This is a genomic window from Vineibacter terrae, assembly GCF_008039615.1.
In the GTDB taxonomy this organism is placed as follows: Bacteria; Pseudomonadota; Alphaproteobacteria; order Reyranellales; family Reyranellaceae; genus Vineibacter; species Vineibacter terrae.
In genome coordinates, this window is sequence record NZ_VDUZ01000058.1 from 1 (window position 1) to 53840 (window position 53840).

Annotated in this window: 51 protein-coding genes, 1 tRNA gene and 1 riboswitch; of the genes, 33 read left to right on the forward strand and 19 right to left on the reverse strand. The window is 68.7% G+C overall.

The window, feature by feature from the left end:
* Positions 1-124 precede the first annotated feature (124 nt).
* The 9 genes from FHP25_RS34245 to hyfB form a co-directional block, all read right to left on the reverse strand.
* Positions 125-322 carry a hypothetical protein gene (locus FHP25_RS34245; protein ID WP_147851494.1) on the reverse strand — a complete coding sequence of 66 codons (198 nt, stop codon included), beginning with the start codon at positions 320-322 and terminating at the stop codon, positions 125-127.
* 103 nt (positions 323-425) lie between these two features.
* Complete coding sequence (locus FHP25_RS34250) at positions 426-1832, reverse strand: sodium:proton antiporter (RefSeq protein WP_218578815.1); 1407 nt, start codon at positions 1830-1832, stop codon at positions 426-428.
* Between the two features lie 31 nt (positions 1833-1863).
* Positions 1864-2637: an SDR family oxidoreductase gene (locus FHP25_RS34255; RefSeq protein ID WP_147851496.1), complete on the reverse strand. Its 774-nt coding sequence runs from the start codon at positions 2635-2637 to the stop codon at positions 1864-1866.
* Positions 2638-2701: 64 nt separating this feature from the next.
* The gene (locus FHP25_RS34260) at positions 2702-3238 is read right to left on the reverse strand and encodes an NADH-quinone oxidoreductase subunit B family protein (protein WP_147851497.1); all 537 of its coding nucleotides are present in this window, start codon (positions 3236-3238) and stop codon (positions 2702-2704) included.
* A gap of 2 nt (positions 3239-3240) precedes the next feature.
* Positions 3241-4770, reverse strand: a complete 1530-nt coding sequence (locus FHP25_RS34265; RefSeq protein WP_147851498.1) for a hydrogenase large subunit — start codon at positions 4768-4770, stop codon at positions 3241-3243.
* Between the two features lie 4 nt (positions 4771-4774).
* A complete protein-coding gene (locus tag FHP25_RS34270; RefSeq protein WP_147851499.1) occupies positions 4775-6226 on the reverse strand; it encodes a hydrogenase 4 subunit F in 1452 nt (483 codons plus the stop codon).
* The gene (locus tag FHP25_RS34275) at positions 6223-6888 is read right to left on the reverse strand and encodes a hydrogenase-4 component E (RefSeq protein WP_147851500.1); all 666 of its coding nucleotides are present in this window, start codon (positions 6886-6888) and stop codon (positions 6223-6225) included. The genes FHP25_RS34270 and FHP25_RS34275 overlap by 4 nt, the downstream gene beginning before the upstream one ends.
* Positions 6885-7829 carry a respiratory chain complex I subunit 1 family protein gene (locus FHP25_RS34280; protein WP_147851501.1) on the reverse strand — a complete coding sequence of 315 codons (945 nt, stop codon included), beginning with the start codon at positions 7827-7829 and terminating at the stop codon, positions 6885-6887. Before FHP25_RS34280 ends, FHP25_RS34275 begins: the two co-directional genes overlap by 4 nt.
* Positions 7826-9877, reverse strand: coding sequence for a hydrogenase 4 subunit B (hyfB, locus tag FHP25_RS34285; RefSeq protein WP_178133996.1), 2052 nt, complete (start codon positions 9875-9877; stop codon positions 7826-7828). The genes FHP25_RS34280 and hyfB overlap by 4 nt, the downstream gene beginning before the upstream one ends.
* Positions 9878-10027: 150 nt before the next feature.
* Here hyfB and ugpQ point away from each other — a divergent pair, with 150 nt between their 5' ends.
* From ugpQ to FHP25_RS34310, 5 genes are all read left to right on the forward strand, one after another.
* A complete protein-coding gene (gene ugpQ, locus FHP25_RS34290) occupies positions 10028-10774 on the forward strand; it encodes a glycerophosphodiester phosphodiesterase (RefSeq protein WP_147851503.1) in 747 nt (248 codons plus the stop codon).
* Between the two features lie 203 nt (positions 10775-10977).
* On the forward strand, positions 10978-12297 hold the full coding sequence (gene ugpB, locus FHP25_RS34295; RefSeq protein WP_147851504.1) for a sn-glycerol-3-phosphate ABC transporter substrate-binding protein UgpB: 1320 nt from the start codon (positions 10978-10980) through the stop codon (positions 12295-12297).
* Positions 12298-12367: 70 nt separating this feature from the next.
* Positions 12368-13297: a sn-glycerol-3-phosphate ABC transporter permease UgpA gene (gene ugpA / locus FHP25_RS34300; RefSeq protein ID WP_147851505.1), complete on the forward strand. Its 930-nt coding sequence runs from the start codon at positions 12368-12370 to the stop codon at positions 13295-13297.
* A gap of 176 nt (positions 13298-13473) precedes the next feature.
* The gene (gene ugpE / locus FHP25_RS34305; protein WP_147851506.1) at positions 13474-14322 is read left to right on the forward strand and encodes a sn-glycerol-3-phosphate ABC transporter permease UgpE; all 849 of its coding nucleotides are present in this window, start codon (positions 13474-13476) and stop codon (positions 14320-14322) included.
* Between the two features lie 139 nt (positions 14323-14461).
* Positions 14462-15556 (forward strand): sn-glycerol-3-phosphate import ATP-binding protein UgpC, encoded by a 1095-nt coding sequence (locus FHP25_RS34310; RefSeq protein ID WP_147851507.1) that lies wholly within the window; start codon positions 14462-14464, stop codon positions 15554-15556.
* A 57-nt stretch (positions 15557-15613) separates the two neighbouring features.
* Here the strand turns inward: FHP25_RS34310 and FHP25_RS34315 are convergent, their stop codons facing one another.
* A complete protein-coding gene (locus tag FHP25_RS34315) occupies positions 15614-17167 on the reverse strand; it encodes a serine hydrolase domain-containing protein (RefSeq protein WP_178133997.1) in 1554 nt (517 codons plus the stop codon).
* Between the two features lie 304 nt (positions 17168-17471).
* Between FHP25_RS34315 and FHP25_RS34320 the strand changes: the two genes are divergently transcribed.
* The 4 genes from FHP25_RS34320 (at position 17472) to FHP25_RS34340 (ending at position 21397) form a co-directional block, all read left to right on the forward strand.
* Complete coding sequence (locus FHP25_RS34320; protein WP_147851509.1) at positions 17472-17708, forward strand: antitoxin; 237 nt, start codon at positions 17472-17474, stop codon at positions 17706-17708.
* 8 nt (positions 17709-17716) lie between these two features.
* The gene (locus FHP25_RS42505; protein ID WP_147851510.1) at positions 17717-17980 is read left to right on the forward strand and encodes a PIN domain-containing protein; all 264 of its coding nucleotides are present in this window, start codon (positions 17717-17719) and stop codon (positions 17978-17980) included.
* Positions 17981-18386: 406 nt separating this feature from the next.
* Positions 18387-20087, forward strand: coding sequence for a serine/threonine protein kinase (locus FHP25_RS34335; protein ID WP_147851512.1), 1701 nt, complete (start codon positions 18387-18389; stop codon positions 20085-20087).
* The gene (locus tag FHP25_RS34340) at positions 20084-21397 is read left to right on the forward strand and encodes a hypothetical protein (protein ID WP_147851513.1); all 1314 of its coding nucleotides are present in this window, start codon (positions 20084-20086) and stop codon (positions 21395-21397) included. Before FHP25_RS34335 ends, FHP25_RS34340 begins: the two co-directional genes overlap by 4 nt.
* Before the next feature lie 86 nt (positions 21398-21483).
* Here the strand turns inward: FHP25_RS34340 and FHP25_RS34345 are convergent, their stop codons facing one another.
* From FHP25_RS34345 to FHP25_RS34365, 4 genes are all read right to left on the reverse strand, one after another.
* On the reverse strand, positions 21484-21654 hold the full coding sequence (locus tag FHP25_RS34345) for a hypothetical protein (RefSeq protein WP_218578817.1): 171 nt from the start codon (positions 21652-21654) through the stop codon (positions 21484-21486).
* 310 nt (positions 21655-21964) lie between these two features.
* A complete protein-coding gene (locus FHP25_RS34355) occupies positions 21965-22843 on the reverse strand; it encodes a hypothetical protein (RefSeq protein ID WP_218578819.1) in 879 nt (292 codons plus the stop codon).
* Positions 22844-22885: 42 nt separating this feature from the next.
* Positions 22886-23311: a type II toxin-antitoxin system VapC family toxin gene (locus FHP25_RS34360; protein ID WP_147851515.1), complete on the reverse strand. Its 426-nt coding sequence runs from the start codon at positions 23309-23311 to the stop codon at positions 22886-22888.
* Positions 23311-23553 (reverse strand): type II toxin-antitoxin system Phd/YefM family antitoxin, encoded by a 243-nt coding sequence (locus FHP25_RS34365; protein WP_147851541.1) that lies wholly within the window; start codon positions 23551-23553, stop codon positions 23311-23313. Before FHP25_RS34365 ends, FHP25_RS34360 begins: the two co-directional genes overlap by 1 nt.
* A gap of 368 nt (positions 23554-23921) precedes the next feature.
* On the opposite strand from FHP25_RS34365, the gene FHP25_RS34370 reads away from it, so the two are divergent.
* The 9 genes from FHP25_RS34370 (at position 23922) to FHP25_RS34410 (ending at position 33254) form a co-directional block, all read left to right on the forward strand.
* Positions 23922-25556, forward strand: a complete 1635-nt coding sequence (locus FHP25_RS34370; protein ID WP_178133998.1) for a DUF3987 domain-containing protein — start codon at positions 23922-23924, stop codon at positions 25554-25556.
* Positions 25557-25696: 140 nt separating this feature from the next.
* A complete protein-coding gene (locus tag FHP25_RS34375) occupies positions 25697-26548 on the forward strand; it encodes an endonuclease/exonuclease/phosphatase family protein (protein WP_178133999.1) in 852 nt (283 codons plus the stop codon).
* 168 nt (positions 26549-26716) lie between these two features.
* Positions 26717-27328, forward strand: coding sequence for a LysE family translocator (locus tag FHP25_RS34380; protein WP_147851518.1), 612 nt, complete (start codon positions 26717-26719; stop codon positions 27326-27328).
* Positions 27329-27337: 9 nt separating this feature from the next.
* Entirely contained in the window at positions 27338-27745 is a 408-nt protein-coding gene (locus tag FHP25_RS34385; protein WP_147851519.1) for a GFA family protein, read from the forward strand.
* A gap of 82 nt (positions 27746-27827) precedes the next feature.
* Positions 27828-29342: a glycerol-3-phosphate dehydrogenase gene (gene glpD, locus FHP25_RS34390; RefSeq protein WP_331461718.1), complete on the forward strand. Its 1515-nt coding sequence runs from the start codon at positions 27828-27830 to the stop codon at positions 29340-29342.
* A 50-nt stretch (positions 29343-29392) separates the two neighbouring features.
* Entirely contained in the window at positions 29393-30880 is a 1488-nt protein-coding gene (glpK, locus tag FHP25_RS34395) for a glycerol kinase GlpK (RefSeq protein ID WP_147851521.1), read from the forward strand.
* Positions 30881-31073: 193 nt separating this feature from the next.
* Complete coding sequence (locus tag FHP25_RS34400) at positions 31074-31349, forward strand: DUF2442 domain-containing protein (RefSeq protein WP_147851522.1); 276 nt, start codon at positions 31074-31076, stop codon at positions 31347-31349.
* A 112-nt stretch (positions 31350-31461) separates the two neighbouring features.
* On the forward strand, positions 31462-32073 hold the full coding sequence (locus tag FHP25_RS34405; protein WP_147851523.1) for a hypothetical protein: 612 nt from the start codon (positions 31462-31464) through the stop codon (positions 32071-32073).
* 80 nt (positions 32074-32153) lie between these two features.
* A complete protein-coding gene (locus tag FHP25_RS34410) occupies positions 32154-33254 on the forward strand; it encodes a hypothetical protein (RefSeq protein WP_178134000.1) in 1101 nt (366 codons plus the stop codon).
* 15 nt (positions 33255-33269) lie between these two features.
* Here FHP25_RS34410 and FHP25_RS34415 read toward each other — a convergent pair whose 3' ends face one another.
* Both FHP25_RS34415 and FHP25_RS34420 read right to left on the reverse strand, forming a co-directional pair.
* On the reverse strand, positions 33270-34475 hold the full coding sequence (locus tag FHP25_RS34415; RefSeq protein ID WP_147851525.1) for a CobW family GTP-binding protein: 1206 nt from the start codon (positions 34473-34475) through the stop codon (positions 33270-33272).
* A gap of 2 nt (positions 34476-34477) precedes the next feature.
* Positions 34478-35500, reverse strand: coding sequence for a CHAD domain-containing protein (locus tag FHP25_RS34420; RefSeq protein ID WP_178134001.1), 1023 nt, complete (start codon positions 35498-35500; stop codon positions 34478-34480).
* 431 nt (positions 35501-35931) lie between these two features.
* Here FHP25_RS34420 and FHP25_RS34425 point away from each other — a divergent pair, with 431 nt between their 5' ends.
* The 9 genes from FHP25_RS34425 (at position 35932) to FHP25_RS34465 (ending at position 46950) form a co-directional block, all read left to right on the forward strand.
* Positions 35932-36405 (forward strand): flavin reductase family protein, encoded by a 474-nt coding sequence (locus tag FHP25_RS34425; protein WP_178134002.1) that lies wholly within the window; start codon positions 35932-35934, stop codon positions 36403-36405.
* A gap of 40 nt (positions 36406-36445) precedes the next feature.
* A riboswitch (cobalamin riboswitch) is annotated at positions 36446-36654 on the forward strand.
* A gap of 104 nt (positions 36655-36758) precedes the next feature.
* Positions 36759-37712, forward strand: a complete 954-nt coding sequence (locus FHP25_RS34430; protein ID WP_147851528.1) for an acyl-CoA desaturase — start codon at positions 36759-36761, stop codon at positions 37710-37712.
* A gap of 49 nt (positions 37713-37761) precedes the next feature.
* A tRNA-Gln gene (locus FHP25_RS34435) sits at positions 37762-37836 on the forward strand.
* 54 nt (positions 37837-37890) lie between these two features.
* Positions 37891-40590 (forward strand): DEAD/DEAH box helicase, encoded by a 2700-nt coding sequence (locus FHP25_RS34440; protein ID WP_147851529.1) that lies wholly within the window; start codon positions 37891-37893, stop codon positions 40588-40590.
* Between the two features lie 3 nt (positions 40591-40593).
* On the forward strand, positions 40594-41439 hold the full coding sequence (locus tag FHP25_RS34445; RefSeq protein WP_147851530.1) for an SWIM zinc finger family protein: 846 nt from the start codon (positions 40594-40596) through the stop codon (positions 41437-41439).
* Between the two features lie 187 nt (positions 41440-41626).
* Complete coding sequence (locus FHP25_RS34450; RefSeq protein WP_231712584.1) at positions 41627-43636, forward strand: molybdopterin-containing oxidoreductase family protein; 2010 nt, start codon at positions 41627-41629, stop codon at positions 43634-43636.
* Positions 43637-43791: 155 nt separating this feature from the next.
* On the forward strand, positions 43792-44781 hold the full coding sequence (locus tag FHP25_RS34455; RefSeq protein ID WP_147851532.1) for a tripartite tricarboxylate transporter substrate binding protein: 990 nt from the start codon (positions 43792-43794) through the stop codon (positions 44779-44781).
* Between the two features lie 177 nt (positions 44782-44958).
* The gene (locus tag FHP25_RS34460; RefSeq protein WP_147851542.1) at positions 44959-45456 is read left to right on the forward strand and encodes a tripartite tricarboxylate transporter TctB family protein; all 498 of its coding nucleotides are present in this window, start codon (positions 44959-44961) and stop codon (positions 45454-45456) included.
* Between the two features lie 3 nt (positions 45457-45459).
* A complete protein-coding gene (locus FHP25_RS34465) occupies positions 45460-46950 on the forward strand; it encodes a tripartite tricarboxylate transporter permease (protein WP_147851533.1) in 1491 nt (496 codons plus the stop codon).
* A 3-nt stretch (positions 46951-46953) separates the two neighbouring features.
* Here FHP25_RS34465 and FHP25_RS41125 read toward each other — a convergent pair whose 3' ends face one another.
* The gene (locus tag FHP25_RS41125) at positions 46954-47100 is read right to left on the reverse strand and encodes a hypothetical protein (protein ID WP_178134004.1); all 147 of its coding nucleotides are present in this window, start codon (positions 47098-47100) and stop codon (positions 46954-46956) included.
* A 258-nt stretch (positions 47101-47358) separates the two neighbouring features.
* Here FHP25_RS41125 and FHP25_RS34470 point away from each other — a divergent pair, with 258 nt between their 5' ends.
* Positions 47359-48855 (forward strand): amidohydrolase family protein, encoded by a 1497-nt coding sequence (locus tag FHP25_RS34470; RefSeq protein ID WP_147851534.1) that lies wholly within the window; start codon positions 47359-47361, stop codon positions 48853-48855.
* A 186-nt stretch (positions 48856-49041) separates the two neighbouring features.
* On the opposite strand, the gene FHP25_RS34475 is transcribed toward FHP25_RS34470, so the two are convergent.
* Positions 49042-49686, reverse strand: a complete 645-nt coding sequence (locus FHP25_RS34475; protein WP_147851535.1) for a DUF488 domain-containing protein — start codon at positions 49684-49686, stop codon at positions 49042-49044.
* Between the two features lie 62 nt (positions 49687-49748).
* Between FHP25_RS34475 and FHP25_RS34480 the strand changes: the two genes are divergently transcribed.
* The 3 genes from FHP25_RS34480 to FHP25_RS34490 all read left to right on the forward strand — a co-directional run bounded on the left by FHP25_RS34480 (position 49749) and on the right by FHP25_RS34490 (position 51353).
* Positions 49749-50231: a PaaI family thioesterase gene (locus FHP25_RS34480; protein ID WP_178134005.1), complete on the forward strand. Its 483-nt coding sequence runs from the start codon at positions 49749-49751 to the stop codon at positions 50229-50231.
* A 3-nt stretch (positions 50232-50234) separates the two neighbouring features.
* The gene (locus tag FHP25_RS34485) at positions 50235-50756 is read left to right on the forward strand and encodes a PaaI family thioesterase (RefSeq protein WP_147851537.1); all 522 of its coding nucleotides are present in this window, start codon (positions 50235-50237) and stop codon (positions 50754-50756) included.
* Between the two features lie 213 nt (positions 50757-50969).
* On the forward strand, positions 50970-51353 hold the full coding sequence (locus tag FHP25_RS34490) for a RidA family protein (protein ID WP_147851538.1): 384 nt from the start codon (positions 50970-50972) through the stop codon (positions 51351-51353).
* A gap of 43 nt (positions 51354-51396) precedes the next feature.
* Here FHP25_RS34490 and FHP25_RS34495 read toward each other — a convergent pair whose 3' ends face one another.
* Entirely contained in the window at positions 51397-52143 is a 747-nt protein-coding gene (locus tag FHP25_RS34495; RefSeq protein ID WP_147851539.1) for an ArsR/SmtB family transcription factor, read from the reverse strand.
* A gap of 178 nt (positions 52144-52321) precedes the next feature.
* On the opposite strand from FHP25_RS34495, the gene FHP25_RS34500 reads away from it, so the two are divergent.
* Complete coding sequence (locus FHP25_RS34500) at positions 52322-53377, forward strand: MerR family transcriptional regulator (RefSeq protein ID WP_147851540.1); 1056 nt, start codon at positions 52322-52324, stop codon at positions 53375-53377.
* A gap of 99 nt (positions 53378-53476) precedes the next feature.
* Positions 53477-53840: hypothetical protein (locus tag FHP25_RS41605; protein ID WP_218578821.1), on the forward strand; the 364-nt coding region annotated here is incomplete at its 3' end.

A 53840-nucleotide genomic window follows, 5' to 3' on the forward strand; every position in this document is an offset into this window, starting at 1 on the left:
TCACCGACCATTGCTCATCACTCAGCGGCCGCCTGTTCATTGCTGCAACTCACGCAAAGAACAGCTTTGAATCAAATTTCATTCCGAGTGACAAGTAAGATGTGACTCGGTTTGAAAACAGGCCCTAGTTCGTCGAGCCGGTGGCCGGCGGCGCGGGCGTCGACGTCGAGGGCGCGCTCGGCGCGTTGGTTTGTGGCTGCTCGGCTGTCGCCGGCGTCTCGGGGGTGCCGCTCGTGAACAGCAGGATGGCGGCGACGACCACGACGGCAACGATGGCAGCGACAGCGATGTACTTGCGATGCGTCGGCGTGACTTGGGCCATGGCGTTTCCCTCCGCGACGTTGTGGATACATGCGGACGGTCTGTCAGGAGCTTGTCAGCAATGTGGCGCGAATGCGGCGCCATCACGGCGCCGCTGCGACAGGTCAGCGGAAGAAGATCAGCGTCAGCACGATGAAGAGCGGCACCAGGATGGCGCACGACCAGGCCATGTAGCCGAAGAAGCTGGGCATGCGGATGCCGGCGGCCTCGACCACGGCCTTGACCATGAAGTTGGGTGCGTTGCCGATATACGTGTTGGCGCCCATGAAGACGGCGCCGCAGGAGATCGCGGCCAGCGTGGCTGCCATCGGGCCCATCAGCGTCGCGGCATCGCCGCCGGCGAGGTTGAAGAACACGAGGTAGGTCGGTGCGTTGTCGAGGAAGCTCGACAACCCGCCCGACAGCCAGAAATACCAGGCGTCGATCGGCGTGCCGTCGGCGCGGTTCACGAGGCCCACCAGCGGCGCCATCGCGCCGTCCTTGCCCGCCTTGAGGATGGCGATGGCGGGCACGATGGTGAGGAAGATCCCGGCAAACAGCTTGGCCACCTCGGCGATCGGTGCCCAGGTGAAGCCGTTGCCGTCGCGGATCGCCCGCGGCGTGAGCCGCATCGACAGCAGCGTGGCCGCCAGCAGCACGACGTCGCGCACGACGTTCTGGACCTCGAGCTCGACGTGGTTGACGGACCAGGTGAGGCCGGGCTTCCAGGCGCCGCTCAGCAGCACCGCGGCGATGACCACCGCCAGCAGCGCGAGGTTGATGCCGCCCTGCAGGCCGATCGGGCTGTCGGGCGTCGGATCGCGCGGCAGATGGCCCTCCCTGGCGTACCAATAGCGGTCGATGACGTAGAAGACCGCCAGCAGCACCACGGCGCAGACCAGCATCTCGGTGAAGAGATGCGTGGTCGGCCAGAAGAAGGCGACACCCTTGAGGAACCCGAGGAACAGCGGCGGGTCGCCCAGCGGCGTGAGCGCGCCGCCGATATTCGCCACCAGGAAGATGAAGAAGACGAAGACGTGGACCTTGTGCTTGCGGTCGTCGTTGGCGCGGATCAGCGGCCGGATCAGCAGCATCGCGGCGCCGGTCGTGCCCATCCAGCCGGCCAGCACCGTGCCGATCGCGAGCAGGGCGGTGTTCACCGCCGGCGAGCCGCGCAGGTTGCCGGTCACGCGGATGCCGCCGGTCACGGTGAACAGTGCCAGCAGCAGGATGATGAACGGTACGTATTCGAGGAGCAGCGTGTGCATGACCTCGTAGACCGCCGTCGGCAGGCCGAACAGGGCCGCGAACGGCGCCACGAAGGCCAGCGCCCAGGCCGCCGACACCTTGCCGAAATGGTGGTGCCAGAATGTCGGCGCCGCCAGCGGCATGACCGCGATCGACAGCAGGATGCCGGCGAACGGCAGCATCCAGACAAGCCCGAGGCGGGCGCCGTCGATATGTGGCGCCTCGCCTGCGGCCAGCGCCACGCCGCCGCTGGCCAGCCATGCCAGCACGGCCAGCGCCGCCATCCTTGATCCTGCCATCGTGCGCGGCCCCTGCTCAGAGCGTGATGAAGGTGGCCGACACGCCGCCGTCGACGACCAGCGTGTGGCCGTTGACGTAGGAGGCCGCGTCCGAGGCGAGGAAGAGGGCGGCGCCCGCGATCTCGCGCGGCTCGGCGAAGCGGCGCATGGGCACGCGCTCGCGCCAGCGCTCGCCGGCGGGCGAGTTGAACATCCGCTCGTTGGTCTCGGTCATGAAGAAGCCGGGTGCGATGGCGTTGCAGGTGACGCCGCGGGCGCCCGTCTCGGCCGCGATCGCGCGCACCAGCGCCGCCAGCCCGCCTTTGGCCGCCACATAGGAGGCCGAGCGCGGCGCTGCCAGGTCGGCGGCGATCGACGTCACCATGATGATGCGGCCGGACCGGCGCGCGAGCATGTCCGGCAGCACCATCTTGGCCAGCGCGAAGGCGGCGTTGAGGTCGACATCGATCAGCCGCTCGAAATCGGCGGGCGTCAGGGCGTCGAGCGAGCGCCGGTCGCGCTCGCCGACATTGTTGATCAGCACGTCAATGCGGCCGGCAGCCAGAGCATCCTGCACGGCCTGCTGCATGGCGGCGCGGTCGGCCATGTCGAACGGCGCCATCGCCGCCGACAGCCCTGATGCGCACAGCTGCTCGACGCGCGGCTGCACGCGCTCCGGCGTGCGGCCGTTGAGCAGCACATGGGCGCCGGCCTCGGCCAGCGCCTGCGCCATCTCCCAGCCCAGGCCGCGTGCCGCGCCGGTGATCAGCGCGACCCGGCCATCGAGCCGGAATGAATTGAGAATCGACATCGTCACCCGAACTCTGCAACGGTTTGATGTTGCATACCCTGCGTCGGGCGGTTTGGACAACCTGCTACGGCCGTGCCGGCATCTTGCCGGCGGACGCGGCCAGCAGCGCCAGCAGGCCTTCCAGCAGCTGCAGCGGCGTGGGCGGGCAGCCCGCGATGCGCAGATCGACCGGCACGATCGACTCGAGCGCGCCGGCGCAGGCATAGGAGCCGGCGAACAGCCCGCCGGTGCAGGCGCAGTCGCCCGCCGCCACCACAAAGCGCGGCGCCGGGGTGGCGGCGATGGTGCGCAGCAGCGCTTCCTGCATGTTGAGGCTCACCGGGCCGGTGACCAGCAGCACGTCGGCGTGGCGCGGCGAGGCGACGAAGCGGATGCCGAAGCGCTCCAGGTCGTAGATCGGATTGTTGAGCGCATGGATCTCCAGCTCGCAGCCGTTGCACGAGCCGGCGTCGATTGCGCGGATCGCCAGGCTGCGGCCCAGCCGCTTCTGCGCCAGCGCGTCGACCTTGCCGGCCAGCTCCTTCAGCGCGGCGTCGCCGGCGGCCGGGCCATCGATGGTCACCGGTCGCGACAGCAGGGCACGAGTGATCTGCTTCAGCATGGCTAAAGGTCGTGCCCCGAATAGGAGCAGTTGAACGATTTATTGCATAGCGGGAAATCGGCGACGATGTTGTCGTACACCGCCGTTTCCAGCAGCGGCCATTGCAGCCACGAGGCGTCGCGCGCGTGGTAGCGCGCCACGGTGCCGTCGGGCGCCAGGCGCGCCCAGCCCAGGATCTCGCCGCGGAACGCCTCGACCAGCGCCAGGCCCTCGCCCGCCACGGGTGGCACCTCGGCGCGCGTCGGCCCGTCGGGCATCGCCACCAGCATGCGCTGGATCAGGCGCACGCTGTGACGCACCTCCTCCATGCGCAGGCGCACGCGGGCATCGACATCGCCTGCGGTCAGGCGCGGCGCGGCGAAATTCAGCTCGTCATAGGGTGGATAGCCGGGCGCCAGCCGCGCATCGCGGCCGGCGCCGGCGGCGCGGCCGATCGGGCCCGGTGGCCAGAAGCGCTCGATCTCGGCCCGCGGGGTGATGCCGGTCGCGACCGTGCGGTCGAGCAGGGAGCCTTTGGTCTCATAAACACGGCACAGCGCCTCGAACGGCGGCAGCAGGTCGGCGGCGAGCCCGGCGAAGGCGGCAGCCTGCTCGGGCGCGAGGTCGACGGCGACGCCGCCCGGCACCACGGCATCCATCATCAGCCGATGCCCGAAGGCCTTGGCGCAGGCCTGCAGCACCTTCTCGCGCAGCACCGTGCATTGCGCCTGGAGATAGGGGAACGCCGCGTCGTTGCAGATGCCGCCGATGTCGCCGAGATGGTTCGCGATCCGCTCCCATTCGGCCATGGTCGCGCGCACCCAGTGCGCGCGCGCCGGCGCCTCGATGCCGGCCGCCGCCTCGACGGCGCGGCTGAAGGCCAGCGCGTGCGCCACGGTTGAGTCGCCCGAGATGCGGCCGGCCAGGCGCACGGCTTCGGCGGGGGGCTTGCCGCGCATCAGGGCCTCGGTGCCCTTGTGCGTGTAGCCCAGGCGCGCTTCCAGCCGCACGATCGTCTCGCCGTTGGCGTGGAAGCGGAAATGCCCGGGCTCGATGATGCCGGCATGCACCGGGCCGACCGGAACCTGGTGCAGGCCTTCGCCCTCGACCGGCAGGAACCGGTAGTCGGTGGCGGGACGCGGCGTGGCGGGACGGGCGTCGGCGGCCAGCGGCGCGGCGAGGCGCCACTGGCCATGGTCGAGCCAGGGGCGGTCGTCGGGCGTGCCGACGGCGTTCAGGCCGGCGAGGTCGCGCACCGCGCGTTCCAGCCGCAGCGCCGCCGGCCGCGCGGCGGCGAGGGACGGATAGGTGCCGTCCTCGGTGTCCAGCGACGCGACGGCGAACGCAGCCGCCGAGTGGTCCTCCAGCGCCGCGTGCACCGTGCTGCCATCGGCCCACAGGCCCAGCAGCGGCCAGCGCCGATGCCCCAGCGCGTCGATCAGCTGGCGCCAGCTGGCGCGGTCCAGCACATGGCGCGGCCAGGGAAGGTGCGAGGGGACCGCCTGGCCGAGCCCGGCCAGCACGGCATGCAGGGTGGCGCGGGAGTCGCTCATGATGTCACCCCAGCAGGCGCGCGACCGACTGGAACCACGCCACCAGCGGCGCCGGCAGGTAGATGCCGGCGACCAGCGCCAGGGCGAGGTGCAGCCAGATGGGCAGCAGCGACAGCGTCGGCACGGTCCGGCCGCCGACGCGGGCGTTGGGGCTCGGCGGCCCGAAGGCGAGCTGGTGCAGCCGCAGCAGCAGGGCGCCGAAGCCGACCAGCAGCCCGACCGCGACCGGCAGCGCCAGCAGCGGCTGGCGCGCGAACGTCGATGACACCACCAGGAACTCGCTGGTGAAGACGCCGAAGGGCGGCAGGCCGGCGATGGCGACGACGCCGGCGACCAGCGACCAGCCCAGCGCCGGATGGCTGGTCGTCAGTCCCGATATGTCGGCGATGCGCTGCGTGCCCTTGACCTGCGAGACATGGCCGACGGTGAAGAAGATTGCCGCCTTCACCAGGCTGTGCATGGTCATGTGCAGCAGGCCGGCGAAGTTGGCCAGCGGCCCGCCCATGCCGAAGGCGAAGGCGGCGATGCCCATGTGCTCGATCGACGAGTAGGCGAACAGCCGCTTGATGTCGCGCCGGCGGTAGAGCATCAGCGCCGCCAGCGACAGCGACAGCAGCCCCATGCCGATCATCAGCGGCCCCGGCGCCAGCGCCTGCGGATTGGCCGCCAGCAGCATCTTGAAGCGCAGCACGGCGTAGAGCGCCACGTTCAGCAGCAGGCCCGACAGCACGGCCGAGATCGGCGTCGGGCCTTCGGCATGCGCGTCCGGCAGCCAGGCATGGAACGGCGCCAGGCCGACCTTGGTGCCGTAGCCGACCAGCAGGAACACGAAGGCGACGTTGAGCAGCGCCGGATCGAAGTCGGCGGCATGCGCCATCAGGGTCGACCAGGTGACGGCGGCCATGCCTTCGCCCAGCGCCGGTTGCGCCGCGAGGTACATCAGCATGGTGCCGAACAGCGCCAGCGCGATGCCGACGCCGCACAGGATGAAGTATTTCCACGCCGCCTCGATCGCGGCCGGGGTGCGGTAGAGGCTCACCATGAGCGCCGTCGACAGCGTCGCGCCTTCGACCGCCACCCACATCAGGCCGAGATTGTCGGCCGACAGCGCCATCAGCATCGACCCGATGAAGGCCTGGTACATGGCGTGGTAGAAGCGCAGCAGCCGCGGCGTGAGCCGCCGCCGCCGGACCTCGTGCGCGATGTAGCTGGCGCTGAAGACGGCGGTGGTCAGCGCCACGAACGCCGTCAGCGCGATCAGGTAGATGTTGAAGTCGTCGACCAGCAGCAGGTGGCCCGGCTCCGGCCGCTCGGCCACGAACAGCGTTGCCGCCGCCGCGAAGGTGGCGGCGCTGGCGGCGACGTTGAGCCACGCCGCCAGCCGCCATTGGCTGATGAAGGCCAGCACGATGGCGGCGCCTGCCGGCACGCCCAGCACCACCAGGAGCGGGGTCATCCGTGGCGCTCCCCCTGCATCTCCTCCAGCCGCGACACGTCCAGCGAATCGAAGCGCTCGCGGATGTGGAAGAAGAAGACGCCGAAGATGAAGGTGGCGATCATCACCGAGAAGGCGACGCTGGCCTCGACCACCAGCGGCATGCCCTTGACGCCCACGGCGGCCAGGATCAGGCCGTTCTCCATCGACATGAAGCCCACCACCTGGATCACGGCGTTGCGGCGCGCGATCATCAGCAAGGGGCCGATCAGCGTCACGGCCAGCGCGAATGCGAGGTCCTCGCGCAGCAGCAGGGTCTCGCCGGCGGTGATCGGCAGCACCAGCAGGATCGCCAGCCCCGTGATGCCGACGCCCAGCCCCATGGTCAGGGTGACGCCGAACACCGGCTCGACCGTGCCGCTGATGTTGAGCCGGCGGATCAGCCAGTGCAGCAGCAGCGGCACGGCGGCGGCCTTGAAGATCAGCGCGATGGCGGCGGTGGCGAACAGGTGCGGCGAATCGCGGGTCACGGCCTGCCAGGCCGCGGCCGCCGCCAGGGTGGCGGCCTGCATCGCCACGACGTTGATCGCGGTGGTCAGGCGGCGCTGGTAGAGCAGCGCGAAGCTCAGGGTCAGCACCAGGGCGCCGAGCAGATGGGCGACATCGAACGCCAGGTCGGTCATTTCAGGTGCTGCGAGATGTAGAGGAAGACGACGCCGAGGATGCCGAACAGCAGCGCCGCGCCCAGGAACTCGGGGTAGCGGAAGACGCGCATCTTGGCGATCGCGGTCTCGAATACCGCCAGCACGAAGCCGCCGGCGGCCAGCTTGGTGAGCCACAGGCCCAGCGCGGCGCCGAGGTCGCCGGCGCCGCCGCCGTGCGCCAGGCCCCAGGGCGCGAAGATGCTGGCGATCAGCGACAGGTAGAGCACGAGCTTCAGCATCGCGCCCAGCTCGATCATCGCCAGGTGCCGGCCGGAGTATTCCAGCACCATCGCCTCGTGCACCATGGTGAGCTCCAGGTGCGTGGCCGGGTTGTCGACCGGTATGCGCCCGGTCTCGGCGATGGCCACCATCACGATCGCGCCCAGCGCCAGCGCCAGCGACACGCGCAGGCCGACGCCCTCGCTCATGGCCCGGGACATGTCGGGCAGCGCCGTGGAGTTGGCGATGATCGCCAGCGCGATGATGGCGACGAACAGCGCCGGCTCGGCCAGGGCGCCGATCGTCATCTCGCGGCTGGCGCCGATGCCGCCGAAGCTGGTGCCGACATCCATGCCGGCGAGCGCGATCAGGATGCGCGCCAGCCCCAGCAGCCCGGCGATCGCGATCAGGTCCAGCCCGAGGCCCGGCGATGTCGTGGTGGCGACGGTGGGGATGGCCGTCATCGCCAGCCAGATCGCGGCGAAGGCGCCGTAGGGCGCGCCGCGGAACAGCCACGAGGCGTTGTCGGCCAGGATCGGCTCCTTGCGCAGCAGCCGCGCCAGGTCGCGGTAGGGCTGCAGCAGCGGCGGTCCGCGCCGGCCCAGCAGGCGCGCCTTGATCTTGCGCACGAAGCCGGTCAGCAGCGGCGCGGCGGCCACCGGCAGCAGCAGCTGGGCAACGAAGATCAGCAGCGTCGTCATCGCACGATGGCCACGATGGCCAGCAGCCCGATCAGCGCCGCGAACATCAGGCTGAGATAGACGCGGATGGCGAGGAACTGCAGGGCGTTGAGCCGGTCGGCGGCGCGCCCGACCAGGCCGGTCAGCGGGTCGAACACGTAGCGCCAGGCCGGATCGCGCAGCGTGCTGGTGAACGTCGCCGGCCGCGTATCGCCGGCCGCCGGCATGTCGACCCTATCGCGCGCCGCCAGCGCCACGCTGCCGAAGATGCGCCGCAGCGGCTGGGCCATGCTCGCGGCGGTGTACTGCGTCTGCGGGCGCGGATCGGGGAAGCCGCAATCCCAGGCCGGCCCGCGGCGCGGGCGGCTGCCCGAGGCCAGGCTGACGAGGCCGACGGTGAGCCCGGTCAGCGCCGCCAGCCCCAGCGCCGCGATCAGGCCGGCGTAGACGGCGGTCACATCGCCGTGCGGCGCCACCGCGAGCCACGCCGTGCGGCCCTCGCCCTGCCCGAGGAGCAGCCGGTCCATGGCGCCCGTGGCATCCACCATCGTCGCCGCCACCCGCATCAAGGGATCGAGCGGCACGCCGGGCAGGGCGCCGAAGGCGAGGCACAGCGTCGCCAGGCCGGCCATGGCGGCCAGCATCGAGGGCGCCACCTCGCTTGCGTCCGCGGCGGCTGCATCGCGCGGCCGGCCGAGGAAGGCGATGCCGAAGAAGCGCACGAAGCTGGCCGCGGCCAGCGCCGCCGCCAGCGCCAGCAGCGCGCCCACCACCGGCGTGGCGAACTTCATCTCCCAATGAGCCAGGCTGGTCGCGTCCAGCACCGACTGGAACACCAGCCATTCCGACGCGAAGCCGTTGAGCGGCGGCACCGCCGCGATGGCGAGGCAGCCGATCAGCACCAGCGGCGTGGTCCAGCGCAGGCGATGGATCAGCCCGCCCAGCCGGTCCAGCGCCCGCGTGCCGGTGCCGTGCAGCACGGCGCCGGCGCCGAGGAAGAGCAGCGGCTTGAAGAGGGCGTGGTTGAGCGCGTGGAACAGGGCGGCGGTCAGCGCCAGCCCGGCCTCCAGCCGCTGGCCCGAGGCCTTGAAGGCGATCGCCAGCCCCAGCGCCGCCGTGATCACGCCGATATTCTCGATGGTGGAGTAGGCGAGCAGCGTCTTGGTGTCGTTCTGCGTCAGCGATTGCAAGGCGCCCAGCGCCGCGGTGAGGCCGCCGATGACGGCCAGGATCCCGCCCCACCACCACTGCGGCGTGCCCGTCAGCTCCAGGAGCCCGCGCATCAGCGCGTAGAGCGCGACCTTGGTCATGGCGCCCGACATCAGCGCCGACACATGGCTGGGCGCCGCCGGATGGGCCAGCGGCAGCCACACATGCAGCGGCGCCAGGCCGGCCTTCGAGCCGGCGCCCAGCACCAGCGCCAGCGCCGCCAGCGCGGCGATCCTCGGCGACGGCGTCGCGGCACGCATGGCATCGAAGGTGTAGCTGCCGCTGGCGCCGGCCAGGGCGCCGAAGGCCATCAGCAGCGCCAGGGCGCCGAAGGCGGCCATCGAGAGATAGACGAGCCCGGCGCGGCGGTTGTCGGCGTGCTCGTGGTCGGCCAGCACCAGCAGCCACGATGCCAGCGACATCAGCTCCCAGCCGACCAGGAAGGTGAAGGCGTCGTCGGCCAGGGGCACGAGGTTCATGCCGGCCAGGAACAGCGGGAACGGTGCCAGCACGCGCGCCGGCTGCGCGGCATGGGCGTCGTAGCCGATGCCGAACACGCACGCGGCGACGCCGCCTGTATTGACGATCACCAGGAGCAGGGCGGAGAGCCCGTCCAGCCGCAGATGCGAGCGGATGTCGGGCAGTCCCACCGGCAGCACCAGCCGGCTGGCGGCATCGGGCGCGGCCGTCAGCAGCGCGCCCAGCGCCGCGATCAGCGTGATCAGGCACGCCAGCCCCGCCAGCGCGTAGAGCGGCACGATCAGCACGGGGCGGCGGTTCGTGAGGCAGCCGCCCACCGCGAGCGCCAACAGCGTGGTTTGCGCCACGCCGATCAGAGCCCACTGATCGACGCCAGACATGATCCTCCCCTTGTCCCCCGTGCGATGCGCTGATGGTTGTGCGGGCATTTAACGGCACGCGGACTCTGATTGCAAAGTGGATAAGCCGGCGGCGCGGGCCATGCGCCGCACGGCGTTGCCGGCGCTGATGTGGCGGCCTATCGTGCGGCGATGTCGTTGCCATCCTTGTCCTTGCCGCGGCTCATCGGCCATCGCGGCGCTGCCGCCTACGCACCGGAAAACACGCTGTCGTCGCTGCGCGAGGCCAGGCGCCGCGGCGCGCCCTGGGTCGAGTTCGACGTCAACCTGTCGGCCGACGACGTGCCGCTGCTGATGCACGATGCCCGGCTGACGCGCACGACGGGCCTGGACCAGCCGGTGGCGGCCACGTCGTGGGCCGATATCGAGCGGCTGGATGCCGGGGCCTGGATGGGCGCCGCCTTCGCCGGCGAGCGTGTGCCGTCGCTCGAGAAAGCGATCGCCGCGCTGGCGGCGCTCGGCCTGGGCGCCAATGTCGAGATCAAGCCGTCGCCCGGCCGCGAAGATGAGGTCGCGCGGGCGGTGGTGGCGATGCTGCGCCGCCTGTGGCCGGCGCATCTGCCCACGCCGCTGCTGTCGAGCTTCAAGGATGCGGCGCTGGCTGCCGCGCGCGACGCGGCGCCCGAGCTGCCGCGCGCCATCCTGATCGACGAGCTGCAGGACGATTGGCGGGATCGCGCCCAGGCAGTGGCGGCGGTCGGCGTCAACACCAACGGCGGCAAGCTCGCCGTGGCGCGGGCGGCCGCCGTCAAGGCCGCCGGCTACAAGCTCAGCGTCTACACGATCAACGACCCGGCCCTGGCCCGGGACCTGGTGGCCATGGGCGTCGACTGCGTCATCACCGATGTGCCGGACATCATCGCCGCCGCGATCGGATAGAAGGTGATCCCGCCACGGCATCACCTCTCATCCCGAACGCAGCGAACGCCGACGGCGGGACGTTGATCGCGTCGACATTTCCCCTCTTTCCGCATGCCCGCTCGTCGGGGTAACGTTGTTGTCACAAAGCCGCAATCAAGCGGTGACACGCCGGCCCTAATCGCGGGCGTCGGTTTCATTTGTCGAGAGGGGAGGTGCCGTCGATGCGCACCAGTCTGCTTGCTTCCGCGGCATTCGCCGCGCTGATCGCCGCGCTGCCGGCCCATGCTCAGAAGGAAATCCAGTTCTGGCATGCCATGGGCGGCAATCTGGGGGACACGGTCAATCAGCTGGCCGAGGAGTTCAACAAGTCGCAGAGCGACTACAAGATCGTGCCGGTCTACAAGGGCTCCTACACCGAGACCCTGACGGCCGCGATCGCCGCTTTCCGCGCCCGGCAGAACGCCCATCCGCACATCGTGCAGGTGTTCGAGGTCGGCACCGCGACCATGATGGCGGCCAAGGGCGCCATCTATCCCGTTTACCAGCTGATGGCCGACGCCAAGGAGCCGTTCGATCCCAAGGCCTATATCGGCCCGGTCTACGGCTACTACTCGACGACCGACGGCAAGCTGCTGTCGATGCCGTTCAACTCGTCCACGCCGGTGTTCTACTGGAACAAGGAGATGTTCGCGAAGGCCGGCCTCGATCCCGAGAAGCCGCCGACCACCTGGCCGGAGCTGGGGGAGATGGGCAAGAAGCTGGTCGCCTCGGGCGCCAAATGCGGTTTCACGCCGCAATGGCAGACCTGGACGATGATCGAGAACCTGGGCGCCTGGCACAACCAGCCGTTCGCCACGAAGCAGAACGGCTTCGGCGGTCTGGATATCGAGCTCAAGATCAATGATGCGCTGCGGGTGAAGCACATCCAGACCCTGGCCGACTGGGGCAAGGAGAAGGTGTTCGTCTACGGTGGGCGTGAGGGCAAGTCGACCCCGATGTTCAACGCCGGTGAGTGCGCCATGCACATCGCCTCGTCGGGCTCGGCGGCCGGCATCCAGAAGGCCTTGGGCGTCGAGAAGGTCGGCATCGGCATGATGCCGTACTGGCCCGAGTTCATCGCCAAGCCGCAGAACTCGATCATCGGCGGCGCCACGCTGTGGGTGCTGCAGGGCAAGCCCAAGGACGAGTATCCCGGCGTCGCCAAGTTCTTCACCTTCCTGTCCAAGGGCGAGGTGCAGGCCAAGTGGCATCAGGAGACGGGCTACGTGCCGATCACGCTCTCGGCCGTCGAGATCACCGAGAAGTCGGGCTTCTACAAGCAGTTCCCGGGCCGCGAGGTGGCGGTGAAGCAGCTCACGCTGAACCCGCCGACCGAGAACTCCAAGGGCCTGCGCATCGGCAACTTCGTCCAGATACGGGACGTGATGGACGAGGAGCTGGAGTCGGTGTGGTCGGGCAAGAAGAACGCCAAGCAGGCGCTTGACGACGCGGTGACCCGCGGCAACAAGCTGCTCAAGGACTTCGCGGCGGCCAACAACTGAAGCAATGGGCGCCGGCCGTGTCCGATGACGGGCACGGCCGGTGCCCGCAGACCCGCGTTCCCGAGCGCCCATGCACAAGCGCGTCACCTTCGACACCAAGCTGCTGCCCTACCTGCTGCTGGCGCCGCAGCTCTTCGTCACCATCGCCTTCTTCATCTGGCCATCGGCGCAGGCGGTCTGGCAGTCGTTCGTGCTGGAGGACGCCTTCGGCGGCAACACCCAGTTCCTGTGCAGCGGCCTGCTCGCCGACCCGCTGGGCGGCGAGGCCTGGCAGCGCTGCTTCCGGCACTTCGATCGCCTGCTGAGCGACCCGGGCTACTGGCATTCGGCGCGCCTCACCCTGGTGTTCAGCCTGCTGGTGGCCACCGTCGGCCTGGCGTTGGCGCTGCTGCTGGCGGTGATGGCCGACCGTACGCTGCGCGGCGCCACGCTCTACAAGACCTTCCTGATCTGGCCCTATGCGGTGGCGCCGGCGGTGGCCGGCGTGCTGTTCGGCTTCATGTTCAACCCGCGCGTCGGCGTGCTGGCCTACATGCTGTCGGGGCTCGGCATCGAGTGGAACCACCAGATCGACGGCACGCAGGCGCTGTGGCTGGTGATCCTGGCCGCCTGCTGGAACCAGATCAGCTACAACTTCATCTTCTTCCTCGCCGGCCTGCAGTCGATCCCCAAGTCGCTGATCGAGGCAGCGGCGATCGACGGCGCCGGGCCGGGGCGGCGCTTCTGGACCATCATCTTCCCGCTGCTGTCGCCGACCGGCTTCTTCCTGCTGGTGGTCAACATCATCTACGCTTTCTTCGGCACCTTCGGCATCGTCGACGCGCTGACCCAGGGCGGCCCGGGGCAGGCGACCGAGATCCTGGTGTACAAGGTCTACAAGGACGGCTTCCGCGGCCAGGATTTCAGCGGCTCGGCGGCGCAGTCGACCATCCTGATGATGATCGTGATCGCGCTCACCGTCGTGCAGTTCCGCTTCATCGAGCGGCGGGTCCACTACTGAGGTTGTCACAATGACGTCTATCAGCGACCGGCGCCCGGTAGCCTTCATGGTGAGCCTGTCGAACCATGATGGCCGCGCACGACCGTGGTGCGGCCACTTCATGGTCCGACTGGGTGAATGCGAAGCATTCACCCGTGCTCACCATGAAGTGGTTTCCGTCCGGTACTGAGGCGCCGATGGTCGAGAATCGTCCCTGGCTCACCGTGCTGGCCCATGCCGTGCTGATCGTCGGCCTGGTGGTGATCGCCTTCCCGGTCTGGATCACGTTCGTGGCCTCGACCCATGACTCGGCCACGATGCTGCGGCCGCCGGTGCCGCTGCTGCCGGGCGGGCACATGTTCGAGAACTACGCCAAGGTGCTGAGCGAGGGCTTCGCGCAGGCGTCGCGCACGCCGCTGTGGCGGGTGCTTGCCAACAGCCTGATCATGGCCCTGGGCGTATCGCTGGGCAAGATCGCGATCTCGCTGATCGCGGCCTACGCCATCGTCTATTTCCGCTTCCCGCTGCGCATGACGGCGTTCTGGATGATCTTCATCACCCTGATGCTGCCGATCGAGGTGCGCATCGTGCCGACCTACGACGTGGTCGCCAATTTCGGCATGCTCAACAGCTACAGCGGGCTGATCGTGCCGCTGATCGCCTCGGCCACCGCCACCTTCCTGTTCCGCCAGTTCTTCCTCAGCGTGCCCGACGAGCTCACCGAGGCGGCCCGTGTCGACGGCGCCGGCCCGACGCGGTTCTTCGTCGACATCCTGCTGCCGATGAGCCGCACCAGCATCGCCGCGCTGTTCGTGATCCAGTTCATCTACGGCTGGAACCAGTATCTGTGGCCGCTGCTGGTCACGACCGAGGAGAGCTTCTACACCGTGATCATGACGCTCACGCGCCAGGCCAACGTGGTCGACGGCGTGCCGCAGTGGAACCTGATCATGACCGTGGGCATGCTGGCGATGCTGCCGCCGGTGCTGGTGGTGGTGCTGATGCAGCGCCAGTTCGTGCGCGGCCTGGTGGAGACCGAGAAGTGACGGCGTGCGCGCATGACCTTTTGGAACCAGCCTTCATGGTGAGCTTGTCGAACCATGAAGGCATCGCACGGATGACGGTGCGAGACGCTTCATGGTTCGACGGGCTCACCATGAAGCTGCGCGGCGAGGGGAGCAAGACATGGCCGGCGTGAGCCTGCGCGGCGTCAAGAAGTCCTACGACGGCAAGGTCGACGTCATCCACGGCATCGACATGGAGATCGCCGACGGCGAGTTCATCGTCATCGTGGGCCCCTCGGGCTGCGGCAAGTCGACCCTGCTGCGCATGATCGCCGGGCTGGAGCGCATCACCGGCGGCGACGTGGCCATCGGCGAGCGTGTCGTCAACACGCTGGAGCCCAAGGATCGCGACATCGCGATGGTGTTCCAGAACTACGCGCTCTATCCGCACATGTCGGTCTACGACAACATGGCCTATGGGCTGCGCATCCGCGGCATGTCGAAGGCCGAGATCGAGCAGCGCGTGCAGAAGGCGGCCAGGATCCTCGAGCTGTCGGGGCTGCTGCAGCGCAAGCCGCGCCAGCTCTCGGGCGGCCAGCGCCAGCGCGTGGCCATGGGCCGCGCCATCGTGCGCGAGCCGGCGGTGTTCCTGTTCGACGAGCCGCTCAGCAACCTCGACGCCAAGCTGCGCGTGCAGATGCGGCTGGAGATCAAGCGCCTGCAGCGCGAGCTGGGCACCACCAGCGTCTACGTCACCCACGACCAGGTCGAGGCCATGACCCTGGCCGACCAGCTGATCGTCATGAATGCCGGCCGCGCCGAGCAGATCGGCACGCCGATGGACGTCTACGAGAAGCCGGCGTCGACCTTCGTCGCCGGCTTCATCGGCTCGCCGGCGATGAACTTCCTCTCCGGCCGGGTCGGCACCGACCGGCGCTCGGTGAGCCTGGCGACCGCCGACCAGCAGCACGTCACGCTGCGGCTCAGCGGCGCCATCGAGGGCGAGCCCGACCGTGCCGTGACGCTCGGCGTGCGGCCCGAGCACCTGCTGGCGGACGGCGGCGACGGCGCCATCGCGCTGCAGATCGAGATGGTCGAGCCGCTGGGCGCCGACACCCTGCTGCATGGCCATTTCGGCGAGTCCAGGGAGGGCGTGACCGTGCGCATGCCTGGGCACGTGCAGGTCAAGGGCGGCGAAAGCCGCCGCTTCAACGTCGACGCCGCCAACGTGCACCTGTTCGACGCCGACAGCGGCCGGCGGATAGCGCTCGTCTGACTGTTGCCGTGTTGCCAGCCGCTGGTGATGGCGGACTCCCTTGGCGGCGGAGCCGCGTCACTCCTCTGCTTCGCCACTGAGCTCCAGCTTGGGACCGCCCAGCGCGCCGATGCGCAGAGTGACAGTCTTGCCGTCGAACGTGGCGGCCGCGATGGCGGCGTCGTCGTTGCCCAGGGTCTGCGCCTCGAGCTGGAACGTCCGCTCGTCGAGCCACATGCCCTTCGCGGCACTCGACCCATAGGGTCGGCGTCCGCCAACCCGGTAAAGGCCATCCAGCCCGATGGGTCCGCCGAAGCGTTGGCCGTCGGCCGCGTAGTCGTAGGCAGCACCCTCGCCCTCGAACGTCAGCGAGAACGAGCTGACCCGCAGGTCATTGGGCTTCAGGCGATAGACCTTTCCCGAGATCGCCGAGGCCAGAGGCGATGAGCCGCTTTCCTGCGTCCGTGCTTCCAGCGCCACCCGCTCGACGGCGCCGGCCAAAGCGGCCGATGCCTCGGGGTCCTCGGGCAGGGCCGTGTCGGACTTGACTGCCGCCATGAGGGGGCCGAGCACGGCGTCGAAAGCATAGGCCGGCACGCTGGGAACGCCGAGCGCATTGCTGTAGCGCGATGCGCCGGTGAAGACGGCCACGAGGTCGAGCGCCGGCATCACCACGATGAGCTGACGATGATAGCCCACCGCCATGTAGACGCCCTTGGCGGACACGGACCAGAACAGGTTGGCATAGTGCAGGTCGGGGCCCAGCCCCATGCCGATCGTGGCATGCCTGGTCTTGTCGACCCATTGCGGCGGCAGCAGCTGTTGTCCGTCCCAGGCGCCGCCGCGCAGCCAGAGATAGCCGAGCCTGGCCATGTCGCGCGGCTGCAGGTAGAGCCCGGCGCCGCCAGTGGACACGCCCTGCGGGTCGTGGCGCCACGCGACGTCCTCGATGCCCAGCGGCTTGAAGAGCCTGTCCTTCGCATAGGCAAGCGCGCTGCGTCCCGTGACCTTCGAGAGGATTGCCGACAGGATATGCGGGTTGCCGCTGTTGTAGTCGAAGCGCTCACCGGGCCGGGCGGCCATGGGACGGTCGAGGATGAACCGCACCCAGTCGGGACTGCGCTGCATGTCGAGGAAGGACTGCGGCGGCGCGCCTTGCAGCGGCTCGCTCCAGTCCAGGCCGGACCTCATGTCGAGCAGGCTTTGCAGCGTCAGGGCCTTCTTGCGCTCATCGAGATGGGCGACATGGTGCTCGGGAAAGAAATCGAGCACCGGTTGATCGAGGCTCTTGAGCAGCCCGTCCTTGAGCGCCATGGCCACCAGGCTGCCGATGACCGACTTGGTGACCGAGTTGACGCGGTGCCTGACCCCCGAGGCGAAGGGCGCGTAGTAGGCCTCGGCCACGATCCGCCCATGGCGCGCCACGAGCAGGCTGTCCATGCCGTTGGAAATGCCGAAGACGACAAGGTTTACCAGTTCCTGCGAGCTCATGCCCTGTGCTTCGGGCGACGAGCGTTCCCAGCCCCTGGTCGGCCAGGCATCGACCTTGGCCTGGGCCACCGCGGCGATGGGCCAGGCGAGCGGCAGCAGGAGCGCCGTCGCCAAGGCGAGCGCAGCAATGCCTTTTCGCAAGCGCTTTCCGCGGCGGGGTGAGGCGGCAGCGCAGAGGAGCAGGTCGAAGCCCCGGTTGCCCGTGTGCGGGTTTGGCAGGCAGGCCGCGCTTGGCAAGGTATGCCTCCATGTCTGTAGTCCAGGGCTGCGGCGCAACGGAGATCGTGGACGAAGCGGGCGAACCTGCCAACCAGGCGAGCGGGATCCCTTGACAGCCGCGCGGGATCTTCGCTGAACCGTGCACGGTACGCGATCGAGCGCTTTCGGCGTCTTGCCGGTGAAGCCGGCATAGTGTTGCGGCCTATGCCATAGGCATGGAGCAGCCATGACCGAGCAGAGGCACGTCAAGCTGTTTCGCAACGGGCGCAATCAGGCAGTCCGCATACCGGTGGACTTTGAATTGCCCGGCAATGAAGCGATCATGCATCGTGACGGCGATCGTCTGGTGATCGAGCCTGTGCGAAAGCGTGGTCTCGTCGCCTTGCTGAAGGCGATGGAACCCGTGAATGAAGACTTCCCGGAAATCGATGATCCTGCACCGACACCGGAGAACGTGTTTTGATCCAGCATATGTTGGACACGAACATCGTCTCTGAGTTGATCAGGAGCCCGCAGGGCAAGGCAGCGGCGCGGATTGCCAAGGTGGGCGAAAAGAACGTCTGCACGAGCATTATCGTTGCTGCAGAGCTGCGCTACGGCTGTGTCCACAGTGTTCGTCCAGAGATGTTCGGCCTTGCTACGGCGCGACGCGTGTTGGCGTCGGCACCGTCGAAGTCGATCTACCAGGCGACACGCGATCAGGCCGCGGCCAATACGGCCCGCTTGACAGCCTGAGGCAAGGCAATCGGACGGAAGAGCGCCTTTGGGTAAAGGTAATCGTCTCCCGACTCGTCGATGATCCGCAGAAGGCCACGGTCCTCCGCAACTTGATCACGAAGCAGCACGTAGATCTTCCGCTTCTCGAGCGAAGCAGGGTAACCATCGTTGTTGATGCACACTACGAGCTGTTTCGACGCGGATTTCGGCATAGTTGGCCTTCACAGGAGGTGCTTTATCTTGAACTCTTTGCGTCCGATGCCGGCCGCTTCGTACCGGTGTACCTCAGCCTGATGGACGGAGCCATCAGCCACAAAGGGCGGGAGCATTGTAGCGTAGAATAGAGTGCACAAAGGCGGGTCACTGACTTGAAAATGCATCAGAATAGGTCGAGTTACTCACGTAGCTGAGGTAACGGTAGAGCATGACCGAGATCCAATCACCATGGGTCGATGACCAGACATGGAAGACGCGCTGGGAGAAGATCGAGGAGCTGGATGGCGGCGGCCAAGGCGAAGCGTATCGCGCGCGACGCCGGTCCGACGGGAAGATCGGATTCCTCAAGATCATCAAATCGAAGAATGTTGCTGAGCGCCGGGCTCGCTTCTTCCGCGAGGCGACCGCCTATGACAGCTTCGGCGTCGACGGCATTCCTAGGCTCATAGAGAGTAACGCGCATCGACACGCAGACGACAGTGTCGCTCCTTTCATCGTGACCGAGTTCATCGTGGGAACCACGCTGCGGTCGTGGCGCGAATCGCAAGCGTTGGTGTCGATCGAGACGGCAGTGACGATCACATCGCGCCTGCTCGATATCCTTCAGGCCTGCCATGCGCAGGGGTGCGTCCATCGCGACGTAAAGCCCGACAACATCATCCTCGAAGGTGGCGCCTCGGCGCGCGTCTGGTTGCTCGATTTCGGGATCAGCTATCACGATCTCGCCGACATCGACTTCCAGACCGAGCATTGGCAGGAGGTCGGCAACCGGTTCCTGCGGCTTCCCGAGTTGTCGGCCGGCAGCCTGTCGAAACAGGATCCGAGGTCGGACATCTGCTTTGCTGCGGGCGTCCTCTTCTATCTGCTGACCGGCGACCATCCCGATGTGCTTGAAGACAGCGAGGGCCGATTGCCGCACCAGCGAACGGCCGCGATGGCAAAGCTCCAGTACGCCGCATCGCCCCGGCTAGCGCGGCTCCTCGCTCTCTTCGATGAAGCTTTTGCCATCCGCGTGGTGAACCGCTTCGCCACCGTGCAAGCAATGCGCGAACGAATGGACAGGATGATGCGAGATCAACCACCCGGCTCATCGGCGGACGAGGACCTGGCCGCGCTCCGCGAAGTGCTCGACACCTCTGCCAACCGCCGCCTGACGGCAACGATCGCGAAGCTCTGCGACGCGCTGAGGAAGGTGCAGCAGGTCTTCAACCAGGTGCAGCAATCCATCGGCGGCAATTTGTCGATCAGTCAGACCGGCTGGGTCGTCACCGGCGAAAGCGGTCAAAACACGTTGTCCTGGTCGCGCCAGGGATCGACCGATCGCATCTTGTCAATCACCTATGAGTTCGTGCCCGCTGGCGAGGAGCTTCTCCTGCGCATGTCGGGCGAGACCGTGTATCGCACCGACCTTGCCGAGCCGGACTATGGTGGTGATTTTCAGAACGCGGTCCAGACTCGGCTGGCCGCCCGGCTCCGCGCCGTTCTCAACGACCCCAATGCTCTTCCACCCGAGGCGGACATCTTCCGCGAGATCAGGCCCTTCGGATCGCTCGAAGCGGCGGCGGTCGAAGCGGTCCGGCGCAGCCGCTCGATCCTGGCCTTCGTCTATGATCCGACGCAGCCGGAACGCGGCAAGCTGCGATGGGCGCTCGATTACTTCCTGCAGAACCGGCGCACGCGCGACATCATGAACGGGGCCTTCGTCACCGCGCTCGTGCCCCTCGCGGCCATCGCTGCCGTCTCCGAGATCCTGAAGCAGCAATCGATGGAGGAATCCCGCTGGGTCGTGCTGGACCAGCGGCTTCGCCCGCTGGAGCAGCAGGTCATCTACGCCAATCCGCAGATGGCGGAGCGGATCGTCGGCGAGCTGGCCGAGCGCTACGCGGCGGGCTCGGGACCGTCGGCATGATCTACCGGAGACGGGCCCTTCAGCGCCGCCTCGACGAGCTTCGCGACGTGCTGGACGGTGAGGCGGTCGACAAACTGGCGGAGCGTCTCAACCGGGCCGGCAAGGATCGGGTCGCGGCGATGTGGGAGTTGGTCGTGCTTCACGGCCTGTCGAAATGCGGCCTCCTCCAGCACGAGGTGGTTCTGGCGTCCCTACGGCGGCCTGACATCCTGCTCGAACAGGGCACGCTGCGGCTGACCGCCGATGTGACGGCGGTTTCGGACGAAGGCATCGACAAGGACAACCCCTATCACGAACTGAGTCAAATGATCGAAGCCGCCAAGAACAAGCTCAAGCTGCCCATCGGCGGTCTCGATCTGCGCGTCCGATCTAAGCACGAGAGCACGAAGCGCGGAACCCGCACGGTGCTGCTGGTGCCACCTCGGAGGAAATTGCAGGAGTTCGTCCGTCAGACGATCGTGCCGCAGCTGCGCGAGCAGATGACCGCCGGGAAGTTCCCGCTGCGCATCGCGATCGACGATGACGATGTCGGCCTCGACATCACCATCGATCCGACCAAGTCGCCCTACATCTCAGGCGGCTTTGCCGCCTATGATGTGCCCAAAATCAAGGACCGAAATCCGCTCTATAGCGCGCTCAAGGCCAAGGCCGAGCAGCTCCGTGGCGCGGACGGTATCACCGGAGTCATTGTCGGCGACGGTGATTGCGTCGCGCTCTCGGGTCGATCGGCGAACTGGGACGAAGTGTCGACCAGGCAGATCGTCGCCGAGTTCTTCCGGCAATTCTCATCCGTCGATTTCGCCCTGCTCCTGAGCGTCCGTGAAAGTCGGCATGGCTGGGCGCCTTACCCGAAGCCGGTGCGGCAGAACGACGCGAGCCTGTTTGTTCGCGAGGGGTGTAACGCCCGCTCCGAGTTGAACACTCTGTTCCAGGCGATGATCGAGCACTTCCCGAAGCCCGCGATGATGCCCGTCAACGGCGCGCTTCGGGCTCGCGAAGACGATTACGACGTCGGCCATCACGGAGGCTATTCTATGTCGGGATCAAGCGTGGTGCGCCTCGGCCTGCGCGAGTTTACGGAGATCTTCGCGGGTCTGCGGACACTTCAGGACAATGGCGCCAAATATGTCGAAGCGGCGCGGAAAATGCCCCGGGAACCGAACCACTTGCAGGCCGTCGTGTTGCGCAATCTGATGGCAGGCCGCCTGCCGGAGTCGATCGAGGTCATCAAGACCGACGAGGAGGATAACGACGACTGGGTCGAAATCCGCTTCGGCGGGATCGATCCCGCCATCGCCCCTCTTCGGTAACGCAGCTCGACTTGTCGGACGTGGAACTCAGCGGGCAACTGTGGTGTCGATCGTCGGCGAACCGGGGGCTTAAAGCCCTGGCCAGCCTATCCCGCCAGGACTTTTCCAAGCTGCCTCACCAATGCCTCGCGCTTCTGGGGATTCAACCCATTGAGATTCTGTCGCCGCCATCGGACAGCCGGCAGGTCGGCGGCGGCGAAGCTGCGCTCGAATTCAGCGGCGATGTCCTTGCGCCGAACCACCAGCACCTCGACCATGGGGCAGTCGTGGCTGATGAGATAGAAGAGGAAGGCCCGACGTAGCGCTTCGTCGATACCTTCGTTCTGCGTCGCGCCACGAACGGACCCTTCCGTGGCTCCAGGAACATGACCTTCCGCGCACGATGGTAGCGGAGGTAAACAACCGCAACGGACGTTGGCGCGGCTGGCGGATCTGGGCTCGAATTGCACTGTGGATGGCCCTCAGGAGCGGGTGGAGCCTTTCTTGCTAAGATGGACCCGAGCCGAAATAGGGTGCCGAAAACCGCTGTTGGCACGTGCATGGAATCAGAAGTGTCCGCGGACCATCTTAAAGGGTCGCCAGAACTTCGTGCGCGCCACCAGCCCAGGTGAGCTCAATGGAAAGCTCGAAGCCATCGCCACGGCGTTTGGATTGGACTGGCTCGAAGAGGCGGGCGAGAGCCCGATTCAGGTGTTCTGGAAGCGCAAAGACGCCCTGGCCACCAACGAATTCCTGAACTTCGGAGATGCGATCGAGCGCCTTCAAAGCCGAAAGTCCGCCGCAAGCGGAAAGACAAGCATCAGCCACTACAAGAAGTTCGCCTGATAGCTGGTCGCCATCAGCGACACATGCGCTTCCAGCGGCGGCCGCAGCTCGAACGCTCGCGGCTCCCGAGCGCGCGGCGAGGTCGGTTCGACCGGCAGCGAGCAGGTTGGCGCGCTCATGGGCGAGGACGCGCTCCTCGCCGGCGTGACCGAGCGCCCGATTGCGGGAGTCCCGCCCGGCGACATCGTATTTCCGGGCGATGGCGGTCATCTGCTCGAGTTCGTCGGGCGGAGGCGCATTGCTATGTGTGGGCGGCGTGCCAAACCACAGTATCGCTTCTTCTCGGAGAGAAGATGGCAATGGGCCCGCTCCCGTCCGCGCGGCTGGTGAGAGCCAATCGGGGTGGCGCTCGAGCCAGCGCACCACCGCGTCGACGAGCGAGGCCTGGAAATTGAAAGCCGGCTTGTAGCCGGCAATCCAATCCTCTCCGAGGCCCTTGAGCACTGCGCTGATGTTCTGGTGCTTGTATTCGATCGAACCGCGCGGACGGCCGATCACCGCCTGTAGGCGGCGGTTATGCTCTGCCTTGGTGTAGGGACGTTCGGCAATGTCGTCGGCGAGCATCGCGAAATAGTCGGCGACGATCTCGTCGTTCTGCGCGTCGGTCCAGTCACCGGCCATCGATGCTCCGGGTATGGTTGGCGGAGCAGGAGAGGGCCTCGATCATGCCAGCAACTGCGTCGGCACGCCGAGCAGCGGCCCTGCCTCGGCAAGCCGCTGGTCGAGCGTGTGCACCGTGGCGCCATGCTCCGACGCTGTCGCGAGATGCAGGGCATCACCGGCTCGAAGGCCGAATGTATGCTGATCGACGAACTTGGCCGCCGCCCGGAAATGCCCACCGGTCACCGAGAGCACCGTGAAGCTCTCCGCGACGAGCTTGTTGAACATGGCGAGCGCCGCCGCGCGCTGCTCCAGGCTGATCCGCCCGGTCCGCAGCTTGATCGCCATGGCGGAGGATACCTCGGTGATGGTCCAGTCGCTGATCAGAAGCTGTGCCGGATCCTGCTCGGCCAGCCAGCCCTGGACGCGCGGCGTCATCGCTTCATGGGAGAGCGCCGCGACGATGAGAGACGTATCGAGATAGAGCATCAGTAACGATCGCCATCCCGCATCGACCGCACCAGATCGGCGGCGCCTTCGGCCTGCAACGGCATGGTCGCCGTCAAAGACCTGAGCAAGGCCACGTCGATCCGCTTGCGCGGCTTGGCCACCGCGGTGAGCCGGGCGACCGGCCGGCCGCGCCGAGTGATATCGATCGAATCTCCGGCCTGGACCCGATCGATGAGCTCGCTCAGATGTGCCTTGGCATCCGCCAGGTTGATTGTGTCCATAGCATGCTCATGACCATGTAGATGGTCATATAGCATGTTGATCTTAACAATTCCAGAGCCCACGCAGGAGAACGGGCTTTGATCTGACAGTGCCGGGCAGGCGGTACATCAGCCTCCGCAGGCACCGGCTCGCAAGGGCCAGCAACCGGGCGAGTTCCTCAGGGTGCCGCCCGCCATCAGCGAGTCCGTATCAGACCTCGCCGGCGTGGTGGTAGATGTTTTGTTCTTGATTTGTTTCCAATAATATTGTATCTGATTCGAGAACGCAGATCCGACGCCACGACGAACGCTGAAGTCACCGTCTTTGCCTTGTTGTCACCAGGGGTGAAGTCATGAACGCGCACACCCTCCAGACTGCGGATTTGGCCGTGCCCGCTCCGGTCGAGGCGTGGCCCAGCCTGGACCTCGGCCTGCTTGACGAGCAGGCGGACGCACCGCCGCCTTTCCCGCTGGACGTGCTGCCACCCCTCTGGCGCGCGTGGACTGAGGCCGCGGCGGCAAGCACGGTCGCGCCGACCGACTATGTGGCCCTGTCGCTGCTGACCGCGGCGGGGAGCCTCGTCTCGGACCGCCGGGTCGCGCCGGCCCGGGGCTGGGTGGAACCGTGCATCTTGTGGACGATGCTGGTCGGGCCGCCCTCGTGCGGCAAGACGCCGGCCGTGGAGGCGGTATGCGGCCTGCTGCGGACCTTGGAGCATCAGCGCCGGTACGGGCCGCAGGCCTCGCAAGCACACACGACGTCCGCGCCGCTGTTCACCAACGGCACGACCATCGACGCCGTCCTCGGCGTGCTGCGCGAGATCGGGCCGCGGGGCGTGCTGCTGGTGCGCGACGAGCACGGCGGCTGGCCATCGCAAATGGCGCGCGGCACGCGCGACGGCAGCGCCCAGGCGTTCTGGCTCTCCACCTGGTGCCAGCGCGGCCTGGATCTGGGCTGGCGCGGCAAGACGATCGAGCTCGACGGCCCGTCGCTCTCGATCCTGGGCACGGCGCATCCCGACGCGCTGGCGCCGGCCTTGGCCCGCGACGACAGCGGCATGCTGGCGCGCTTCCTGTTCGTGCGTCCGGCGCCAGCGGCGTGCCCGCGGCCGCTGCCGCTGCCCGAAGACGAGGGCGCCGTGACGATCGAGGCGGTGTCCGCCTTGCGGCGGCTCTGCGAACGGCCGTGGTGCATGCGCGACCTGCCGCTGGCGGATGAAGCGCATGCCGCCTTCGAGGACTTCCGCCGGGCGCACCGTGTCCCGATGCGCGACCTTGCAGGCCGGGAGGCGGCGTGGTGGGGCAAGGGGCCCAGCCAGGTGCTGCGGCTGGCGGGCGTGCTGACATTCCTCGGCTGGGCGGCCAGCCCGCAAGGCGCGGCCGAGCCGGCGCATGTGCCCGCATGGGCCATCGCGGCGGCGGCGCGGATGTGGCGCGACTACCTGTGGCCGCACGCGCAGGCGACGTTCCGCATCGCCGGTTCCGGCGGTGAGGGCGAGAGCCGCCAGCGCCAGGTGCTGCGCTGGCTGGCGGCGCGGCGCCTGCCCGAGGTGTCGCGCGAGAATATCCGCCGCGAGGCGCTGTCGCAGGCGCTGGATGCCGCCGGCACCCAGCGGCTGATCGAGGATCTCGTCGAGGGCGGCTGGCTGCAGCCGGTGACGCCGGCCAAGGGCGGCCGCGGCCGCCGCCGCCGGCGCTGGCTGGTGCACCCCGACCTTTGCGGTGCCGGGACGGCGGGCGACCTCGGGGCAGCCGATCCGGATGATGCCGCCCCTTCCATTTCCGCAATCTCCGCACGCGCTTCTCACGCAAGTGGCGCCGCCGCGCCGCTTCCCGCCGGCAGGAGCGATCCGGCGGAAAAGGGCATGCCGCCTGATATGGATCCGGTGACGCGGACGGCGGATGTCGGCGGCGGCAGCCATGGGCTGCGGCCGCCGTTCGGCGAGCGCGCTCAGCGCCGGCGTGAGCCGTTCGCGCAATCGCGCAACAGTGTTGATGCGGCCGTCCAACCTTCGGCGGCGTGACACGTGGGCGTCCCGCACCGTGGGTCTGTCCGGTCATACCGGTTTGCGATCGACCATCCAGACGATACTGTCGGCTTCCCCTCATCGCTTCGCGCCGGCGCCGGGCGAAGACGAAAACAATAGTCTGCAGTATGGTTTCGATGCTTTTCGCCACCTACAACATCCACTTCGGCCTGGGCAGCGACCACCGCTACGACGTGGCGCGGATCGCCGATGCCGTGGCTGCCGCCGATGTGATCTGCCTGCAGGAGGTCGTGCAGGGCTGGGCGCTCAACGCCTTTGCCGACCAGGCGGCCGAGATCGCCGCGCGGCTGAACCGCTATGTCTGGTTCCACGGCGCCTTCGACGCCGACTCCAGCGCGGTCGAGGGCGACGGCCGGATCCTCAATCGCCGGCGCACCTTCGGCAACGCCGTGCTGTCGCGCTGGCCGATCAGCGAGGCCCGCGGCCACCTGCTGCCCAAGACTTCCCTGCCGACGCAGTTCGACCTGCAGCGCGGCATGGTCGAGGCCGTGATCGCGGCGCGGTCGCGGCCGCTGCGCGTCTACAGCCTGCATCTCTCGCACCTGACGCCGCGCCAGCGCCTGCCGCAGATCGCTGCCGTGCTCGACCTGGTGCACGGCGCGGCGCGGCGCGGCGGCACCTGGGATCACCAGGTGGCCGACCTGTTCGGCTTCAGCGAGAAGGCGCCGCCGGTGCCCACTGCCGCGGTCGTGATGGGCGATTTCAACTTCACGCATGCCGACCCGGAATACCCAGCGATCTGCGGCGAGCTGCATCCCTTCATGGGCCGCGTCACGCAGGCCGACGGCCTGGTCGATGCCTGGGCCGCCGCCGGCAATGTCGAGGACCGCGAGAGCTTCCCCGGCGACGGCCGGATCGACCATTGCTTCATCACCGCCGACCTCGCGCCCCAGGTGCGCCGCGCCTGGATCGACGACACGACGCCGGCGTCCGACCACTTCCCGCTGTTCGTCGAGCTCGACGTGTAGCCGGCACAGTTGTCATCCCGAGCGCAGCGAGGGATCTCCTGCAGCACGGCGCACGGTGCGCTGTTCACAGGAGATCCCTCGCTGCGCTCGGGATGACAGCGGAGCGTCGGCGCCGACATGGCGCGCCGCGGCCGCGTCGTCTAGCATGGCCACGTGCAGGAGGCGCCCGTGAGCATCGAGTTTCTCATAACGTCGCTGATCGTCGTCGCCTCGCCGGGCACCGGCGTGCTGTTCACGCTGGCCGCCGGCATCTCGCGCGGCGGGCGTGCCAGCGTGATCGCCGCGTTCGGCTGCACCCTGGGCATCATCCCGCACATGGCCGCCGCCGTGCTGGGCCTGGCCGCCGTGCTGCACACCAGCGCGCTGGCGTTCGAGATCCTGAAGTACCTGGGCGTGGCCTACCTGCTCTACATGGCCTGGGCCACGCTGCGCGAGCAGGGCGCGCTGGCGGTGCCGACCGAGGTCGGGGCGCGCTCGGCGCTGCAGGTGATCGGCAGCGCCATCCTGGTCAACGTCCTCAATCCCAAGCTGTCGATCTTCTTCCTGGCCTTCCTGCCGCAGTTCGTGCGCGCCGACGAGGCCCGGCCGCTGGCCAGCATGCTGCAGCTGAGCGGCGTCTTCATGCTGCTCACCTTCGTGGTGTTCGTGGCCTATGGCCTCGCCGCCGCCGCCGTGCGCCACCACATCATCTCGCGGCCGCGCGTGCTGGCATGGATGCGCCGCACGTTCGCCGCCGCGTTCGTCGGGCTGGGCGCCAAGCTGGCCCTGACCGACCGCTAGGGAGGCGGCATGAGGATCGACGGCGGCTGCCACTGCGGCCATGTGACCTATGAGGCCGAGATCGACCCGGCGCAGGTCTCGATCTGCCACTGCACCGACTGCCAGACGCTGACCGGCTCGCCGTTCCGCGTCACGGTGCTGACCGCGCGGCAGAACATCCGCCTCACCGGCAGCCCGCCCAGGCTCTATGCCAAGACCGGCGACAACGGCCGCCGGCGCCTGCAGTATTTCTGCCCCGAATGCGGCTCGCCCATCTTCACCGCCGGCGAGGGCGACGAGGCCGACAGCTGGGGCATCCGCTGGGGCAGCATCCGCCAGCGCCGCGACCTGGTCCCCCGGCGGCAGATCTGGTGCCGCTCGGCGCTGCCCTGGATCCATGGCCTGGGCGGCCTGCCGGGCGCGGAAACCGACGCCTGAGCCCGGTCCCGGCTTCGCATGGCGGCGCGCGGCGCGCTACACTGGGCGGATGAGTCCTGCTGCTTCTTCCGATTCACCCGCGGTGCTTGATCTGTTCGTCGTCGGCGGCGGCGTCAACGGCGCCGGCATCGCCTGCGACGCCAACGGCCGCGGCCTCAAGGTCGGGCTGTGCGAGATGAACGATTTCGCCAGCGCCACCAGCTCGGCCTCGTCCAAGCTGATCCATGGCGGGCTGCGCTACCTGGAGCACTACGAGTTCCGGCTGGTGCGCGAGGCCCTGAAGGAGCGCGAGCTGCTGCTGGCCAAGATGCCGCACCTCTCCTGGCCGCTGCGCTTCGTGCTGCCGCATGAGCCGCATCTGCGGCCGCGCTGGATGCTGCGCGTGGGGCTGTTCATCTACGATCACCTCGACCGCCGCATGCGGCTGCCCAAGACCGAAAGCGTCAGGCTGCAGCGCAGCCCCTACGGCGCCGGGCTCAAGCCCGATTTCGGCTTCGGCTTCGTTTATTCCGACGGCTGGGTCGACGATGCCCGCCTGGTGATCGGCAACCTGAAATCGGCCGCCAACCGCGGCGCCCGGATCTTCGCGCGCCACAAATGCGTCGCCGCCCGCCGCATCGAGGCGGCCGGACGCCGTCTGTGGCAGGTCACGCTGGAGGAGGCGGCCACCGGCCGCCGCCTCGACGTGCAGGCGCGCGGCCTGGTCAATGCGACCGGCCCCTGGGTCAGGCAATGGTTCGACGATGTCGGCCATGTCGCGACCCGCAAGCGCGTGCGGCTGGTGAAGGGCAGCCACATCGTGGTGCCGAAGCTGCACGATGGCGACCACGCCTTCATCCTGCAGAACGACGACAAGCGCATCGTCTTCGTGATCCCCTACGAGCGCGAATTCTCGCTGATCGGCACCACCGACATCGAGCTCGACACCTACGCGCCCGGCCCGGTGGCCATCACCCCCGAGGAGGTGACGTATCTCTGCACGCTCTCCAACCACTACATGCAGAAGCAGATCACGCCGGCCGACGTGGTGTGGTCCTATGCCGGCGTGCGGCCGCTGTTCGACGACGGCACTGACGACCCCTCGGCGGTGACGCGCGACTACGTGCTGGAGATCGACGCCGCCGACGGCCAGGCGCCGCTGCTGAGCGTCTTCGGCGGCAAGATCACGACCTACCGCAAGCTCGCCGAGCACGCGATGGACGATCTCGGCAAGTACTACCCGTCGATGGGCGGCCGGTGGACCGACCAGGAGCCGCTGCCCGACGGCGAGATGCCGCACGCCGATTTCGACGGCTTCGCGCGCGGCCTGATCGGGGTCCATCCCGGACTGCCGCAAACCTACCTCTGGCGCCTGGCGCGCCGCCACGGCGCCGGCTGCGACGACCTGCTGGGCACCGCCAGGACCCCGGCCGATCTGGGCCGCCATTTCGGCGGCGATCTCTACGAGATCGAGGTCGACCATCTCATCCGCCACGAATGGGCGCGCGAGCCCGACGACGTGCTGTGGCGCCGTACCAAGGAAGGCCTGCATATGACCCAGGCGCAGCGCCAAGCCTTCGCGGACTGGATGACCGCGCAGCGGCGGGACGCGGCTTAGCCAACGCGACGTGGCAAGCTCAACGAACGGTCCACCCGAGAGCACCCACCATGCCTGCACGCCATATCCTTGCGATCGACCAGGGGACGACCTCGACGCGCGCCATCGTGTTCGACGCCGCGGCGCGGGCCGTGGCCACTTCGCAGCGCGAGCTGCCGCAGATCTACCCGGCGCCGGGCTGGGTCGAGCACGACCCCGAGGAGATCTGGCGCGCCACGGTGGCGGTATGCCGCGACGCGCTGGCCCGGGCCGGGCTCGACGCCGCCGCCGTCGCCGGCATCGGCATCACCAACCAGCGCGAGACCACCATCGTGTGGGACCGCGAGACCGGCGCGGCGGTTCACAACGCCATCGTCTGGCAGGACCGCCGCACGGCCGAGCGCTGCGCCGAGCTGAAGGCGGCCGAGCTCGAGCCGGAGTTCCGGCAGCGCACCGGCCTGGTGCTCGATCCGTATTTCTCGGGCACCAAGCTCGCCTGGATCCTGGACAACGTGCCCGGCGCACGCGCCCGGGCCGAGGCCGGCACGCTGGCCTTCGGCACCGTCGAGTCGTTCCTGCTGTGGCGGCTGACGGGTGGCCGCCGGCATGCCAGCGACGCCACCAACGCCGCCCGCACCTTGCTCTACAACATCAACAGCCAGCGCTGGGACCTCGACCTGCTGCGCCTGCTCGACATCCCGCACGCGCTGCTGCCCGAGGTGGTCGATTGCGCCGGCGATTTCGGCGCCACCACGGCCGACCTGCTGGGCGCGCCGATCCCGGTGCTGGGCATGGCCGGCGACCAGCAGGCGGCCACGGTCGGGCAGGCCTGCCTCAAGCCCGGCATGGTCAAGAGCACCTACGGCACCGGCTGCTTCGCACTGCTCAACACCGGCGCCACGGCGGTGCGTTCGAAGCACCGGCTGCTCACCACCATCGCCTATCGCCTGGACGGCGTGGCGACCTATGCCCTGGAGGGCAGCATCTTCGTGGCTGGCGCCGCCGTGCAGTGGCTGCGCGACGGGCTGAAGCTGATCAACAGGTCGGCCGACGTCGAGGCCCTGGCCGGGGCGGCGCGGCCCGGCCATGGGGTCTTCATGGTGCCGGCCTTTGTCGGCCTGGGCGCGCCCTACTGGGATCCCGACGCGCGCGGCGCATTGCTGGGCCTGACGCGCGACACCGGACCGGCCGAGATCGCGCAGGCGGCGCTCGATTCGGTCTGCTACCAGACGCGCGACCTCATCGAGGCGATGAAGGCCGACGGCGCCGCGATCGCGGCGCTGCGCGTCGACGGCGGCATGGTGGCCAACGGGCCGCTGATGCAGCGCCTGGCCGACACGCTGGGCGTGGCGGTCGAGCGTCCCACCGTCACCGAGACCACGGCGCTGGGCGCCGCCCTGCTGGCCGGCCTGCAGGCCGGCCTGTTCCCGTCGCTCGACAGCGTCGCCGCCACCTGGCAGCTCGACCGCGCCTTCGCGCCCCGGGAGGACCAGGCGGCGCGCGACCAGCGCTACGCCGGCTGGCAGGCGGCCGTCAAACGCGTGCGCAGCGCGGGATGATCCCAGGGCGACTGGACGACAGCGCCCCCCGAATGGGGATTAGGATCGATAACGGCTCGATGCTGGAAGAAACTGGGCGCATGTCAGCGGCTGTGCGGCGCAGGTTGCGGGACTGGACCAGCACGTACCGCGTGGAGCCTAACGAAAACTGGCGTCTTGTGCGGGCTGGTCGACCGCTGAAGAGGATCCGGTAATGACGTCACATCGCATTGCTCGAGCCACGCCGCGTCGCGACTTCACTGTCGATATCGAATGGGCCGACGGGTCGCGCAGCACGGCAGATCTCAAGCCTGCGATCGCTCGCGGCGGCATGTTGGCCGATTTGGGGGAACCGGCTGTGTTCCTGCGCCGCATGTTCGTTCACGCCGAGGGTGAGAGCCTGGCATGGGAAATATTCGGGCAGTTTGTCGACTTCCATGCCGACAATCTCTGGGCGATCAGTCATGCTGCGCCCGCAGCAGCCGAATAACGGATCGTCACCCCGACCTTACGTTTCCCTAAGTAACGCACGATCCCGTCACGTCTTCCGCCGCCGATAGTGTGGACGTAGGCTCCGGCCGCCTCGAGCAAGGGAGGGCGTCATGATGTTCCGTCGTGTCGTGCTGGCATCTGCCCTGGTGTTGATCGCCGCTTCCGCCGCGGCGCAAACGCCGCCCGCCACGCGGGTGCGCGGCGAGATCACGGGCTACAGCGATCGCGTGCTGAGCGTGACGGCGCGCGAGGGCGACAAGCTCACCATCAAGCTGGCCGACGGCTTCGGCGTGATCGGCGTCACCAAGGCCGACATCGCCGACATCAAGCCCAACAGCTTCGTGGGCATCGCCGCGCTCAAGGGCGGCGACGGCAAGTGGGTGGCCCTGGAAGTGCTGGTGTTTCCCGAGAGCGCGCGCGGCTCCGGCGAGGGCCATTATCCCTGGGACCTGCAGCCGCAGAGCACCATGACCAACGGCACCGTCGCCACGGTCACGGAAGCGGCGCATGGCCGCGTCCTGAAGGTCGCGTACAAGGGCGCCGAGCAGCCGATCGAGATCACCGTGCCGCCGTCGGCGCCCATTGTCACCTTCGCAGCGGGCTCGCCGGATCTGCTGAAGCCCGGCAATCACATGTTCGCGTCCGTGACCAAAGGGCCGGGCGGCGATCTCAGCGCGGCACGCGTGCTGGTCGGCATCGGCGGCCTCGTGCCGCCGATGTAGGCCGCCGGCGCCGACATAGCCATGGACACTGCCGTGCGCCCGCCGCAGGATCGCCGCCAACGCCGGCAGGGAGTGCGTCAATGCTGCGGCGGAGGGAACGCCTGGTTGGATGGTCGTGCGCATGGCTGTGCGGCCTTGTTGTCGTGGCCGCGCTGGCGGCCGGCGCGGCGCCGGCTGATGCCGAGGCAGGGCTCGAGATCGGGCCGTCGCGCACGGCGCGCGTCGAGGGCAGGCCCGAGCGCTTCCTGGTGTGCGACCGGCCGGGCGGCGCGCCCGTGCTGGGAGTGGTGCTGGGGCGGCGGACGGTGTCGGTGCCGCATGCGCTCGATGGCGAGACGGTGGTGCTCGACGCAAGCGGATGCGAGCCGCCGGTCTCGGCGCGGCCGAGCGTGCAGTGCAGCCTGGGCCGGGCGCCGGGGCTGATGCATGTCGATGTCCGCCTTGCCGATCGCACGCGGCGCCTGGGCCGCGGCATCTTCGGCGAGCGCTGGGAGTACCGCACGCTGCGCATGCGGCGGCTGAGCGGCCAGGACGTCGTGTCCTGGGTCGATCAGGAGGTCGAGCTGCCGCCGGACGAGCTGTTCGAGGACCGCACCGTGCGCCATGTCGACCCGCCCCGCGGGTCGGCCGAGGACGCCTGCGGCGCCGGCTTCCTCGTGATCCGCTCGCATGTCAGGCAGGGCGCGGCGCTGGTGCTGTACGCCTTCGCGCCGACCGGCCTCGAGCCGCGGGCCGTGTCCGAGCCGCTGGGCGCGCGCGAGCGGTGGCGCGATGTGATCGGCATCGCCGATGTCGTGGGCGACGGCCGCCGGCGCATCGTCGAGGTCGTCGAGCCGCACCAGGTCGGACGGCTGCAGGTCGACGGCATCCGGGTCGGCCGGATCGAGCCCGATGCGTCGCTGGACGGCTACACCAGCCACCGCTTCGGTTCCGTGCGCCAGGGCATCGGCGCGCTGCTCGACGTCACCGGCGATGGCGTCGCCGACATCGTGGTGCCGACCAGCGACTGGAAATGTCTCGCTGTGGTCACGGCGCAGCGCGGCGCCCTGCGCGAGGCAGGCCGCCTGTCCTGCGCCGAATCGCCGATCGTCGACGTGCTGGCGGCCGGCCTCAATGGCGATTCCCGGGACGACCTCGTCAGCGTGCGCGCCGACGGCACCATCGAGGCATGGCTGCGGTAGCGCCGGCGCGGCGCGCTACCGCGTTTCCGTCTGCCCCCACTTGTCGGCCGTCTCGATGAACGACGAGAAGACCTTGCGGATCGTGGCCTCGGGCAGGTCGCGGGTGATGAAGACGATGCGGGTGCGGCGGTCGTCGTCGGGCCACTTCTCCAGCACCGCGGGCGGATGGAAGACGTGCTGCACGCCGTGCACCACCACCGGCTTGTCGCTGTCGATGACGTTGAGGATGCCCTTGATGCGCAGCAGGTCGGGGCCGCGATAGGTCACCAGCGCGTCGAAGGCGGCGGCGATGGTGGCCCATTGCAGCGGCGTGTCGAAGACCAGGCAGAAGGAGCGAATCCGATCGTCGTGGCGGTTGACGTCGTGCGGGTCCTGGTCGCGATGCGCGTGGTCCTCGCCCGGCCCGGGGCCGGCGAAAGGATCGTCGGGCGATCCGGACGCGCGGCCATCATCGTCGTGGCGATGGTGATGGTCGTCGTGGTGATGGCCGTGGCCGTGACCGTGGTGGTGATGGCCGTGCGCGTCGTGCTCGGCGAGGTAGGCCTCGTCGCGCAGCCAGCGCTTGACGTCGGCGGTCTTGGTCTCAGGGTTGTAGAGGCCGGCGTTCATCACGTCGGCGGGCGCCACCGCGCCGAACTTGACCGGCAGCACCGGCGCGCCGGGGTTGAGCTGGTGCAGGCGGCCGCGCAGGGACGTCACCTGGTCCTCGGAGGCGAGGTCGGTCTTGGTCAGCAGCAGCCGGTCGGCCACCGCCGCCTGCTTCACCGACTCGGCATGGTTGTCCAGGGTGCCGGCGCCGTTGACCGCGTCGACGGTGACGACGACGCCGTCCATGCGGAAGCGCGAGGCGAGCAGGGGATCGGTCATCAGGGTGTGCAGGATCGGCGCCGGGTCGGCGAGCCCCGTGGTCTCCACCACCATGCGCTTGAACGGCGTCACCTCGCCGCGCGTGCGCTTCATGTACAGCTCGCTCATGGTGCGCACCAGGTCGCCGCGCACCGTGCAGCACAGGCAGCCGCTGTTGAGCGTGACCAGCCCGTCCTCGTCGGACTTCTCGACCAGCTGGTGGTCCAGCCCGATGTCGCCGAACTCGTTGATGATGACGGCGGTGTCGCCCATCTCCGGCTGGCGCAGCAGCTCGCGCAGCACCGTGGTCTTGCCGCTGCCCAGGAACCCGGTCAGCACCGATACCGGAATGCGCTCTTCAGCCGCCTCGCTCATGTCTACTCCCCGTCATCCCCGCCGCGCCAGAAGCGCGCCGCCTTGCGGAAGCGCTTGCCGGCCGAGGCCACCGCCCGGTCGTCGTCGCCGCCGGCCTGGGCGCGGCCGGCAAGCCAGCCGGTCAGCACGCCCGCGATCCAGTCCAGCCGGCCCTTGGGCCGGGCGGCGGCGCGGATGTCGGCGATCACCTTGGCCGCGACGAGCCGGTCGTTGGCCAGGCCCAGCGCATCCTGCATACCGGCCGCAGCCTGGATATAGGCGCCGGCAGCCTTGCGGTCAAAGAGCTTGGACAGGAACGAGGCCGCGTAGCGCTGCTTCTTGACACGCAGGCGCAGCGCGTGGCGCTGGGCGCCGTCGAGGCGGCGGAAGCGCTCCAGCCCCTTGCGCAGCTTGCGGTCGCGGCCGCGCAGCACGTCGCGTGCGAACCCCAGCGCATCGGGCACCGACGGCGCCGGCATCGGCGGCGGCACATCCGAGACGGCGACCGCGTCGCCCGGCACGGCGGACAGCGGCGGCGGCACCGTCGGTTCGGCTGGAGGCGGCGGCTCCGTGGGCGCGGGCAAGCTGGCCAGGCGCGCATCGAAGGCGGTGAAGACGTCGCCGGTCAGCACGCGCCGTGCCGCGTCGTGGCGGGTGCGGCGCAGGCGCAACGCCGCTGCCCGGAAGGAGCGCAGCTCATGCAGGACGGCATCGTGGTCGGCGAAGCTGGCCTCGGCTTCCTTCAGCACGCCGATCAGGAACACGTCGAGGTCGCGGGTCGGACCGCAGGCATCGGCGAGCAGCTTGGCATCCGCACGCAGGGCCAGGATCGCCTCGTCCGCCAGCGGCCGGCCGAACAGCGTGGCTGCCGCCCGCATGCGCCGCAGCGCCACGCGCGTGCCGTGGATGCCGACGGGATCGCGGGCGGTCAGCACAGTCTGCCGCGCCGCCAGCAGGTCGGCATGGCAGGAGGCCAGCGCGTCATGCGCCAAGACGGCGAGGGCCGGCACCGCGTCGCTGCCGACAGGGTCTTGGTGAAGGGGCATGTTCATTCGTGGGCCATCCCAGCACGCGGGCGCGTGACAAACAAATGACGGTTTTGTTGCGATGGCTGCTGCAGCGTCGCACCTACTATTGGTAGTGAGATTTGGCGCGGTATCTGCAGGATATGGATGGATCTTCGCAAACGCGTGAGCGTGCTGGGGCGCGAGGCGGGTTGTCCGGATGGAACAAGAAGGCGCATCTCATGCCGCCTGGCGGCCGGGGTGCTGCGCCTGGCCCGAGCGGCTTGGGACGACAGGGGATCGCGCGGCTGCGCGCCCGACCGTTGCTTTTTTCGCACACCACATCCATCTAATCGGCGATATCACGGCCGATGACAGCGGTGGTCGGTCCGTGGTTCCATGATCCCATGAGTACGAGTTCGCTCCAGGGCCCAGGACGCATGAGCATCGACACCGGGGCATTCAAAAGCGGGATGCGGCACCTAGCGGCCAGCGTCTGCCTGATCACGACACGCCATGGCGTGGAGCGCGGTGGCTTGACGGCGACCGCCGTGTGCTCGGTGTCGGCCGACCCGCCGCAGCTTCTGGTGTGCGTCAACCGTGAGGCCAGCGCCCATCCGCTGATCGTCGCCAGCCGCATCTTCGCCGTGAACGTTCTGGCGCCCTGCCATCGCCCCATCGCCGAGCGCTTCGCCGGCATGGATGGGGTCGAGGGCGATGCGCGGTTCGTCGACCTGGGCGACTGGCGCACCTTGGCGACCGGCGCGCCGGTGCTGGGCGGCTGCCCGGTGACGTTCGACTGCAAAGTCGTGAACACCACCGTCGCAGGCACGCACACCATCGTCATCGGCGAGATCGTCGATGTGTGCCTGGACGCCGCCCACCTGCCGCTGCTTTACGCGCAAGGTGTCTTCATCCACGGTGAGCACCTGAAGGCTGCGTCGTAAGGCGCCACCGCCGTCCTTTGACATCGCCATGGCTTTGACGGCTAATGCAGGCCGTCACGGTCTTTCGATCGCAAGATCGGGAGCTTAAGAGGGAATCCGGTGCGCCGCGCGGCAAGGCCGGAGCTGCCCCCCACAACTGTCGACGGCGAGCTTCCGTCTCCTTCACGTCACTGATGCGCCGCGCATCGGGAAGACCGGACGAAGCAGCGACCCGTGAGCCAGGAGACCTGCCGCGACGTCATCCACGTTCTCGGGCGGGGTGTTCCGGCGGGCGCGGGCGATCGGTGGCGTCACGCCATCCCTTTTTCAGCGCATGTCCGAGCGGCTTTTGCCCCGGGTGAGCGGGGTCATCGATGCTGGGTCTGCGCCAGGAGGGAACCGGTCACGGGCCGGCGGATACGAACCGGAGGCTCGACGTTCCGCAGGCGGCGCGGCCGCTGCGCCTGATCTGGAGCTATGCCGTGGCGATCGCCTTCGTCCACGGCCTGGCCTTGCTGGCGTTCTCGCCCTGGTTCTTCAGCTGGACGGGCGTCGCGCTGGCGCTGCTGGGGCTGTACGTCTTCGGCACGCTGGGCATCAACCTGTGCTTCCACCGCCTGCTGACGCATCGCGGCCTGGCCCTGCCGAAAAGCCTGGAGCGCGCCTTCGCCATCCTGGGCGTGTGCTGCGTGCAGGACACGCCGGCGCGCTGGGTCGCCATCCACCGCCGCCACCACGCGCGCGCCGACGAGCAGCCCGATCCGCACAGTCCGCTTGCCGGCTTCCTGTGGGGGCATATTGGCTGGATCGTCTTCCAGAACCGCGAGCTGACGCGCGAGGCGCTGGTCTCGCGCTACGCCAAGGACGTCATGCGCGATCCCGTCTATGCCGCGCTGGAGCAGCGGCTGCGCTGGGTGTGGGTGATCCTGGCGTCGTGGCTGGTCTTCTTCGCCGCCGGGGCCGCCGCCGGGCTTGCGCTGGGCGGCAGCGTGTCGCAGGCGCTGCAGTTCGGTTCAAGCCTGCTGGTGTGGGGTGCCTTCGTGCGCACCGTGCTGGTCTGGCACATCACCTGGTCGGTCAACTCGGTGGCCCATCTGTGGGGCTATCGCACCTACGAGACCGGCGAGGGCAGCCGCAACAACCTGATCGTCGGCTTCATCAGCAACGGCGAGGGCTGGCACAACAACCATCATGCCGATCCGCGCGCGGCCCGGCACGGCCACCGCTGGTGGGAGCTGGATGTGACCTGGCTCACCATCCGCCTGCTGGCCGCGCTGGGGCTGGCCCGGAAGGTGGTTGCCCCCTCCGTCGGGCGGCCGCGACGGTGAGCGTTGCGCTCCCGGGCGGCTGCGATTATGGTCCGCGCGCTTGCGGCATTGGGGCGTAGCCAAGTGGTAAGGCAGCGGATTTTGATTCCGCCATCCCCAGGTTCGAATCCTGGCGCCCCAGCCAGATCCATCCTGCAGCGCGATCGGGCGGCTGGCCGGTTACAAGATCGTTGATCGCATGACGTTGGCGCCCGCTCTTTCTCGGCACGGCGTTCTGTCCCTCAAGCCATCGGATGACCCGGCGGCGCTGGAGGCGCCACGCGCCGCACGCCTGGAAAGGGCCTTTGCGCGTGGTTCGGGGCACGGGCTGCTGTGCCTGGGCGCCGACGAGGTCGGGACGACCCTGTCGCCGACATTGGCGTACTGGCGCGAGATGGCGGCGCGCTTCATTGCGGCGCTGTGCGCCCTGCCTGGCCTGGACGCCGCGCAACGCAAGCCCCACGTGCCGGTCCCGGCTGAGGAAGACCTGACCCGATGGGCTGCCGCCGTGCCGCCGATGACGGGCGCGGAATACCTCACGGTCCCGGTCCTCGCCGATTTGTGGCGCCGCATGGACGGCGCCTTCGATGCCGAGCTGTCGGAAGCCGGCTTGTCCGTGCAGGCCTTCCTGAAGGCGCGGCATCCGGCCTGGAACCTTGTCGGACGGGTGCATTTCCACCTTGCCGAGAACCGCAGGGACGAGGAGGCACCGTTCGCCTTCATGGCGTCCTACACGACACGGCTGTCGGCGCAGGCCAAGGCGCAGCACCTGCCGCTGGGCAAGGCGCTGCAGGAATATGCCGGGGCGAAGAACCGCGAGCGCCTGCTGTCGCTGCTGACGCCCGTGCAGCGCGCAGCCGAGCGATGCGCCTGGCTGAAACCGATGGTCGACTCGGGCGAGATCTATCATCCGCTGCGCTGGCGTCCGCAGCAGGCGGTGCAGTTCCTGAAGGACGTGCCTGATCTTGAGAGCGCCGGCGTCGTTGTGCGGATGCCGGCGACATGGCGCATGAACCGGCCGGCGCGCCCGCAGGTGAAAGCCACCGTGGGTGGCAACCCGCCGTCCAAGCTCGGGCTGGACGCGCTGCTCGACTTCCATGTCGAGGTGTCTCTCGATGGCGAGAAGCTATCTGCGGCCGAGATCAAGCGCCTGCTCGCCCAAACCGAAGGGCTGGCCTTCATCCGCGGCAAGTGGGTGGAGATCGATCCCGAGCGGCTGAGCCGCACGCTGGGTCAGTTCGAGGCGATCGAGCGCCGGGCTGCCGCCGAGGGCCTGTCGTTCGGCGAGGCCATGCGCCTGCTGGCCGGTGCCGGGATCGCCGGCGACCCGGACCGCCAGACCGATGCCGACTGGAGCCAGGCCATCGCCGGACCGTGGCTTTCGCAGACGCTGGCGGATCTGCGCCACCCGGACGGCACAAGGGGTGTCGATCCCGGTCGCGCGCTGGCGGGCACATTGCGGCCCTATCAGCAAGCGGGCCTGCAATGGCTGCATCTGCTTGCCCGCCTCGGGCTGGGCGCCTGCCTGGCCGACGACATGGGGCTGGGCAAGACCATCCAGGTCCTGTCGTTGCTGCTGGTGCTGAAGCAACAGGCCGCCAGCGCGCCCAAGCCGTCGCTGCTGGTGGCGCCGGCATCGCTGCTCGCCAACTGGTCATCGGAGATCGCCCGCTTCGCACCGGAGCTGAAGGCGGCCGTGGTTCACCCCTCGGTCATGCCGGCGGAAGTCCTGAAGTCGGATGGTGCCGAAGCGTTGGCCGGCATCGACCTTGCCATCACCAGCTACGGCTTTCTCGGCCGCGTGCCGTGGCTGGCGGCGACGCCGTGGCGGCTCGCGATCCTCGACGAGGCGCAGGCCATCAAGAATCCGGGCGCCAGGCAGACGCGCACGGTGAAGCAGCTGCGGGCGGACGCACGCATCGCCCTGACCGGCACGCCGATCGAGAACCGGCTGGGCGATCTGTGGTCGATCTTCGACTTCATCAATCCGGGGCTGCTGGGATCGTCCAAGCAGTTCTCGTCCTATGCCAGGCGGCTGGCCGACCCCGACACGCCCAATCCCTACGGCCCCCTGCGCGACCTCGTGCGGCCCTACATCCTGCGCCGCATGAAGACCGACAAGAGCATCATCGCCGATCTGCCGGACAAGGCCGAGGTCAAGGCCTTCTGCGCGCTGAGCCGCAAGCAGGCGGCGCTCTACCAGCAGGCGGTCAGCGAGCTCGCCGGTCAGCTCGCGGACGCCGACGGCATTGCCCGCAAGGGCGTCATCCTGGCGATGCTGATGCGCCTCAAGCAGATCTGCAATCATCCCTCGCAATGGCTCGGCGATGGCGCTTGGGCCGAAGGCGACAGCGGCAAGCTCGCGCGCCTGCGCGAGATCACGGAGGAGATTGCCGCCCGGCAGGAGAAGGCGCTGGTCTTCACCCAGTTCAGGGAGACGACGGGGCCTCTGGCGGCCTTCCTGGGCGCGGTGTTCGGCCGCGACGGCCTGGTGCTGCATGGCGAGACGGCTGTCGGCAAGCGTCGCGATCTGGTGCGACGCTTCCAGGAAGACGACGACGTGCCGTTCTTCGTGCTGTCGCTCAAGGCGGGCGGCGCCGGGCTGAACCTGACCGCGGCGTCGCATGTGATCCACTTCGACCGCTGGTGGAATCCGGCTGTTGAAAACCAGGCGACCGACCGTGCATTCCGCATCGGACAGACCAAGAATGTGCTGGTGCACAAGTTCCTCTGCCGCGGCACCATCGAGGAGAAGATCGACCGGATGATCGAGACCAAGCAGCAGCTCGCCGGCGATTTTCTGGGTGGCGGGGCGGACGCCGTCCTGACCGAGATGCAGGACGACGATCTGCTGAGGCTGGTGGCTCTCGACCTGACGACCGCCATGAAAGAGGGCTAGGCGATGGGTTGGTATGAATTCAAGCCCTACGTCCCGGTCGCCGAGAGGAAGCGGCAGGCAGCGCGCCGCCTCGCCATGCTCAAGAAGAAGAAGCGCACGGTCGCGCCGGTCACCATCACCGGCCGCAAGATCGCCGAGAGCTTCTGGGGCATGTCGTGGTGCGACAACCTCGAGCGCTACAGCGATTATGCCACGCGCCTGCCGCGGGGGCGAAGCTATGTGCGCAACGGCTTCGTTGTCGATCTGCAGGTGGCCAAAGGCCAGGTCACGGCTGTCGTCAGCGGGTCCAATCTTTATGACGTGAAGGTGTCGATCACGCCCGTGAAGGCGGCGCGCTGGAAGTCGATCTGCCGCGATTGCGCCGGCTCGATCGACTCCCTCGTGGAGCTGCTCCAGGGCCGCATGGCCAAGGGTGTGATGGACCGGGTCTGCCGCGAGGGTGACGGACTGTTTCCGGCACCGGGCGAGATCGAGCTCTCCTGCAGCTGCCCGGACTGGGCCGGCATGTGCAAGCATGTTGCGGCGGTGCTCTACGGCGTGGGCGCGCGGCTCGACCTCGAGCCCCGGCTGCTGTTCCTGCTGCGCGGTGTCGATGAAGCCGAACTGCTGGCCCACGCCGACAAGAACCTGCCGCTGGCGAAGGCCGCGCCCGCCGGCAACGTCCTCGACGGTGCCGACGTGGCGGCGCTATTCGGCGTGGAGATGGCCGACGGCGCGGCGGTGGACGAGGCGTCGCCGCGAAAGAAGAAGCCCGCGAAGCGAAGTACCGCCAAGACAGGCAGCGCAGCAGCGTCTGCAAAGAAGAAGAGCAGTCGGGGGCGGCCAGCATCTCGAAACGCTGGTCGCTGAGACGGCTTCCTGTCATCCCGAGCGCAGCGAGGGATCTCTCGCGAATGGCGCATCGTGCGTCCCACGCAGGAGATCCCCCGCTGCGCTCGGGATGACAGTCCTGCCTTCCGGGTGCAAGCTCTCGCTTGGATGTGCCAGGGTTCAAGCTGCGCGCCGCGGGCGTGCAGGGAGGTCGGCCGTGGGCGAGATGCGTACCGTCAAGGGCTGTTGTCCGCTGGATTGCCAGGACACCTGCAGCTGGGTCGCCGAGGTCGAGCAGGGGCGTGTCGTCGCCGTGCGCGGCGCCAAGGATCATCCCTTCACCCGCGGCGTGCTGTGCGCCAAGGTCAACGACTATCCGATGCGCACCTATGCGCCCGACCGGCTGCTGCATCCGCTGCGGCGGGTCGGCCCCAAGGGCTCCGGCCAGTTCGAGCCCATCTCCTGGGATGCGGCGCTCGACCTGATCGCGCAGCGCTTCAAGGCGATCGCGGCAACGCACGGGCCGGAGGCGCTGCTGCCGCACCGCTATCTCGGCTCGATGGGCATGGTGCAGTGCCGCAGCCTGATGCGCCTGTTCCACGCGCTGGGGGCGAGCCGGGCAGGTGGCGGGATCTGTGCCGTCTCGTTCGTGGCCAGCGCGGCGGAGGGGCTGCCGCTGGGCTTCGACCCCGAGGATATCGCCGACAGCCGCCTGATCCTTCTGTGGGGCGTCAACATCCTCACGACGTGCCACCACCACTGGCATTTCATCCAGGAGGCGCGCCGGCGCCACAACGCGCGGGTCATCTGCCTGGACCCCGTCCGCACCCGCACCGCCCGGCAGTGCGATGAGCATGTGGCGCTGCGCCCCGGCACCGACGCGGTGCTGGCGGCGGGCATGGCCCGGGTCATGCTCGAGGAGGGATTGGCCGACCTCGACCACGCCCGGGCGGTCTGCGCCGACCTGGATGCGCTGGTACAGGAGGTCGCGCCCTGGACGCCTGCGCGCGTGGCCGAGCTGTGCGGGATCGCGCCGGAAACGGTGGTGCGGCTGGCGCGCGAATTCGCTGCCGCGCGCCCCGCGGTGATCCGCGCCGGTGTCGGGGCGCAGCAAAGCGTGCAGGGTGAAGAATTCGTGCGCGCCGTGCATGCGCTCGCGGTGCTGGGCGGCCATTGGCAGCACCGCGGCGGCGGTGTGCTTGCCATCGCCCGGCCCGACCTCAATCAACTGTACCCCGAGCGGGCCGACCTGATTCCGGCCGGCAAATCGCCGCGCGTCTTCGACATGGCGCGGCTGGGCGAGACCCTGACCGATCCGGGGCTCGATCCGCCCATCCACGGGCTGATGGTCTGGGGCACCAACCCGGCGGTGGTGCAGCCGGATGCGGGGCGCGTGCGGGAGGGGCTGGCCCGCGAGGATCTGTTCACCGTCGTCGTCGAGCATTTCCTGACCGACACCGTGCGCTTTGCCGATGTGGTCCTGCCGTCGACGACGCAGCTGGAGCATTTCGACGTGCTGGGTGCCTGGGGTCACCATTATATCAGCGTGAACCTGCCGGCGGTGGCGCCCCTGGGCGAGGCGAGGTCGCACGGCGAGATCATGCGCGGCCTGGCGCCACGGCTGGGGCTCGACCACCCGGCCATGCGCGAGAGCGATGAAGAGATCGCGGCTGCCGCCTTGCCGCCGGGGCTCGATCTCGCGACGTTGAAGCAGGCCGGATGGGTCAAGACGACCAGGCCGCCGGCGAAGCTCGTGGGCGCGGAACTGCGCTTGGCGCCGCGGGACGGCGTTGCCTTGCCGCCGGCGCCGCCGTCGGCGCGGATGCTGCGGCTGATGACGCCGAAGGCGCATTTCTTCCTGAACTCGAGCTTCGCCAATCAGCCGCGTCAGCGACGCGCCGAGGGGCGCCCGACGCTCGACATGACACCCGCCGATGCTGCGGCGCGCGGCTTGCGCGACAGCGAGGCCGTCTGGGTGCGCAATGCCAGGGGTGTGATCCCGGCGACGCTCCGGATCACCGATGCCGTCGTGGCCGGTGCCGTCTCGCTGCCGGGCAAGTGGTGGAGCCTGCCGGAAGATCAGGGCGCCGTGTCGAACCTGCTCTGTCCCGGCGCGTGGTCGCCGGGCGGCCAGCCGGCCTTCAACGAGATCTTCGTCGAGGTGGTGGGCGCCGAGGCCGGACGCGCCGACATGACGGCGGCGACAGCCGCCCTGGCGTCGGCGGAAGCGCCTTAAGAACCACTGTCATCCCGAAGAACCATGGTCGCAGCACCGGCAGGCAGGCGCGCATGCCGGATCGAGCTGGCAAGAAAACGCGGGCAGTTGGCTTCGCGATCAAGACGGTCTAAGAGCAAGCACAAGAGATCAATCAATCAACTGGAGGTGACGTCATGACAAGGCTGACAAGACGCAGATTGTTGGGCAATGCCGCCGCGGCCGGCGCGCTCGCAGGCGCCGGGCCGTCACTGGCGCAGGGTGCCTATCCGAGCCGGCCGGTGACGGTGATCTGCCCCTGGGCTGCCGGCGGCGGCACGGACGCGACGGTACGCATCATCGCCTCGCTGCTGGAGCAGGAGTTCAAGCAGCCGTTCAACGTCGTGAACCGCACCGGCGGCTCGGGCGTGGTCGGCCATTCGGCCATCGCCTCAGCGCAGCCCGACGGCTACACGCTGGGCATGCTGACGGTCGAGATCGCCATGATGCACTGGCAGGGGCTGACCGAGCTCGCGCCCGGCAGCTACACGCCACTGGCGCTGATGAACGAGGATCCGCCCGGCATCCAGGTCAACGTCAACAGCCCCTACAAGACCGTCAAGGAGCTGGCCGACGCCATCAAGGCGAGCCCGGCGGGCAAGTTCAAGGCCTCGGGCACCGGCCAGGGCGGCATCTGGCACCTGGCCCTGATCGGCTGGCTGGTGGCGATGGGGCTGAAGCCGGGACATGTCGCCTGGGTGCCGTCCAACGGCGCTGCGCCGGCGATGCAGGATCTCGCGGCCGGTGGGCTCGATGTCGTCACCTGCTCGGTGCCGGAAGCCCGCACCATGATCGAGGCCGGCAAGGCCAAGAGCCTCGCGATCATGTCGCCTGAGCGCAATCCGCAGTTCAAGGATGTGCCGACGCTCAAGGAGGCGCTGGGCATCGACTACGCCACCGGCGCCTGGCGCGGCATCGCCGCGCCCAAGGGCTTGCCGGCGGAGATCGGGCAGAAGCTCACCGCGGCCCTGAAGAAGGTCAACGACTCGAAGGAATTCCGCGAGTTCATGGCCAATCGCGGCTTCGGCGTGAAGTGGGCCGACGCGGCCGGCTTCGGCACCTTCATGGCCGGCAGCGATGTCGCCATGGGCAAGGCCATGGACGCCGCCGGCCTGAAGAAGGCGTAAGTCCTGACCTCTCCCGCAGGCGGGAGAGGTCGACGCGTGCGCGCGTCGGGTGAGGGCTTCACGCACAGCACCTTGTTCGTAATCCCTCACCTTCCCATGGCGCTGCGCGCCATGGGCCCCTTCCTCTCCCGCTTGCGGGAGAGGAGCATGACGCTCCTCCCGGCGGATCAGCTTTGCATGCAACTCCCCGACAAGGTCACAGGGCTGTTTCTGGTTGGCGTCGGCATCGCGGCCGCCTATGGCGGCTCGCTGCAGCCGCCGGTGCCGGGCCAGCAGATCGGCCCCGAGGTTTTCCCCATGGTGGTCGGCATCGGGCTCGCGATCTGCGGCGCGCTGATCGCGCTGGGCATCGGCCACCGCTTCGAGGAGGAGGCCGAGGCCGACCTCGCCGCTCATTCCGACCAGCCGGCGCCGCCCGAGCGGCGCAGCAAGGCGGCCATCGGCCTGAAGGTGCTGCTGCCGCCGGCGCTGCTGCTGTTCTACGTCGTCGCGGTCGACCGCCTGGGCTTCGTGCCGACCGGCGCGGCGATGGTGCTGGCCACGGCGCTGGCGCTGGGAGCGCGGCCCAAGCTCGCGATCCCGCTGGCGCTGGTGACGCCGGTGGGCGTGCATCTCGTCTTCTACAAGCTGCTGCGCGTGCCGCTGCCGGACGGGCTGCTGCCGATGCCCTGGTGAAGCATGGACACGTTCTATGAGGCGCTGCGCCTGGTGGCCCAGCCGGACGTGCTGATCGCGATCCTGCTGGCGTCGATCTACGGCCTGGTGGTCGGCTCGCTGCCCGGCCTGTCGGCGACCATGGCGACAGCGCTGCTGGTGCCGATCACGTTCTACCTGTCGCCGATCGCGGCCATCGCCACCATCATCGCCGCGTCGGCGATGGCGATCTTCTCGGGCGACATCCCGGGCTGCCTGCTGCGCATTCCCGGCACGCCCGCGTCGGCGGCCTACACCGACGAAGCCTATGCCATGACCCGCAAGGGCCAGCCCGAGCTGGCCCTTGGCATCTGCCTCTGGTTCAGCGCCATCGGCGGCATCATGGGCACGGTGTCGCTGATCGTGCTGGCGCCGCCGCTGGCCGAGATGGCGCTGCAGTTCTCGACCTACGAGTATTTCTGGCTCGCCCTTCTGGGCCTGATGTGCTCGACCCTGGTGGCGCGCTCCTCGCCGATCAAGGCCATCGCCAGCATGCTGATCGGGCTGCTGATCGCCTGCATCGGCATGGAAAATCCGGCCGGCACGCCGCGCTTCACGTTCGGGCTGACCGACCTGCTGGGCGGCATCGAGCCGATCCCGGCCCTGGTCGGCGTGTTCGCGCTCTCCGAGGTGATGCGCGCCATGGCGACGGCGGAGCCGCCGCGCCTGCCGAGCCGCCGCTTCGGCAGCATCCTGAAGGGCATGTGGGCGCTGACCCTTCGCTATCCCCGGCCGCAGGTGCGCGGCAACATCGTAGGCATCATCATCGGCGTGCTGCCCGGCGCCGGCGCCGACATGGCCGCCTGGGTCAGCTACGCCATGTCCAAGCGGCTGTCGAAGGAGCCGGAGAAGTTCGGCTCCGGCCACCCCGAGGGCCTGATCGAGGCCGGCGCCAGCAACAACGCCAGCCTGGCATCGGGATGGGTGCCGTCGCTGCTGTTCGGGATTCCCGGCGACACCATCACGGCGATCGCCATCGGCGTGCTGTTCATGAAGGGACTGAACCCCGGCCCGACGCTGTTCACCGACAAGGCGTCGAGCATGTACGCGCTCTACATCATCTTCATCATCGCCAACATCCTGATGATCCCGCTGGGCATCGCGATGATCCGCATCGCCAGCTTCGTGCTGCGCGCGCCGCGGGCGGCGATCATGCCGGTGATCGTGCTGCTGTGCGCCGTGGGCTCGTTCGCCACCGGCAACAACCTGTTCCTGGTCGTGACCCTGGCCGGCTTCGGCGTGATCGGCTACGTCATGGAGCGCAACGGCTTTCCGGTCGCGGCGTTGGTGCTGGGCATCATCATGGGCACCATGGTCGAGCAGAACTTCGTGACGTCGCTGATCAAGTCGGACGGCAGCATCTGGCCGTTCTTCAGCCGTCCGGTCGCCGCGGTGCTGGCGGCCCTGACCTTCGCGGCGCTGCTTTGGCCGGTCTTCGTGTGGCTCAGCCGGCTGCGCTGGCGGCGGGCGGCCTGAGCGTCAGTTCTGGCGCACCCAGCGCAGCGGCCCGGACGCGTCCTGCAGCACGAACAGGTTGGGGCTCGTGAACTGGAGCTGCACGGTCATCACCTGGCCCATCGGCTCGACCGGCGGGATCGGCAGGCAGGTCGGCCCGTCGCAGTTCATTTTCGGTGCGTAGTCCCCGGGCCGCCATCGTGCTCATGCCCGACCCAGTATCGGGCCGGCACCGCGGGCGTCGATCGAAATTCCTTTCGGCCGCTTTCCGAATCGGCATACCCGCACGCCGGGCTGGTTGCATTGGCGCGCATGAAATACGTCCAGTTTGCTCTTGGTCGCCCTGAGGGCGGGATTAAGATCGCGGGCGGTCGTGCAGCGTAGTGGAGGAGGTGCCTCTAGCGACATCGGACAGAACGGGAGGAAGCCATGGTCCACCTATTGAGTGAGGCGGCGTTGCAACGGTTGCGGCCGGCGCAAGAGCGTGCGTTCCGATCCCCGATCCCGACACAGATGATCTCCAACGGCGAGTTCACGCCGCTGCCGCAGAGCCCGCAGCAGCGGCGCGTCGAAGCCCGCATCAAGGAGCTCGCCGCCCTGTACGGCAAGAAGCTGGGCATGAGTCGCCGCGGCTTCCTGACCACGGCCTCGGGCATGGCCGCGGCGTTCATGGCGATGAACGACGTCTTCGGCCCGGTCTTCAACGTCAGCAAGGCCGAGGCGGCGGAGCCCGACGTGGCCAAGGCGCGCGCCGAGGCGCTCGCCAGCCAGTTCATCTTCGATATCCAGACCCATTTCGTTCATGACGGCTTCAAGCAGGAGGACCTGCTGGGCCTGGCGAAATACGCCGCCGACAACTGGAACAAGGAGCTGAAGCAGAAGCAGCTCACCCTGGCGTACTACAAGTTCGAGAACTACGTGCGCCAGATCTTCCTCAACAGCGACACCAAGATCGCGCTGCTCTCGGGCGCGCCGTTCGACGATCCGTCCTGGTGGCTGATCCCGAACGACCAGATCGTCGATACCGTCGAGGCGGTCAACCGCATGGCCGGCGCCCGCCGGATGCTGGGCCACTTCGTCTTCACGCCCGGCCAGCCGGGATGGATGGAAGCGGTCGACAAGGCGCTCGAGAACCCGCGGCACCAAGCCTGGAAGGGCTACACCATCGGCGATCCGTTGACCAACACCACGCGCTATCCGTGGCGGCTGGACGACGAGAAGCTGATGTATCCGTTCTATGAGAAGGTCGTGAAGTCCGGCATCCGCCAGATCGCGCTCCACAAGGGCCTGATGCCGGCCGACTACGAGACCTCATGGGCCAAGGTCTGGCAGTACAACACGCACTGGGACATCGCCAAGGCGGCGAAGGACTGGCCGCAGATCAACTTCGTCTTCTACCACGGCTGCCTGCAGCCGTTTCAGGAGACGCCGGACCGGGCGCTGGCGGAGTTCGAGAAGACGGGCGAGATCAAATGGTCGAGCCATCTGGCGCGCATCCCCGAGGAGCATGGCGTCGGCAACGTCTATGCCGAGCTCGGCACGACGTTCGCGAACTCGGCGACCGCCAACCCGCGCTTCGCGGCGGCGCTGCTCGGCACCTTCATCAAGGGCATGGGTGTCGACCACGTGATCTGGGGCACCGACTCGGTGTGGTACGGCTCGCCGCAATGGCAGATCGAGGCGCTGCGGCGGCTTGAGATCCCCGAGGACATGCAGAAGAAGCACGGCTTCAAGCCGCTGGGCGAGGCCGACGGCTTCGTGAAGAGCACGATCTTCGGCCACAACTCGGCGCGGCTGTTCGGCATGAACGTGCGGGCCGAGGCCGACACGCTCTCGCGCGACCGCATGGCCCAGCTCAAGCGCGACTACGCCGCGGTCGAGGGCGTGCGCAACAACGCCACCTACGGCTTCGTCGCCGCGGGTTGAGGCATTTTCCCTTCTCCCCGCGAAGGCGGGGAGAAGGTGGCACGATAACATCGGAGCCGGATGAGGGGCCGTGGGCTTTGGACCGCGCGCGTCCACGCGCGCATTCGCTCGCAGCGGAGCGAAGAGCGAAAGACAGTCGGCGCTGCCGCGCCGATGCGCGCGTGGACGCGCGCGGTCCGAAGCCCCTCATCCGCCACTTCGGGGCACTTTCTTCCCGCTTTCGCGGGGAGAAGGGTTCCCCAGCATCTGCGCGCCGCGCCGGCGGTACGCCATCGCCAGGCGCGCCGCTCGATCCTCGGCGCGGGTCAGCAGATCGTCGGCCGGCGCGTACCTTTCCAGCAGCGCATCCTCGACCGCGGCATGCGGCATCAGCGTGCCGTCGGCCAGGATGTGCATCACCCCGTGACCGCGGGCGGCCAGATGGCGTGACACCAGCACCGTGCGGTGGCAGTCGAGCGGCGCCTTCTCGGCGCACATCAACGCCGCCGGTTGCTGCGCGCCCTGCGTCGCCACGCGATCGAGGCCGGCCTGGAACGCCGCCGTCGCCGCGATTCGCTCGTAGTCGACCACGCCGCCTTGGCGCATGGCCGGGTCCTTGGGCTTGCCGCCCAGCATGTCGCCCAGGAAGACATAGTCGATGCCGGCCGCCGCCAGCGCCGCCTGCAGGCGCTGACGGCCGAACTGCGGGACGTGTCGTGATTGCGGCACGGAGCGCACGTCGAGCACGGAAGCGACGCCCGCACCCTGCAGCAGCGCGATGAACCGCTCGATCGGGTGGTTCGAATGGCCGATGCTGTAGATGGTCGCAGGCCTTGCGGTTTTGTCCGTCATCAAGGCACGCTATGTCATCGGGCAGCCAGACCACAACCGCCCTCTCGAAGTACGAGGTCCGTGTGCCCGATCCCGTAGCCATCGATCCGCCACCCGGCTTCGTCGCGCTGCCCGCCCGCGGCGGCTTCACCGAGCGCAACGGGCCGTGGTTCGAGAAGACCGATGCCGACGGCACCGTGCTGCGCGGCCTGCGCGTGCTGCCGCGGCACCTCAACGCGCTGGGCATCGTGCATGGCGGGCTGCTGACGGCGTTCCTCGATGCGGCTCTGGGCGCGGCGGCGTGGCGCGCCGCGGGCCGGCGCTGCGTCACGCTCAGCCTGAACGTCGAGTTCCTCAGCCACGGGCGGCCCGGCGACTGGATCGAGGCCGAGGCCTTTTGCACCGGCTTCGATTCGCAGGTGGCGCATGCGCGCGGCCGCCTCTATGGTCGCCGCCATTCGATCCTGACCGGACAGGGTGTGTTCGCGCTGCTGCGTCCCGGCCGCGCGCTGCAGGCCCTGCCGCCCGATCCCGATCAACCCGACGCGCAGACGCCGCAGGACTGAGAGATGAACGCACCGGTATCCCCTCTCGAGCTGAAATCCATCCCTGACGATCCGCCGCCCGGCTTCAAGCGCATCGACTTCCAGCGCGGCGCCACGGTGATCAACTTCAACACCCATGTCGGGCCGCTCTACTACAAGCGCGGCGAGAAGGGCTCGCGCGACGAGTTCGTGATGGGGCTGCGGGTGCAGCCCTATATGTGCAACCCGGCCGGCACCCTGCATGGCGGCATGATGATGACGGTGGCCGACCTGGTCGGCGGCATGGGCGCCACGTTCCTGGCCGGCATCCGCGGCAAGTTCGTGCCCACGGTCAACATGACCTTCGATTTCGTGGCGCCGGCGCGCGCCGGCGACTGGGTCGAGGGCCGGCTGGAGCTGGTGCGCGCCACCCGCTCGCTGCTGTTCTCGCACATCTATCTCACGACCGGCGACACCAAGATCCTGCGCGCGAGCTGCATCGTGAAGGTGCCCTCGGGCGACGGCTGGCTGGCCGACCAGGGCCGCGCCGCGAAGGAGCAGGAATAGGCACAGCGCAGCCGGTGGCCGCGGCACCGGGGCTGTCCGGGGAAACGCGAGCTCAGCGCCAAAAGCCTTCATGGTGAGCTTGTCGAACCATGAAGGCCCTCGCGCGGCGGCGGTCAGTGCGTCGCCCTTCATGGTTCGACAAGCTCACCATGAAGGCTACAAATCACCGCGGCTTGTGGCGACTTCGAAGTTGGAAGCAGGGGGGAGGCGGCTATGAAGACCCGCGCGATCAACGCGCCCGAGGTGCCGGCGCCGTCCGGCGGCTATGCCCAGGTTGTCGAGGCAACCGCCGTGCAGCGCATCGTGCATGTCAGCGGCCAGATACCGATGGCGCTCGATGGCACCGTCGCACCCGATTTCCTCAGCCAGGCGCGGCAGGCATGGGCCAACGTGCAGGCCCAGCTGCGCGCCGCCGACATGACCCTGGACAACCTGGTGAAGGCGACGATCTTCCTGTCCGACCGCCGCTACGCGGCCGAGAACCGGCAGGTCCGCAACGAGGTTCTCGGCGCGCGCACGCCGGCGCTCACCGTGATCATCACCGGCATCTTCGACGAGAGCTGGCTGCTGGAAATCGAAGCCATCGCGATGGCTTGATTTCTGAAGGCCGGGCCGCGCCGCTCCAGCGGCCCGGCCAGCTTCACGCCGCGCGGCGCGTCGTGGTCAGCATCGGATCGACCGCGCCGAACACCTTGACCAGCGCCCGCCGGCCCTCCGGCAGCAGGGTCACGACACGGCCGCGGCGGCTGCGCGTCGCCCAGCCCTTGCGGAAGAACAGGTCGGCGATCGCGGCGCCGAACGCGCCGGCGATGTGCGGGCGCCGCTCGCTCCAGTCCAGGCACTGGCGCGCGAAATACCGCCGTCCTGCCGACGCCGCCACCCGCGCCGCATCGATGTCGATCCCGACCTGGCGGCAGAAATGATCGCCGTGCGCGGTCACGTGCCAGTCCTTGCCCGGCGCCGGCTCGATGACGCCCTCGTGGGTGAGCGCGTCGGTGACCGCCATGCCGACCTGGCCGGCGAGATGGTCGTAGCAGGTGCGGCAGAAGCGCAGGTCGGGGTCACGCCGCCAGGCGGCGCTGGCCGGCGCCTCGGGCGGTCCGGCGGGACGCAGGCCGGCCACGGCGCCGATCGCCTCGATGGCGTCGGCCACAGTGGGCCCAGCCAGGCGGTAGAACCGGTTGCGCCCTTCCGGCCGCACTTCCAGCAGCCCGGCTGCCACCAGCTTGGCGAGATGGCCGCTGGCGGTCTGCGGCATGATGCGGGCCTCCAGCGCCAGCTCGCTTGCCGGCCGGGCGCGGCCGTCCATCAGGGCCATCAGCATGCCGGCGCGGGCGGGATCGCCGATCAGCGCCGCAACCTCGGCCAGGGCATTGGTGGAAAGCATGGTTCGGCCTCCATCGAATGATGTCCGACTATAGCGCAGGTCGGGCGCCTGGCCATGCGCCGATGCTTCGGTCATGGTCGAAGCGAGCGAGGCGGTCGCGAAATCCACAACAACGGTATTGACCTGGCCCTTGGGGCTGCCCCGATAAGATCGTGGTCAACGAACAGGAGGTGGGTTCGTGAATCACGCAGGACAATTTCTGAACGCTTCGGAAGCAGCCAGGCAGCTTGGCGTTTCCGCCAAGGCCCTGCGCCTCTACGAGCAGCGTGGCCTCGTCGTGCCGCTGCGCACGGCGGCAGGATGGCGGGCTTACGGCCCCGACGAGATGGCCAAGGCCGCCGAGGTCGCAGCCCTGCGCGCGCTGGGCCTCAGCCTGGCGCAGGTGGCGCAGGTGCTGGGCGGCGACACCCGGTGCCTGGAGGCGGCGCTGGCCGTTCATCAGGCGACGCTGGAAAGCCGCATCCAGCAACTCGCCGGAACGGTGGGAAAGGTCCAGGGCCTGCGTGCCGATCTCGCTCGCGGCGACGTGGCCGCGCCGCAGCAGCTGGCGCATCTGCTGGGGACAGCGGCGGAGCCCCGTGTGGGCTTCGACCTTCCCTGGCCATGGGGCGGCGAGCGGTTCGAGCTGCGCGACATCCGGCCACTCACCTACATCATCGGTCCGCTGGGCAGTGGCAAGACCCGCTTGGCGCGGAAGATCGCCGAGGCCCTGCCCGATGCGGCCTTCCTCGGCTTGGACCGGCTGGCTGACGATGCCGCCGAGGCACGGGCGCGGCTGGCTGCCGATCCGGCGCTCAAGGCCAGGGTCGACCGGGCGTTGGCCTGGCTCATCGACGAGGGCGCCATGGCCTCCCAGGCCCTGGTCGCGCTTCTCGCGGCGCTCGAGCGCGACGGGCCGGCCGTTCTTGTCATCGACATGGTGGAGCTGGCGCTGGACCAGGCCACGCAGGAAGCGCTGATCGGCCATTTGCGCCACAGGGGGCCCGGCGCGCGGCCGCTGTTCCTTCTGACGCGCTCCAGCGCCATCCTGGACCTGGCCGCCGTCGGCAGCGACGAGGCGATCATCCTCTGCCCGGCGAACCACAGCCCGCCGACCTGCGTCGCGCCCTACCCGGGAACACCCGGCTACGAGGCCGTCGCCACCTGCCTCGCCTCGCCCGACGTGCGGGCGCGGACCGAGGGCGTCATCGCGTGGCGCCCGCCGGGCCGACCGACGTCGAGCTCGAAGGACTGAGCGTCAAACCACGCGGGGTATCCCATAGGGGCTCGCCTTCGCGCTCGATCCTGCCGCGTGCGTTGGGTTACGTTGATACAGCTGCTGCAAGAGTGCGCCATGTCGTCAGGGAAACAGCCGTCCTCGAATGCTCAAAGCAACGCGTTGATGGCCGGTGGCGATCAACGCGACCAGGTCGTGATCCGCGTTGCAGTCCAGATTCCGGAGATCGATTCCGCCATCGTACGGGAGGTGGCGGCAATCCTGCGTGGGGAGCCGAGCAAGGCGCAGCAGTTTCGCGCGCAGCTGCGCGCCATCGTGACGGCTTCCCGGCGCGACACTCGCGTGTTCGATATTTTGGCTCCTCGACGTGGCGAATGGAATTGGGGGGAATTGTTGGTAACCTTCGCCGAGAGACGGAGCGGGGGTTGGGTTGGACGGGAATCGGGTGCTGGCACTGGGTCTTGGCGTGACGGCGCCGTGG

Coding starts and splice junctions, on each gene's coding strand:
- FHP25_RS34245 (WP_147851494.1), bottom strand. CDS start 322: ATGGCCCAAGTCACGCCGACGCATCGCAAGTACATCGCTGTCGCTGCC.
- FHP25_RS34250 (WP_218578815.1), bottom strand. CDS start 1,832: ATGGCGGCGCTGGCCGTGCTGGCATGGCTGGCCAGCGGCGGCGTGGCG.
- FHP25_RS34255 (WP_147851496.1), bottom strand. CDS start 2,637: ATGTCGATTCTCAATTCATTCCGGCTCGATGGCCGGGTCGCGCTGATC.
- FHP25_RS34260 (WP_147851497.1), bottom strand. CDS start 3,238: ATGCTGAAGCAGATCACTCGTGCCCTGCTGTCGCGACCGGTGACCATC.
- FHP25_RS34265 (WP_147851498.1), bottom strand. CDS start 4,770: ATGAGCGACTCCCGCGCCACCCTGCATGCCGTGCTGGCCGGGCTCGGC.
- FHP25_RS34270 (WP_147851499.1), bottom strand. CDS start 6,226: ATGACCCCGCTCCTGGTGGTGCTGGGCGTGCCGGCAGGCGCCGCCATC.
- FHP25_RS34275 (WP_147851500.1), bottom strand. CDS start 6,888: ATGACCGACCTGGCGTTCGATGTCGCCCATCTGCTCGGCGCCCTGGTG.
- FHP25_RS34280 (WP_147851501.1), bottom strand. CDS start 7,829: ATGACGACGCTGCTGATCTTCGTTGCCCAGCTGCTGCTGCCGGTGGCC.
- hyfB (WP_178133996.1), bottom strand. CDS start 9,877: ATGTCTGGCGTCGATCAGTGGGCTCTGATCGGCGTGGCGCAAACCACG.
- ugpQ (WP_147851503.1), top strand. CDS start 10,028: ATGTCGTTGCCATCCTTGTCCTTGCCGCGGCTCATCGGCCATCGCGGC.
- ugpB (WP_147851504.1), top strand. CDS start 10,978: ATGCGCACCAGTCTGCTTGCTTCCGCGGCATTCGCCGCGCTGATCGCC.
- ugpA (WP_147851505.1), top strand. CDS start 12,368: ATGCACAAGCGCGTCACCTTCGACACCAAGCTGCTGCCCTACCTGCTG.
- ugpE (WP_147851506.1), top strand. CDS start 13,474: ATGGTCGAGAATCGTCCCTGGCTCACCGTGCTGGCCCATGCCGTGCTG.
- FHP25_RS34310 (WP_147851507.1), top strand. CDS start 14,462: ATGGCCGGCGTGAGCCTGCGCGGCGTCAAGAAGTCCTACGACGGCAAG.
- FHP25_RS34320 (WP_147851509.1), top strand. CDS start 17,472: ATGACCGAGCAGAGGCACGTCAAGCTGTTTCGCAACGGGCGCAATCAG.
- FHP25_RS42505 (WP_147851510.1), top strand. CDS start 17,717: ATGTTGGACACGAACATCGTCTCTGAGTTGATCAGGAGCCCGCAGGGC.
- FHP25_RS34335 (WP_147851512.1), top strand. CDS start 18,387: ATGACCGAGATCCAATCACCATGGGTCGATGACCAGACATGGAAGACG.
- FHP25_RS34340 (WP_147851513.1), top strand. CDS start 20,084: ATGATCTACCGGAGACGGGCCCTTCAGCGCCGCCTCGACGAGCTTCGC.
- FHP25_RS34345 (WP_218578817.1), bottom strand. CDS start 21,654: ATGGTCGAGGTGCTGGTGGTTCGGCGCAAGGACATCGCCGCTGAATTC.
- FHP25_RS34355 (WP_218578819.1), bottom strand. CDS start 22,843: ATGGCCGGTGACTGGACCGACGCGCAGAACGACGAGATCGTCGCCGAC.
- FHP25_RS34360 (WP_147851515.1), bottom strand. CDS start 23,311: ATGCTCTATCTCGATACGTCTCTCATCGTCGCGGCGCTCTCCCATGAA.
- FHP25_RS34365 (WP_147851541.1), bottom strand. CDS start 23,553: ATGGACACAATCAACCTGGCGGATGCCAAGGCACATCTGAGCGAGCTC.
- FHP25_RS34375 (WP_178133999.1), top strand. CDS start 25,697: ATGCTTTTCGCCACCTACAACATCCACTTCGGCCTGGGCAGCGACCAC.
- FHP25_RS34385 (WP_147851519.1), top strand. CDS start 27,338: ATGAGGATCGACGGCGGCTGCCACTGCGGCCATGTGACCTATGAGGCC.
- glpK (WP_147851521.1), top strand. CDS start 29,393: ATGCCTGCACGCCATATCCTTGCGATCGACCAGGGGACGACCTCGACG.
- FHP25_RS34400 (WP_147851522.1), top strand. CDS start 31,074: ATGACGTCACATCGCATTGCTCGAGCCACGCCGCGTCGCGACTTCACT.
- FHP25_RS34405 (WP_147851523.1), top strand. CDS start 31,462: ATGATGTTCCGTCGTGTCGTGCTGGCATCTGCCCTGGTGTTGATCGCC.
- FHP25_RS34410 (WP_178134000.1), top strand. CDS start 32,154: ATGCTGCGGCGGAGGGAACGCCTGGTTGGATGGTCGTGCGCATGGCTG.
- FHP25_RS34415 (WP_147851525.1), bottom strand. CDS start 34,475: ATGAGCGAGGCGGCTGAAGAGCGCATTCCGGTATCGGTGCTGACCGGG.
- FHP25_RS34420 (WP_178134001.1), bottom strand. CDS start 35,500: ATGCCCCTTCACCAAGACCCTGTCGGCAGCGACGCGGTGCCGGCCCTC.
- FHP25_RS34425 (WP_178134002.1), top strand. CDS start 35,932: ATGCGGCACCTAGCGGCCAGCGTCTGCCTGATCACGACACGCCATGGC.
- FHP25_RS34430 (WP_147851528.1), top strand. CDS start 36,759: ATGCTGGGTCTGCGCCAGGAGGGAACCGGTCACGGGCCGGCGGATACG.
- FHP25_RS34440 (WP_147851529.1), top strand. CDS start 37,891: ATGACGTTGGCGCCCGCTCTTTCTCGGCACGGCGTTCTGTCCCTCAAG.
- FHP25_RS34445 (WP_147851530.1), top strand. CDS start 40,594: ATGGGTTGGTATGAATTCAAGCCCTACGTCCCGGTCGCCGAGAGGAAG.
- FHP25_RS34450 (WP_231712584.1), top strand. CDS start 41,627: ATGCGTACCGTCAAGGGCTGTTGTCCGCTGGATTGCCAGGACACCTGC.
- FHP25_RS34455 (WP_147851532.1), top strand. CDS start 43,792: ATGACAAGGCTGACAAGACGCAGATTGTTGGGCAATGCCGCCGCGGCC.
- FHP25_RS34460 (WP_147851542.1), top strand. CDS start 44,959: ATGCAACTCCCCGACAAGGTCACAGGGCTGTTTCTGGTTGGCGTCGGC.
- FHP25_RS34465 (WP_147851533.1), top strand. CDS start 45,460: ATGGACACGTTCTATGAGGCGCTGCGCCTGGTGGCCCAGCCGGACGTG.
- FHP25_RS41125 (WP_178134004.1), bottom strand. CDS start 47,100: ATGAACTGCGACGGGCCGACCTGCCTGCCGATCCCGCCGGTCGAGCCG.
- FHP25_RS34470 (WP_147851534.1), top strand. CDS start 47,359: ATGGTCCACCTATTGAGTGAGGCGGCGTTGCAACGGTTGCGGCCGGCG.
- FHP25_RS34475 (WP_147851535.1), bottom strand. CDS start 49,686: ATGACGGACAAAACCGCAAGGCCTGCGACCATCTACAGCATCGGCCAT.
- FHP25_RS34485 (WP_147851537.1), top strand. CDS start 50,235: ATGAACGCACCGGTATCCCCTCTCGAGCTGAAATCCATCCCTGACGAT.
- FHP25_RS34490 (WP_147851538.1), top strand. CDS start 50,970: ATGAAGACCCGCGCGATCAACGCGCCCGAGGTGCCGGCGCCGTCCGGC.
- FHP25_RS34495 (WP_147851539.1), bottom strand. CDS start 52,143: ATGCTTTCCACCAATGCCCTGGCCGAGGTTGCGGCGCTGATCGGCGAT.